This is a genomic window from Opitutaceae bacterium TAV5 (assembly GCA_000242935.3).
Lineage (GTDB): Bacteria > Verrucomicrobiota > Verrucomicrobiia > Opitutales > Opitutaceae > Geminisphaera.
This window is the reverse complement of sequence record CP007053.1, coordinates 456,671-513,475: the sequence shown is the minus strand read 5'-3', so window position 1 is coordinate 513,475 and position 56,805 is coordinate 456,671. Positions and strand designations below refer to the sequence as shown.

52 protein-coding genes (2 of these 52 only partly in view) are annotated in these 56,805 nt (G+C 62.6%); 17 read left to right on the top strand and 35 right to left on the bottom strand.

Annotated features, from left to right (window positions below):
- The 5 genes from OPIT5_02735 to OPIT5_02715 all read right to left on the bottom strand — a co-directional run.
- A protein-coding gene (locus OPIT5_02735; protein AHF89337.1) for a cytochrome C oxidase crosses the window boundary here: on the bottom strand, positions 1-721 show its 5' end (the start). Its footprint begins 731 nt before the window's first position; the window shows 721 of its 1,452 coding nt (coding positions 1-721); its start codon is at positions 719-721; its stop codon lies beyond the left edge, outside the window.
- Positions 722-925: 204 nt separating this feature from the next.
- Positions 926-1,615, bottom strand: a complete 690-nt coding sequence (locus tag OPIT5_02730) for a cytochrome C oxidase subunit III (GenBank protein AHF89336.1) — start codon at positions 1,613-1,615, stop codon at positions 926-928.
- 42 nt (positions 1,616-1,657) lie between these two features.
- Positions 1,658-1,825, bottom strand: a complete 168-nt coding sequence (locus OPIT5_02725; GenBank protein AHF89335.1) for a hypothetical protein — start codon at positions 1,823-1,825, stop codon at positions 1,658-1,660.
- A gap of 112 nt (positions 1,826-1,937) precedes the next feature.
- The gene (locus OPIT5_02720; GenBank protein ID AHF89334.1) at positions 1,938-4,313 is read right to left on the bottom strand and encodes a bifunctional cbb3-type cytochrome C oxidase subunit I/II; all 2,376 of its coding nucleotides are present in this window, start codon (positions 4,311-4,313) and stop codon (positions 1,938-1,940) included.
- A 105-nt stretch (positions 4,314-4,418) separates the two neighbouring features.
- Positions 4,419-4,823, bottom strand: a complete 405-nt coding sequence (locus OPIT5_02715; protein AHF89333.1) for a hypothetical protein — start codon at positions 4,821-4,823, stop codon at positions 4,419-4,421.
- Between the two features lie 217 nt (positions 4,824-5,040).
- On the opposite strand from OPIT5_02715, the gene OPIT5_02710 reads away from it, so the two are divergent.
- Positions 5,041-5,493, top strand: coding sequence for a hypothetical protein (locus OPIT5_02710; GenBank protein ID AHF89332.1), 453 nt, complete (start codon positions 5,041-5,043; stop codon positions 5,491-5,493).
- Between the two features lie 138 nt (positions 5,494-5,631).
- On the opposite strand, the gene OPIT5_02705 is transcribed toward OPIT5_02710, so the two are convergent.
- Entirely contained in the window at positions 5,632-6,108 is a 477-nt protein-coding gene (locus tag OPIT5_02705) for a hypothetical protein (protein ID AHF89331.1), read from the bottom strand.
- Positions 6,109-6,286: 178 nt separating this feature from the next.
- Between OPIT5_02705 and OPIT5_02700 the strand changes: the two genes are divergently transcribed.
- On the top strand, positions 6,287-6,805 hold the full coding sequence (locus OPIT5_02700; protein AHF89330.1) for a heat-shock protein: 519 nt from the start codon (positions 6,287-6,289) through the stop codon (positions 6,803-6,805).
- Positions 6,806-7,014: 209 nt separating this feature from the next.
- Here OPIT5_02700 and OPIT5_02695 read toward each other — a convergent pair whose 3' ends face one another.
- Together OPIT5_02695 and OPIT5_02690 are read right to left on the bottom strand one after the other, a co-directional pair.
- Positions 7,015-7,353, bottom strand: coding sequence for a nitrogen regulatory protein P-II 1 (locus OPIT5_02695; protein AHF89329.1), 339 nt, complete (start codon positions 7,351-7,353; stop codon positions 7,015-7,017).
- A gap of 100 nt (positions 7,354-7,453) precedes the next feature.
- Positions 7,454-8,881 (bottom strand): amino acid permease, encoded by a 1,428-nt coding sequence (locus OPIT5_02690; GenBank protein ID AHF89328.1) that lies wholly within the window; start codon positions 8,879-8,881, stop codon positions 7,454-7,456.
- A 120-nt stretch (positions 8,882-9,001) separates the two neighbouring features.
- Here OPIT5_02690 and OPIT5_02685 point away from each other — a divergent pair, with 120 nt between their 5' ends.
- From OPIT5_02685 to OPIT5_02675, 3 genes are read left to right on the top strand one after another with little or no spacing between them, the layout of a single operon-like run.
- Positions 9,002-10,069, top strand: a complete 1,068-nt coding sequence (locus OPIT5_02685) for a dihydroorotate dehydrogenase (GenBank protein ID AHF89327.1) — start codon at positions 9,002-9,004, stop codon at positions 10,067-10,069.
- Positions 10,070-10,094: 25 nt separating this feature from the next.
- Entirely contained in the window at positions 10,095-11,753 is a 1,659-nt protein-coding gene (locus OPIT5_02680; GenBank protein AHF89326.1) for an O-succinylbenzoate-CoA ligase, read from the top strand.
- Entirely contained in the window at positions 11,750-12,022 is a 273-nt protein-coding gene (locus OPIT5_02675) for a proteinase inhibitor (protein ID AHF89325.1), read from the top strand. The genes OPIT5_02680 and OPIT5_02675 overlap by 4 nt, the downstream gene beginning before the upstream one ends.
- Before the next feature lie 24 nt (positions 12,023-12,046).
- Here the strand turns inward: OPIT5_02675 and OPIT5_02670 are convergent, their stop codons facing one another.
- From OPIT5_02670 to OPIT5_02590, 17 genes are all read right to left on the bottom strand, one after another.
- The gene (locus OPIT5_02670; GenBank protein ID AHF89324.1) at positions 12,047-12,466 is read right to left on the bottom strand and encodes a hypothetical protein; all 420 of its coding nucleotides are present in this window, start codon (positions 12,464-12,466) and stop codon (positions 12,047-12,049) included.
- A gap of 35 nt (positions 12,467-12,501) precedes the next feature.
- Positions 12,502-13,656 carry a transporter gene (locus OPIT5_02665; protein AHF89323.1) on the bottom strand — a complete coding sequence of 385 codons (1,155 nt, stop codon included), beginning with the start codon at positions 13,654-13,656 and terminating at the stop codon, positions 12,502-12,504.
- A gap of 173 nt (positions 13,657-13,829) precedes the next feature.
- Positions 13,830-14,468, bottom strand: a complete 639-nt coding sequence (locus OPIT5_02660) for a peptidyl-prolyl cis-trans isomerase (GenBank protein AHF89322.1) — start codon at positions 14,466-14,468, stop codon at positions 13,830-13,832.
- 84 nt (positions 14,469-14,552) lie between these two features.
- Entirely contained in the window at positions 14,553-14,969 is a 417-nt protein-coding gene (locus tag OPIT5_02655) for an endonuclease (GenBank protein AHF89321.1), read from the bottom strand.
- Positions 14,970-15,020: 51 nt separating this feature from the next.
- Positions 15,021-16,484, bottom strand: coding sequence for an aspartyl/glutamyl-tRNA amidotransferase subunit B (locus tag OPIT5_02650; protein AHF89320.1), 1,464 nt, complete (start codon positions 16,482-16,484; stop codon positions 15,021-15,023).
- A 185-nt stretch (positions 16,485-16,669) separates the two neighbouring features.
- Positions 16,670-18,151, bottom strand: coding sequence for a glutamyl-tRNA(Gln) amidotransferase (locus OPIT5_02645; GenBank protein AHF89319.1), 1,482 nt, complete (start codon positions 18,149-18,151; stop codon positions 16,670-16,672).
- 186 nt (positions 18,152-18,337) lie between these two features.
- Positions 18,338-18,628: a glutamyl-tRNA amidotransferase subunit C gene (gatC, locus tag OPIT5_02640; GenBank protein ID AHF89318.1), complete on the bottom strand. Its 291-nt coding sequence runs from the start codon at positions 18,626-18,628 to the stop codon at positions 18,338-18,340.
- A gap of 60 nt (positions 18,629-18,688) precedes the next feature.
- Positions 18,689-21,286, bottom strand: coding sequence for a phenylalanyl-tRNA synthetase subunit beta (locus OPIT5_02635; protein AHF89317.1), 2,598 nt, complete (start codon positions 21,284-21,286; stop codon positions 18,689-18,691).
- 66 nt (positions 21,287-21,352) lie between these two features.
- Positions 21,353-21,757 carry a GxxExxY protein gene (locus tag OPIT5_02630; protein ID AHF89316.1) on the bottom strand — a complete coding sequence of 135 codons (405 nt, stop codon included), beginning with the start codon at positions 21,755-21,757 and terminating at the stop codon, positions 21,353-21,355.
- 244 nt (positions 21,758-22,001) lie between these two features.
- Positions 22,002-23,042 carry a phenylalanyl-tRNA synthase subunit alpha gene (pheS, locus tag OPIT5_02625; GenBank protein ID AHF89315.1) on the bottom strand — a complete coding sequence of 347 codons (1,041 nt, stop codon included), beginning with the start codon at positions 23,040-23,042 and terminating at the stop codon, positions 22,002-22,004.
- Positions 23,043-23,234: 192 nt separating this feature from the next.
- Complete coding sequence (gene rplT, locus OPIT5_02620) at positions 23,235-23,624, bottom strand: 50S ribosomal protein L20 (protein ID AHF89314.1); 390 nt, start codon at positions 23,622-23,624, stop codon at positions 23,235-23,237.
- A gap of 102 nt (positions 23,625-23,726) precedes the next feature.
- Positions 23,727-23,921 carry a 50S ribosomal protein L35 gene (locus tag OPIT5_02615; protein ID AHF89313.1) on the bottom strand — a complete coding sequence of 65 codons (195 nt, stop codon included), beginning with the start codon at positions 23,919-23,921 and terminating at the stop codon, positions 23,727-23,729.
- 230 nt (positions 23,922-24,151) lie between these two features.
- A complete protein-coding gene (locus tag OPIT5_02610; GenBank protein ID AHF89312.1) occupies positions 24,152-25,510 on the bottom strand; it encodes a beta-lactamase in 1,359 nt (452 codons plus the stop codon).
- Positions 25,511-25,621: 111 nt separating this feature from the next.
- Positions 25,622-26,047, bottom strand: a complete 426-nt coding sequence (locus OPIT5_02605; protein ID AHF89311.1) for a magnesium transporter — start codon at positions 26,045-26,047, stop codon at positions 25,622-25,624.
- Between the two features lie 241 nt (positions 26,048-26,288).
- Positions 26,289-27,311 carry an iron ABC transporter ATP-binding protein gene (locus tag OPIT5_02600; GenBank protein ID AHF89310.1) on the bottom strand — a complete coding sequence of 341 codons (1,023 nt, stop codon included), beginning with the start codon at positions 27,309-27,311 and terminating at the stop codon, positions 26,289-26,291.
- Between the two features lie 86 nt (positions 27,312-27,397).
- The gene (locus OPIT5_02595; GenBank protein AHF89309.1) at positions 27,398-29,137 is read right to left on the bottom strand and encodes an iron ABC transporter permease; all 1,740 of its coding nucleotides are present in this window, start codon (positions 29,135-29,137) and stop codon (positions 27,398-27,400) included.
- Between the two features lie 67 nt (positions 29,138-29,204).
- Entirely contained in the window at positions 29,205-30,269 is a 1,065-nt protein-coding gene (locus OPIT5_02590) for an iron deficiency-induced protein A (GenBank protein AHF89308.1), read from the bottom strand.
- A gap of 227 nt (positions 30,270-30,496) precedes the next feature.
- Here OPIT5_02590 and OPIT5_02585 point away from each other — a divergent pair, with 227 nt between their 5' ends.
- The 6 genes from OPIT5_02585 to OPIT5_02560 all read left to right on the top strand — a co-directional run bounded on the left by OPIT5_02585 (position 30,497) and on the right by OPIT5_02560 (position 38,631).
- Positions 30,497-31,972 (top strand): glucose sorbosone dehydrogenase, encoded by a 1,476-nt coding sequence (locus OPIT5_02585; GenBank protein ID AHF89307.1) that lies wholly within the window; start codon positions 30,497-30,499, stop codon positions 31,970-31,972.
- 97 nt (positions 31,973-32,069) lie between these two features.
- Positions 32,070-33,302, top strand: a complete 1,233-nt coding sequence (locus OPIT5_02580) for a translation initiation inhibitor (GenBank protein AHF89306.1) — start codon at positions 32,070-32,072, stop codon at positions 33,300-33,302.
- A gap of 93 nt (positions 33,303-33,395) precedes the next feature.
- A complete protein-coding gene (locus tag OPIT5_02575; GenBank protein AHF89305.1) occupies positions 33,396-34,514 on the top strand; it encodes a peptidase M75 in 1,119 nt (372 codons plus the stop codon).
- A 160-nt stretch (positions 34,515-34,674) separates the two neighbouring features.
- Positions 34,675-36,159, top strand: a complete 1,485-nt coding sequence (locus tag OPIT5_02570; GenBank protein ID AHF89304.1) for a thiol oxidoreductase — start codon at positions 34,675-34,677, stop codon at positions 36,157-36,159.
- A 257-nt stretch (positions 36,160-36,416) separates the two neighbouring features.
- Positions 36,417-36,911: a hypothetical protein gene (locus OPIT5_02565; protein ID AHF89303.1), complete on the top strand. Its 495-nt coding sequence runs from the start codon at positions 36,417-36,419 to the stop codon at positions 36,909-36,911.
- Between the two features lie 100 nt (positions 36,912-37,011).
- The gene (locus OPIT5_02560; protein ID AHF89302.1) at positions 37,012-38,631 is read left to right on the top strand and encodes an ABC transporter; all 1,620 of its coding nucleotides are present in this window, start codon (positions 37,012-37,014) and stop codon (positions 38,629-38,631) included.
- 126 nt (positions 38,632-38,757) lie between these two features.
- Here the strand turns inward: OPIT5_02560 and OPIT5_02555 are convergent, their stop codons facing one another.
- From OPIT5_02555 to OPIT5_02530, 6 genes are all read right to left on the bottom strand, one after another.
- The gene (locus OPIT5_02555) at positions 38,758-39,183 is read right to left on the bottom strand and encodes a hypothetical protein (protein ID AHF93998.1); all 426 of its coding nucleotides are present in this window, start codon (positions 39,181-39,183) and stop codon (positions 38,758-38,760) included.
- Positions 39,184-40,227: 1,044 nt separating this feature from the next.
- Positions 40,228-40,527 carry a hypothetical protein gene (locus tag OPIT5_02550; protein ID AHF93997.1) on the bottom strand — a complete coding sequence of 100 codons (300 nt, stop codon included), beginning with the start codon at positions 40,525-40,527 and terminating at the stop codon, positions 40,228-40,230.
- Positions 40,528-40,731: 204 nt separating this feature from the next.
- Positions 40,732-41,268, bottom strand: coding sequence for a hypothetical protein (locus OPIT5_02545; GenBank protein AHF93996.1), 537 nt, complete (start codon positions 41,266-41,268; stop codon positions 40,732-40,734).
- Between the two features lie 110 nt (positions 41,269-41,378).
- Positions 41,379-41,579, bottom strand: coding sequence for a hypothetical protein (locus tag OPIT5_02540; GenBank protein AHF93995.1), 201 nt, complete (start codon positions 41,577-41,579; stop codon positions 41,379-41,381).
- Between the two features lie 252 nt (positions 41,580-41,831).
- Positions 41,832-42,326 carry a hypothetical protein gene (locus tag OPIT5_02535; protein ID AHF93994.1) on the bottom strand — a complete coding sequence of 165 codons (495 nt, stop codon included), beginning with the start codon at positions 42,324-42,326 and terminating at the stop codon, positions 41,832-41,834.
- Positions 42,327-42,993: 667 nt separating this feature from the next.
- Positions 42,994-43,170, bottom strand: coding sequence for a hypothetical protein (locus OPIT5_02530; protein AHF89301.1), 177 nt, complete (start codon positions 43,168-43,170; stop codon positions 42,994-42,996).
- Positions 43,171-43,548: 378 nt separating this feature from the next.
- Between OPIT5_02530 and OPIT5_02525 the strand changes: the two genes are divergently transcribed.
- The gene (locus OPIT5_02525; GenBank protein AHF89300.1) at positions 43,549-44,673 is read left to right on the top strand and encodes a transposase IS116; all 1,125 of its coding nucleotides are present in this window, start codon (positions 43,549-43,551) and stop codon (positions 44,671-44,673) included.
- A gap of 451 nt (positions 44,674-45,124) precedes the next feature.
- On the opposite strand, the gene OPIT5_02520 is transcribed toward OPIT5_02525, so the two are convergent.
- Together OPIT5_02520 and OPIT5_02515 are read right to left on the bottom strand one after the other, a co-directional pair.
- Positions 45,125-45,565, bottom strand: coding sequence for a hypothetical protein (locus OPIT5_02520; GenBank protein ID AHF93993.1), 441 nt, complete (start codon positions 45,563-45,565; stop codon positions 45,125-45,127).
- A 116-nt stretch (positions 45,566-45,681) separates the two neighbouring features.
- The gene (locus OPIT5_02515; protein ID AHF93992.1) at positions 45,682-46,059 is read right to left on the bottom strand and encodes a hypothetical protein; all 378 of its coding nucleotides are present in this window, start codon (positions 46,057-46,059) and stop codon (positions 45,682-45,684) included.
- A 1,396-nt stretch (positions 46,060-47,455) separates the two neighbouring features.
- Between OPIT5_02515 and OPIT5_02510 the strand changes: the two genes are divergently transcribed.
- Positions 47,456-48,823: an integrase gene (locus tag OPIT5_02510; GenBank protein AHF89299.1), complete on the top strand. Its 1,368-nt coding sequence runs from the start codon at positions 47,456-47,458 to the stop codon at positions 48,821-48,823.
- 435 nt (positions 48,824-49,258) lie between these two features.
- On the opposite strand, the gene OPIT5_02505 is transcribed toward OPIT5_02510, so the two are convergent.
- Positions 49,259-51,436, bottom strand: a complete 2,178-nt coding sequence (locus OPIT5_02505) for a methylmalonyl-CoA mutase (protein ID AHF89298.1) — start codon at positions 51,434-51,436, stop codon at positions 49,259-49,261.
- A 61-nt stretch (positions 51,437-51,497) separates the two neighbouring features.
- A complete protein-coding gene (locus tag OPIT5_02500) occupies positions 51,498-53,471 on the bottom strand; it encodes a methylmalonyl-CoA mutase (protein ID AHF89297.1) in 1,974 nt (657 codons plus the stop codon).
- 206 nt (positions 53,472-53,677) lie between these two features.
- Here OPIT5_02500 and OPIT5_02495 point away from each other — a divergent pair, with 206 nt between their 5' ends.
- The 4 genes from OPIT5_02495 to OPIT5_02480 all read left to right on the top strand — a co-directional run.
- A complete protein-coding gene (locus OPIT5_02495) occupies positions 53,678-54,085 on the top strand; it encodes a hypothetical protein (protein ID AHF89296.1) in 408 nt (135 codons plus the stop codon).
- Positions 54,086-54,262: 177 nt separating this feature from the next.
- Complete coding sequence (locus OPIT5_02490) at positions 54,263-55,816, top strand: methylmalonyl-CoA carboxyltransferase (GenBank protein AHF89295.1); 1,554 nt, start codon at positions 54,263-54,265, stop codon at positions 55,814-55,816.
- 134 nt (positions 55,817-55,950) lie between these two features.
- Positions 55,951-56,409 (top strand): hypothetical protein, encoded by a 459-nt coding sequence (locus OPIT5_02485; protein ID AHF89294.1) that lies wholly within the window; start codon positions 55,951-55,953, stop codon positions 56,407-56,409.
- A 54-nt stretch (positions 56,410-56,463) separates the two neighbouring features.
- A protein-coding gene (locus OPIT5_02480) for a biotin attachment protein (protein AHF89293.1) crosses the window boundary here: on the top strand, positions 56,464-56,805 show its 5' portion. The gene runs 63 nt beyond the window's last position; only the first 342 of its 405 coding nucleotides appear in the window; its start codon is at positions 56,464-56,466; its stop codon lies off the right edge, out of view.

The following is a 56,805-nucleotide window of genomic DNA, read 5'->3' as shown; positions in this document are numbered from 1 at the left end:
TGACGAGCGAGTTGTCGTCGATGAGCACGGATTGCAGGCGGCCATAGGGGCAGATGATGAGGCAGAGCTGTTCGCGAAACCAGGCGAAGTTGAAATAGAGGATGCCGGTCGCCACGGCCATGAAAACGAAGGACGCCCAATGCGCGCCGGGAGCGTGCGTCATCATCGACCATAGTTGCGGAATGGATACGAAGTACGCGAGAAACAGGTGGGCGATGCCGGCAGAGAGGAGGACGAACGCAACGTGCTTCCCGATGCGTTTGGCGGTCTTGGCGCGGGTCCAGGGCGCGGCGTCGAGCCGGCGGCGGGAGACGGCGTCGCCCTCGATCCAGCGTTCGACACGGCGGTAGAGGTGTTCGAGAAAGACGGTCTGGGGGCAGGCCCAGCCGCACCATACGCGACCGAGGAGGGCGGTGATGAAAAAGAGCGAGAAGCCGAGCCCCGTGATGCCGAAAAACATCAGCCACGCATCCTGGAAAGCGAGGGTGCCGCCAAAGAGGTGAAAACGGCGTTCGGCGATGTCGAGAAACACGGCCGGGTTGCCGTTGACGGGAATCCAGGGGAGAGCGAGGTAGAAGGCGATGAGGAGCCAGCCGGAGAGGCGGCGCCAGCGTGTGAACCGTCCGCGGGCGTCCGCCGGATGAAGGAACAGGCGCGAACCGTCGTCACGGATGGTGGTGACGGAATCGCGATTCGGACGGGGGGCGACGGGAGGTGGCATGGCGAGGAGGTTTTAACCACGGATTACATGGATGGACACGGATAAAACCGGGAATCGGGAATGCCCACGAAACACACGAAAAGACACGAAAAAAATACGAGGAATCCGGATAGTTTGGCTTTCGTGTCTTTTCGTGTGTTTCGTGGGCCTCCTTCCGTGGAATTTATCCATGCCGATCCGTGTAATCCGTGGTCAAAAATCCGATCAGTTTCCGGCCGCGGGTTCCTGGTGGTGCGACATGATGAAGGCGGCGGCTTCGGCGATTTTTTGCGGGCCGAGAACGGGGCCCCACGCCTGCATGCCTTTTTCGATCACGCCGTTGGTGATGGTGTGGACGACTTCGGTGGGTTTGCCGCCGTGGAGCCATTCGTCGTCGACGAGGTTGACGCCGATGCCGCCCTTGAGATCGGCGCCGTGGCAGGCGACGCAGTTGGCCTTGAAGATGGCCTCGCCGGCCTGGACGAAGGCGGGGTTGCGGCTCATTTTCCAGAGCGCTTCGTCATCGAGCTGCGCCGAGCCGGAGGAGAGGCGGATGGCCTCGATCTGCTGCATGGCCGTGATGGCCCGCTGGCCGTCGGTCACATCGCTGAAATGCTGCGTGGCCATCCAGTAAATGATGGCGAAGGCGATGGCGCCGTAGAAGGTGAGCAGCCACCAGTTGGGGAGGCGTTTGTCGTATTCGGCGATGCCATCGTAGACGTGGTGGCGGATAGGACCGTCGAGCTGGCCGGGCGGCGGCGGCTCGGTCTGCGGCCCGGCAGCGGCGGAGGAGGCGGTGGCGGCGGAGGAGGCGGCGGGTGAGTGGTCGTGGCTCATGGTGGATGGGTCGAAGGTCGTCTGGTGTTCGGTTTTCTTTGCAGGGGCGTCGCTCGCCGGCGCCCGCGTCAGCAGCATGAGGCTCCGCACGCGGGTGGCGGGCGTCGGCAAGCGACGCCCCTACGGTGTCTGGTCGTCATCGAGCGGAAGGTTGGCGAGGTGGTCGGTCCTGGCGCGGGTCATGCGCAGGGCGCGCAGGGTGATGGGCACGTAGATCGAGAGCGCCACGATGAAGGCGATCACCGTGAGGAGGCTGATCCAGTTTTCGATGACAAGACGGCGAAACATGACAAATGCGGAGTGCGGACGGAGTGTTCCGGGTGGTTTGAATTTCAGTGTTTCAGTTTGGCAGAGGAGGATGTCGCTTCGCGCGGTGCGGCTTTTCCGCGCCGCAGGCGCGTTACGGAATAACGGACGGTGCGACGGGCGCGGCGGGTTTGACGGTTTCGTAGGTACCGAGTTTCTGGAGGTAGGCGATGAGCGCCACGATCTCGCGGTCAGGCTGCGTGTAGAGTCCCTTGGCCTTGAGGCGGTCCGCCACTTCGGTTTCCTGCTTTTTGACCTGCGCGGCGATCTCCTCTTCGCTCCATTCGGGGAAGGGCACGCCGATCTGGCGCTGCACGTCGATCTTGCGCGGGAGCGCGGCGGTGTCGGTGACCTGGTCGAAGAGCCAGGGGTAGGCCGGCATGTTGGAGCCGGGCGACATGCGCGGGTCCCGCATGTGGTTGTAGTGCCAGTCATCGGTGTATTTGCCGCCGACCCGGGCGAGGTCGGGACCGGTGCGTTTGGAGCCCCACTGGTAGGGATGGTCGTAGATGGATTCGCCGAGGCGGGAGTAGTCGTCGTTCACGCCGGCGCGGCCGTAGCGCATGATGTCGGGCACGAGCGTGCGGATCATCTGCGAGTGGCAGTTGTAGCAGCCTTCGCGCACATAGATGTCGCGCCCGGCGAGTTCGAGCGGGGTGTACAGGACTTGCAGGCGGTCCTCGACGTTTTGCGCGCGGCTGGCGATGACGGTGGGCACGATCTGGATCATGCCGCCGGCGGCGACGGCGAGGAAGGTGAGCACGGTGAACGGCGTGGCATGGACGAGGAGCTTGTCGTACCACGCGGCCCACTTGCCGCCGCGCGTCTCGAAGTGCATCCACGCGAGGATGACACAGAGGATGGTGCCGAAGAGGCCGACGAGCTTCAGGAGGTCGCCGCCAAACATCCACACGCAGGCGAAGAGCGCGCCGAGAACGGAGAAGAGCACGGGCGGATTGAGCAGCGTGCCGCCCACGCCGAGGCGGACGGCAGGCTTGTCCTCGACAAACACCCGGATGGTGCCGTTGACGGGAGCGGCGCGCCAGATGGTGCGGCCGATATTGTAGATGAGAAGGCCCCAGCCGACAAGGTAGAGGCCGCCGCCGACGAGCCGGAAGAGCATCATGGGGCGGATCGTGTTGAGTGTCTCGACAAAGTTGGGGTGGGCGAGGATCGTGCCGTTGTCGGTGGTGGCGCTGAGCATCAGACCTTGGGTGATGCCGCTGGTCCACATGGCGGCGACGTAGAGGAGGATGCCGACCGTCCCGAGCCAGAAATGGAGATTGGCGAGGGATTGCGAGTGAAGGGGCTTGTTCCAGAGGCGCGGGGCGAGCCAGTAAAACATGCCGGCGGCCATGAAGCCGTTCCAGCCGAGGGCGCCGGCGTGGACGTGGCCGATGATCCAGTCGGTGTAGTGGCCGAGGGCGTTGACCGACTTGATCGAGAGAAGCGGCCCTTCAAACGTGGCCATGCCGTAAAAGGTGACGCCGGCGGCGAAAAACTTCAGGACGGGATCGGTGCGGAGTTTGTCCCACGCGCCGCGCAGGGTGAGCAGGCCGTTGAGCATGCCGCCCCAGGAGGGTGCCCAGAGCATGAGGGAAAAGGTCATGCCGAGCGCCTGGAGCCAGCCGGGGAGCGCGGTGTTGAGCAGATGGTGCGGGCCGGCCCAGATATAAACGAAGACGAGCGACCAGAAATGGATGACGGAAAGCTTGTAGCTGTACACCGGCCGCTCCGCCGCCTTCGGCACGAAGTAGTACATGATGCCGAGGATCGGCGTGGTGAGGAAGAACGCCACGGCGTTGTGCCCGTACCACCACTGCACGAGCCCGTCCTGCACGCCGCCGAAAACCGGGTAACTGTGCAGGAACGACGTGGGCAACGAGAGGTGGTTGACGATGTAGAGCATCGCCACGGTGATGATCGTCGCGATGTAGAACCAGATGGCGACGTAGAGGCTGGGCTCGTTGCGGCGGGCGAGCGTCCAGAAAAAATTCACCGCGAAGACGACCCAGATGAAGACGACGCCGATGTTGATCGGCCAGATGAGCTCGGCGTACTCCTTGCCGCGCGTGAAACCCATCGGGAGCGTGACGGCCGCCGCCACGATGATGAGCTGCCAGCCCCACATGTGGATCGCCGAGAGGACGTCGCTGGCAAGCCGCGCCTTCACGAGGCGCTGCGTGGAGTAGTAGATGCCGGCAAACATCATGTTGCCGACAAAGGCGAAAATGACGGCATTGGTGTGCAGCGGACGCAGGCGGCCGAAGGTCAGGTACTGGATACCCTCGGCCTTGAAACCGCCAAAGGTGATCCACTCGAGAAACTTCCCGTTCATCTGCCAGAAGTTGAGCTGCGAGGCGACGAGGACGCCGGCAAGCATGCCGACAGCTCCCCAGATGATGCCGGCCAGCATGAACTGGCGGACGATCTTGTCGTTGTATTCGAGCGTTACGGTGCGTGCAGCCATGGTCGTGAAGTGAGATGCGGTAGCGGAGGGTCGGGGCGGGTCTGGTCAGGTCGGAGGCAAGGCGGAGAGACGGCGAGGACGCTGCGGTTTCAGGCGCGGGATTTATCAGGACGCACGGGCGCGGCTTTTGCGGCGTTCGCAGGAGTGGCAGGAACCGTCGCCGTGGCAGTCGTGTTTTTCGCCATGCGAGGAGGGGCCGGGGTGATGGCCGTGCGCATGGCAGCGAGCCTCCGGGGCCGGGGAGCCGCCGGCGCCGGCTTCCGCGGCCAGCCGGGAGGCACGCGCGGCACGCGCCGCGGCGATATCGATCACCACCGGCTGGCTGCCGCTGCCGGACACGCGAGGGCGACGGGTAACACCGGCGCTGGACGGTTCCTCGTCGGCGAGAGGCAGGAGCGCCTCGCTCTCGGCGCTCGTGAATCGCCGGCGCGACTGTTCACGCCAGAAAAAGACAATGAAGGTGATCGTCAGGCAGAGGCTGATAACCAGCGTGAGAGGAATGATATCCATGTGTCTGGAAGAAAAGGAAACTTTATAGGTCCGATGAAGATCACTTCATGGTAACGGAAGGGCGAGGCTGACTCTCCGCGGGGGTTGGCTGCAACTGTGCGTTTTTTGTTTTCGCACAGATAAGGAACGATCATCGGACGACAATCGATCCAAAATCCGCGCAAGGCTCGCCAACTGATGCGAGGCAGGGAAGCGCCGGATATGGCACATTGCTGGCATGCACGATACCCTCATCGGGGCGCTCAAGGCCCGTAGACTCTACTTGCGCGTCCGGTGGGAGGTGAGGTTGAGGGCGTTGCCTCCGTCGTCGGCGCTGGCGGAGCCGGATGCGCTGGTTCATCTCATGGACTGGACGCTGGAGCAGTTTTTCCAGGAGTTGCAGACGGGGCCGCGGCATTCCGCGCGCGAGTCCGGGCAGCCCCGGTGCCCGTGCGGGCTCAATCCCCTGATCGCCTATTTTGTGACGGGCGAGGCGGCCCTGATGGAGATCATGCTCGATCCGCGGGGCCGCTGGGCGCACCTCGAACCCGGCCGGTGCACGGAGGAAATCACCATCGCCCGCGAGGCGATCCGGCGGGTGGCCGGCCGGGAGATCGATGCCTTCTGTGCGGTTTGCCAGCGCAAGGAAGCTCCGAAGACAACGCTGCCAAGCTCGTTCCTGCGTGGCTGAGCCGCCGCCGCCCTGGCAGGTCCGGGTATCCGGAAACCGGGCACATGATGCCGGATGAAGCTCCGGCCGGAGAGGCCGCCTGCAACTGCCGGTGTCCTCCCTTTCGTACGTTCTTCCGGAATCCGGCGGGGGGGCGGGTCAGCCGGTCGGGCCGGGTTCTTCGGGATGAAACGTTCCGGTCTCCGCCGCGCGCACGTAGCCCTCGGTGGCGCTCTTGAGCTGCTCCCACCGTTTGCGGATGGAGGCGGCTTCCTCGGGCGTGACTTTCTGGTCGGCCGAGGCGGCGGCGATGAGCGCCAGCATGTCGGCGAATTCCTGGACGATGCCGCTCGTCGCGGGAGCGAGCAATTCCGGGACGGGGCGTCTTTCGGCGTTCTGGATGAAAAAACCTCCGGCCTGCTGGCAGACCCAGCGGGCGATCCGGACGTCTCCGGTGGACCGGATGAGCTGGCCCACGCGCTCCAGCGGGCTGAATGACCCGCTGCCGGCAGAGGCGCCGGCGGGGACCTCCGCCCACTTGTAAACGAGTGAAAGCGACACGCCCAGGTCGGCGGCCACCTGTTTGGCGCTGGTATGCTTTAGTACCTCTTTGAGAACCTCGTGCGCTTCTTGCATGCACAGCGACGGTGCGCCGGTTCGGCCGAAAGGCAACAACGCCGGAGGGCCGTTCCGCGAGAAGCCCTATTTGCAAATCTCTTCTACTAGCAGGTTACTCATACAGATGTATTTATTCATGGGAAAAGTATGATGGAAGTCTCTTGATCACCTCCGGGTTGTCGCCATTGTTTTCCATATGAACCCAACCAACATTGCTCGCTCATTCGCACCGGTCGCGTTTGCTGCTGTTCTCGCACTCACCGGTTGTCAGCAAACGGCGACCACTTCTGCGTCACAGGATTCGGCACCGCAGGCGACCGCGACAAAGGCTTCGGTCCCGACAACTTCGGCCGATGCACTGAGGGCTGCTGCCAACACGTACTGGGATCTCGACACATGGACTTCCGCCGACGGCACCAGCCATCTTCCGACCTTGGTCACGCTGCGTCTCGGGGAAGGGGGGCGTGTCACCGGCTCTTCGGGTGAAAACGCCTATTTCGGCACGGCAGCGCTGGCCGAAGACGGCAGCCTCGACTGGGGGCGGGCTCTCGCCGCCACCCGCATCACCGGCAGCAGCCCGGATGTGGTCAAACGTGAAACCGCTTATATCGCCGATCTGAAAGCGACCACCCAGGTGGCGTTCCAGAAAAAGCGCCTCGTCTTCACCGGTCCTGACGCGCTGCGTCTGGAATTCGTTCCCGCCAAGGGTGAATGACGGATTTTCCCTCCGGCCTTCGACAGACTCGACGACTGCTCCCTGAACCAGGGGGCAGCGCCAAAAAGGACGCCCCGCTCACCGTGAGCGGGGCGTCCTTTTTGGCGCACCGGGAGCGCCGGTGTCCGGCGCATGATCTCTTGCCGGGCCACCCGCCGGACCGGTACAAGGCCGGTGCCACGCGGGGATCGATGCGCGTTGCCCCGGACTCAGAGCGCGGTCTCGCCGCGTTCGTCGGTGCGGATGCGCACGGCTTCCTCGATCGGGAGAACGAATATCTTGCCGTCGCCGATCTTGCCGGTCTTGGCCGCCTGGAGGATGGCGTTGATCGCCTTGTCGAGCATGTCGTCGGAGACGACGATCTCGATCTTGGTCTTGGGGAGAAAATCGACGGTGTATTCGGAACCGCGATAGATCTCCGTGTGGCCTTTCTGGCGTCCGAAGCCCTTCACCTCGGTGATCGTCATGCCTTCGATGCCGATCCCCGAAAGGGCTTCTTTCACGTTCTCCAGTTTGAAGGGTTTGATGATAGCGATGATGAGCTTCATGGGTGAGGGGAGTATTCATCGCCTGACCTGCGGAGCAAGGCAAGCGGTTTGGTGGCTTTGTTCGGGCGGTCCGGCGGAAAAAGTTTCCGGGGCGGATTTTTCAGCAGCCAGCGGTGTTTTTAGTCCGGATCTTCCAGCCGATCCAGAGCAGCCCGAGCCAGAGCGGAATCAGCAGCACCTGCACGGCCATGTCCGCGAGCGTGGCCATCACCACGAGGATGAAGGCCACGAAGGCGAGGCACAGGTAATTGGTCCAGGGTGCTCCCCATGAGGGAAACCGCGACACATGCGCCTCGCGGTCTTTGGCCCGGCGAAAATACAGGTGCGTGATGCTGATCAGCGCCCAGTTGAGCACCAGGGCCGCCACCACCAGCGCGAGGAGATAGCCCAGCGCTTTTTCCGGAACCGTGTAATTGATGATGACGCCGAGGCCGGTCGCCAGGGCCGAGGCCACCAGCGCCAGCACGGGCACGCCACGCCTGTCCACCTTGAGCAGGGCGCGCGGGGCATTGCCCTTCAGGGCGAGCCCGTAAAGCATCCGGCTGTTGCAATAGACGCCGCTGTTGTAGACCGAGAGCGCCGCCGTGAGGATGACAAAATTCAGCAGATGGGCGGCGCCGGCGACACCGTGCTGGCTGAGAATCAGCACGAAAGGACTGGCTCCGTAGCTGTCCCCCGCCTTGCCGGCGGCGGCGACCTTTTCGGCCATCACATCCCACGGCATCAGCATGAGCATCACGCCGATCGCGCCCACGTAAAAGATCAGGATGCGGAACATCACCTGGTTGATGGCCCTGGGGATCGTCCTGTACGGTTCGGCCGTCTCCGCCGCGCTGACGCCGACGAGCTCCAGGCCGCCGAACGAGAACATGATGATGACCAGCGCCACGGCGAAGTGGCGGGCGTCCGTCGCGAAGAACCCCCCGTGTGTCCACAGGTTGGATACCGCGGCCTCCTCGCCGCCCCGGCCCGAGAGCAGCAGCCAGCCGCCAAACGCGATCATGCCGAGCACCGCCAGCACCTTGATGATCGAGAACCAGAACTCGGCCTCGCCGAAGATCTTCACGTTGGCCAGATTGATGGCGTTGATGAGGACAAAGAAGACCAGCACCGGAATCCATTGCGGCATGTCCGGCGCCCAGTAGTGGATGTATTTGGCCACCGCCGTCAGCTCCGTCATCCCGACCAGCACGTAGAGCACCCAGTAGTTCCAGCCCGACATGAACCCGGCAAATCCGCTCCAGTATTTGTAGGCGAAGTGGCTGAACGAGCCGGCCACCGGTTCTTCCACGATCATCTCGCCGAGCTGGCGCATGATCAGGAACTCGATGATGCCGCCGATCGCATAGCCGAGGATCATGGCGGGGCCGGCGAGCTGGATGACGCCGCCCGAGCCGAGAAACAGGCCGGTGCCGATGGCTCCGCCGAGGGCGATGAGCTGGATATGACGATTTTTCAGGCCGCGTCTGAGCGTGCCGTCCGCATTGCGGTCGGGGGGGACGATGGCGGAGGAGGGCGTTCCGGGCATCCGGACATCCACGCCGGACCGGAGCGGTTTTCAACTCCGAATTCGTCCGCGGGAGATTGGCGTTGCCGCACAATCCCTCCGCTTGATTCCGGGCCGACAGGCGGCCACGCTGCTGCCTTCATGGGATCCCTCTACGAAAAAATTGCCCGTCCGCTGTTTTTCCGTCTCGACTGCGAGCCGGCGCACGAAGTCGCCGTGACCGCGCTCAATGTGCTCGGCAAGCTGCCGCCGCTGTGCCGCGCTCTCGAAGCGTGGCACCGCCTGCCGCGCTCCGTATACCGCCCGGTGCGCGCTTTCGGGCTGGAGTTTCCCAATGCCGTCGGGCTCGCCGCGGGCTTCGACAAGGAAGGCGCCATCTGGCCGGCGATGGCGGCGCTGGGTTTCGGCCATGCCGAGATCGGCACCGTCACCGCGCTGGCGCAGCCCGGCAACCCGAAGCCGCGCATGTTTCGCTACCCCGCGCAGGAGGCCGTCATCAACCGGATGGGTTTCAACAACTCGGGCGCGGAGCACGTTGCCCGCCGTCTCGCCCGGATGCCCGGCCCCGGCAAGCGCCGCATCCCCGTCGGCGTCAACCTCGGCAAATCGAAAGTCGCCTCGCTGGAGGAGGCGGTTGGCGACTACCTCACGAGCTTCGGCCTGCTCGCCGACCATGCCGACTACATCGCGATCAACGTCAGCAGCCCCAACACGCCCGACCTGCGCAAGCTCCAGGAAAAGGACCGGCTCGAAGGCGTGCTGCGCGCCCTCTGCGAGGCCAACGCCGCCCGTGCCACTGCCGGCAAACCGCGCCGCCCGATCCTCCTCAAGATCGCCCCTGATCTCTCGTGGCAGCAGATCGACGACGTGCTCGAAACCCTGCTCGGACTCGGCCTCGACGGTATCATCGCCACGAATACGACGCTCGCCCGCCCCGGCTGGTTTGCCACGGTCAACGAAACCGGCGGACTCAGCGGCGCGCCCGTCCGCGAGCGTTCGACGGAGATAATCAAGTACATCTCCCGCGCCACGCATGGCCGCCTGCCGATCATCGGCGTGGGCGGCATCATGGATACGAAGGCCGCCTGCGAGAAAATGGACGCCGGCGCCTCGCTCGTGCAGATCTACACCGGGATGATCTACCGTGGCGCGTTTTTCGCGGCGCAGCTCGCCCGCGCGCTCGCGGACAATCACCGGGCGGGCTGGTGAAGGGCTGGCCGCAGGAGCAGATCGCATGACGCGCGCGGAACTCGGACGGCTGTTGCAGGAGAGCATCCGGAGAGATTGCCCGGGGAGCGGCGGCATTCCTGCCGCTGCCTTGCCGGACAGTGTCTCCACAAGACCGGCAACCCGACAGGGGGCGGATGAACTTCCCGGGAAGATCGGGGCGAGGCGCGTTGCGCCTCGTCGCAGCGGCAGGAATGCCGCCGCTCCCGCAATTCACCTCGTCGACGAACGTGACCCGCTCCGCTTCCGCATCGCGCTGGCCGACGCCGTGGCCGCGGATGACGGCCGTCCGGTTTTTATCGCCGACCCGTCCTGGGGCGAACGCGAGCGGGCGCAGTTCGCCGCGCTCGCGGCTCAACCATCGCTTCCTCTCGTGGCACGGGCTTCCAGCCCGTGGACGGCGCTCCGCGCCGCAAATGTCCCCCCTCCCTGTCCGGCAATCATGGGCAAGGATGCCCATGCCACATCACGGGCTGGAAGCCCGTGCCACTCCGGCTGGCTCTGCATCCCCACCGGCGGTTCCTCGGGCAACCTCAAGCTCGCCCGCCACGACGGGCAAACGCTGGCCGCAGCGGTGGACGGTTTTTGCCGCCACTTCGGCGTGGGCCGGGTCAACGCGGTCGGGCTCCTGCCGCTCCATCACATCAGCGGCCTGATGGCCTGGATGCGCTGCGCGTTGACCGGCGGTAGCTACCGGCACGCCGACTGGAAACGCATCGAACGCGGCGAGGAGCGCCCTGCTCCCGGCGACAATGTAGCTGCGAACGCCGCCACGTTTCTTTCGCTCGTGCCGACCCAGCTCCAGCGATTGCTGGACAACGCCGACGAGTCCGCGCTGGCGTGGCTGCGCGGGTTTCGTGCCGTCTTCATCGGGGGAGGCCCGAGCTGGCCGGCGCTGGTCGAGGCGGGCGCGGCGGCGCGGCTGCCGCTGGCGTTTTCTTATGGCATGACAGAGACGGCGGCGATGGTGGCGGCGCTCACGCCGGAGGAGTTTGCCGCCGGCGGACGCGGCGCCGGCCGCCCGATGCCGCACGCGCGCATCGACCTGATGGCGGATGGAGGCGGCGGCAACCGCATCGCGATCCGTTCGGCGTCCTTGTTTCACGGATACTGGCCCGGCTGGCGCGCCGTCGCTAGCGCGACGGGAGTTCAGCGTTCAGGGTTCGGGGTTCAGGGTGCAGGGTTCGGGGCGCAGGAGGGGCGGGAGACCGGCGATGTCGCATCTTCCGGTAACCCTGAACCGGAAACCCTGAACTCCGAACTGGCGCGAAGCGCCGCTTGGGAGACCGGCGACGCCGGTTCGTTCGACGCGGCCGGCAGCCTGCATGTTTCCGGACGCCGCGATGCGCTGATCATCACGGGAGGCGAAAAGGTCAACCCGCAGGAGGTCGAGGCGGCGTTGCGGGCGACGGGGTTTTTCCCGGGTGACGTGGCTGTGATCGGCGTGCCCGATCCCGGGTGGGGCGAGGCGGTGGTGGCGTGTTATCCGGCGGACGACTCGTTTCCTCCGGTGGATGCCGCCGCCGTGCGCGCGGCGCTGACCGGCAAGCTGGCGCCGTTCAAATGTCCGCGCCGCTACGTGGCTGTGATGCCCTGGCCGCGCTCGGCGCAAGGCAAGCTCAACCGCGAGGCGCTGCGTCGCCACGCTGCCGGAGAAGCCGCGTGACAGACGCTTCGTTGTCCTGCCGCGCCGGTTGCGGCGCATGTTGCATCGCGCCGTCGATCAGCACACCGATCCCGGGCATGCCGTTCGGGAAGCCGGCGGGCGTGCCCTGTGTGCAGTTGTTGCCCGACTTGCGCTGTGCGATTTTCGGCCGGCCGGAACGCCCCGCCGTCTGCGCGAGCCTGCGTCCGTCGCAGGAAATGTGCGGTGCGGATCGCGCCGCCGCGCTCGCGCATCTCGATGCGCTCGAGGTGGCGACGACGCCGGGATGAATCCTTCATCGCCAGTGGCAATGATTACTCGCCGATGATTTTTACGAGGACGCGCTTGCGGCGCAGGCCGTCGAACTCGCCGTAAAAAATCTGTTCCCACGGGCCGAAATCGAGCCGGCCCTCGGTAACGGCGACGACGACCTCGCGGCCCATGATCGTGCGCTTCAGGTGGGCGTCGGCGTTGTCCTCGCCGGTGCGGTTGTGATCATAATGCGAATACGGTTTTTCGGGCGCCAGTTTTTCGAGCCAGCGTTCGAAGTCGGCATGGAGGCCGGATTCGTCGTCGTTGATGAAGACGCTGGCGCTGATGTGCATCGCATTGACGAGACACAGCCCCTCGCGGATGCCGCTTTCGCGCAGGCACGCCTCGACTTCGGGCGTGATGTTGATGAATTCGCGGCGGCGCGTGATGTCGAACCAGAGTTCTTTTCGGAAGGATTTCATGACAGGAAGCGGGGAGGGAGCGGAAAGGATGGCGTTTACGATTCGCCGAGCAATTCCAGCGCGGCGGCGAGGACAGGTTTTTTGCCATCGGCGACGGCGGCTTCGAATTCGGGCAGGCGGGCCTGCACGGAGGGTTTCTGGTAAAAACGCGTGCGCAGGCTTTCGTTGATGAGCGTGTGCATCCACTCGATGGCCTGGGTGCGGCGCCGTTCGCGGAGCGCGCCGCTGGCCGTAGTGGCCTCGAAATACGCCTCGGTGGTTTTCCAGACTTCGGGCACGCCCTGGCCGGTGAGCGAAGAGGCGAGCAGGGCGGGGACTTCCCAGCCCTCGGTGTGAGCCTTGAGGATGTGGAGCACGCGCTTCATCTCGGCCTGCGCGAGCGTGGCGCGGGGAAGGTTGTCGCCGTCGGCCTTGTTCACGACGAGCGTGTCGGCGAGCTCGATGACGCCTTTCTTGATGCCCTGGATTTCGTCACCCGCGCCGGAGATCATCAGCACGAGAAAATAATCGACCATCGAACGGACGGTGACTTCGTTTTGACCCACGCCGACGGTCTCGACGATGACGACATCGTAGCCGGCCGCCTCGCAGACGAGGACGGCTTCGCGGGTCTTGCGGGCGACGCCGCCGAGCGAGCCGCCGGAGGGCGAGGGGCGGATGAAGGCGGCGGGGTGTTGCGAGAGTTTTTCCATGCGCACCTTGTCGCCGAGGATGCTGCCGCCGGTGAGCGAACTGGAGGGATCGATGGCGAGGACGGCGACGCGATGGCCGAGGCCGGTGAGATGCGTGCCGAAGGCTTCGATGAAGGTGGATTTGCCGGCGCCGGGGATGCCGGTGATGCCGATGCGTTTGGCGCGTCCGGTGTGCGGGAGCAGGCGGGCGAGCAGTTGCTGGGCGAGTTCCTGGTGCGCGGAGGCGTTGCTTTCGATAAGCGTGATGGCGCGGCCGAGGACGGTGGGGTTGCAGGCGAGGACGCCCTGTTCGTACTCGTCGAGCGTGAGCGTGCGGCGGCGCGGCGCGGCGGAGGAGGAGGCGACGGCGCCGCCCTTGCCGGTGCCCTGGACGATGCGGGTGGCGAAGGCGCGATTGCCGACGGCGTTGTCCGGTACCCAGTCGGGAACCTCGCCGGCGGGGAGGCTGTGGGCGTGATCGTGAGAGTGGCGGGAGGAATCGGGAGAGGGCCGGGTCATGAGGATATTTCCGGGAGGTTCTGGAAATTAACCGCGAAGGACGCGAAGGATGCGAAGATCGGAAAAAATGAAACCGCAGGAGTTTAATCGACCCATTGGGCATGCACTCATTGAGCACCATGATGGCAGTATTGGGTTCATCTTCGCGCTCTTCGCGTCCTTCGCGGTAAAAATCAATTTTTGGAAGTTCCCGTCTGCTCCACGATGCGGATGCTTTTCACCTCGATACGGTCGCGCGGTGTGCTGTTTTCGCGTCCGTCGGGGCGGGTGGGAGCGGTGGCGATCTTGTCGAGCACGTCATCGCCGGCGATGAGCTGGCCGAAGGCGGTGTACTGGCGGTCGAGAAACTTCGCATCGCCGTGGCAAATGAAGAACTGGCTGCCGGCCGAATCAGGGTCGCTGGAGCGGGCCATCGAGATGACGCCGCGCACGTGGGACCTGGAGTTGAATTCGGCCTTGATCTTGTAACCGGCATCTCCTGTGCCGGGGGTGCCGGTGGCGCCGGGTTTGGTGTTGGGGCAGCCGCCCTGGATCATGAAGCCCTTGATGATGCGGTGGAAGGCGGTGTGGTCATAAAACCCGTCGCGGGCGAGTTTTTTGAAGTTTTCGACGGTGTTCGGGGCGACCTCGGGCCAGAAGGCGATGGTCATGTCGCCGTAAGTGGTCGAGATGACGGCGACTTCCTTGCCGGCGGCTGCAACCGGTTTACTGTCGGCAGGTACGGCGTCTGCGGCGGCAACGGTCGTTTGCACGAAGGCAAGCGACATGGCGGCGAGGGTGGTGAGGAGCGAAAGGAGTTTTTTTGGATTCATACGCCGGTCAAGGTGGCAGATGCTCCGGCGTCACGACAGTGAAAAATGATCGGCAAGGAATCGAAACGGGAAAAGGAGGCAGGCTTAAAAGAGAGGGATGCATTCGTAGTGGAAGACATCGACCACGGTGTTACTGCGGGTCATGGCGACGTCGACAATGTCGAAGCGGTAATGATCGGGACGGGGGTCGCAGCCGTGGAGCCAGGCGCGGCAGGCACGCCGGAGGACGAGTTTTTTGGCCCGGCTGACGGCGTGGTAACCGGGGACGAGCGCGGTGGCGGCGCGGGTTTTGACTTCGACAAAGACGATGATGCCGGCGTCGTCGCAGATCAGGTCGAGCTCTTCGCGACGGTCGGCGGGGTTGCGCCAGTTGCGGGCGAGGATGCGGTAGCCCTTGGCGCGGAGGTAATCGGCCGCGGCCTGTTCTCCGATGTCGCCACGGGCACGGGCAGGTGAGGAAGGTGCATCGATACGGCGAGAGGCGTTTTTCATGAGCCTCATGGACTACTGCGTGGTAAAGAGCGGGAAACGAAATATCGCAGGGAGGAGGCGTCAGCCGGAGGCCAGCAGGCGGCGGAGGGTTTCGTCGACCTGTTTCGGATTGGCTTTGCCGCGACTGGCTTTCATCACGGGGCCTTTGAGGCCGTTGATGGCGGATTCCTTGCCGGCGCGGAATTCGTTGGCGGCCTTTTCGTTGGCGGCGATGGCATCGCGGCACCATTGCTCGAGTTCGTTGGAGTCGGTCGGGACGGTCTTGAGACCACGGCGATCGGCGATGGCCTCGGGGGCGTCGCCGGTGGCGAACATGTCGATGAAAACTTCTTTGGCGGTGTTGTTCGTGAGAAGGCCGTCGGCGATGAGTTTCACGAGAGCAACGAGGTTGGCCGGAGGGATTTTCGCGGCGGCTTCGTCGAAAGTCGCATTGGCCGCGCCGAGTTCACGGAGAAGATCGTTGGTGATCCAGTTGCCCAGCGGCTGCGCGAGAGCGGGGCCGGCGAGCTGGACGGCGGTGTCGTAGTAGCCGGCGAGGGGTTTGTCCCAGATGAGGACGCTGGTGATGGTGTAGGGGAGGCTGTAATCGGCCATCAGGCGGCGCTGGCGGTCGAAGGGGCGTTCGGGAAGCGTGGCGGCGATGGTGGCTTTCCAGGCGTCATCCACACGGACGGGCAGGAGGTCGGGGTCGGGGAAAAAGCGGTAGTCATGCGCGTCTTCCTTGGTACGGAGGGATTGCGAAGCGCCAGTGAGACCGTCGTAGTCGCGGGTTTCCTGCACGACCCGGCCGCCGGACTGGACGAGAGCGGTCTGGCGTCTGATTTCGTGGGCGATGCCGTCGCGGACGTAGGAGATCGAGTTGAGATTCTTCATTTCGACCTTGGTGCCGAGCGTCGTGCTGCCGGCAGGACGGATGGAGACGTTGGCATCGCAGCGCATCTGGCCTTTTTCCATGTCGCAGTCGGAAACGCCGCCCTGGACCATGACGGCGCGCAGGGCGGTGAGGAAGGCGAAGGCTTCATCGGCGGAGTGGAGTGCCGGTTCGGTGACGAGCTCCATCAGCGGGGTGCCGGCGCGATTGTAGTCGACGAGGGAGTCGGTGGCGTGGTGGTTGAGTTTGCCGACGTCTTCTTCGAGGTGGATGCGGTTGAGAGGGATTTTTTTGTGTTCGCCCATGATGTTGCGGGCGGGACCGGGGAGTTCGATTTCGACTTCGCCGCCGAGGCAGATGGGGTGGAATTGCTGGGTGAGCTGGTAGTTTTTGGGAGAGTCGGGGTAGAAGTAGTTTTTGCGATCCCAGCGGCATTCGGGGGCGATGGTGCAGCCGACGAGAAGACCGGCTTTGATGATCTGGTCGATGGCGGCCTTGTTGAGGACAGGAAGCGCGCCGGGGAGAGCGAGAACGACGGGATCGGTGAGGGTGTTGGGTTCGTGCCCGTAGCCGGCGGGAGCTCGGGTGAACATCTTGGTCCGGGTTTTGAGCTGGATATGGACTTCAAGTCCGATGACGGCTTCGTATTGCATTATAAATTACAGAAGAGCGTTTTATTTTGAACAGAAGATAAGAAGGAGACGAAGGCCACGGAGGTGGCTGGAGGGTGGTCGGGCGGATGTGGCGTTTTCTTTTTCAGGAAAGATGTGTCGGATGCGGGAGGAGGTTACGGGAACGGGAGTGCCTTCGTGATCTTCTTAACTTCTGTGCGAATTTTTCAGAGAGCGGGATGGCGGGTGTGCCAGTCGTGAACGGAGTCGTAGGCGTGGGCGATGGCGAGGAGGTCGGCTTCTTTCAGCGGCTGGCCGAGGAGTTGCAGGCCGATGGGGAGGCCGGCCCGGGTGAAACCGCACGGGATGCTGATGCCGGGGATGCCGGCGAGGTTGGCGCCGATCGTGTAGATGTCGGACAAATACATGGCCATCGGGTTGGCGGAGCGCTCGCCTTTGCGGAACGCAGGCGTGGGGCTCGTGGGCGTGACGATGGCGTCGACTTGCCCGAAGGCGTTCAGGAAATCCTGGCGGATCAGGGTGCGGACTTTTTGCGCGCGGAGGTAATAGGCGTCGTAGTAGCCGCTGCTGAGGACGTAGGTGCCGAGGATGACACGGCGTTTGACTTCGGGACCAAAACCTTCGGCCCGGGTTTTGCTGTAGATGTCAACGGCACCGGTGGCGTTGGGGGAGCGGTAACCGTAGCGGATGCCGTCGAGGCGGGCGAGGTTGGAGGAACACTCGGCCGTGGAAAGGATGTAATAAACACTCAGGCAATGCTCGGTATGAGGCAGGGAAACGTCGCGGATTTCGTAGCCGAGTTTTTTGTAGTGAGCGATGGCCTGCTCGACGGCGGCGCCGACTTCAGGGTCGAGGCCTTCACCGAAATATTCCTTGGGGATGCCGAGCCGGCGGGGCGCCTCGGAGGAGGCGGATTGGCGATGGAGGCCGGCGCGGTAGTCGGGAAGGGCGACCTGGCAGGAGGTCGAGTCGTGCGGGTCGTGGCCGGCGATGGCTTGCAGGAGGAGGGCGGCGTCTTCGACGGTGCGGGTGAAGGGGCCGATCTGGTCGAGCGAACTGGCGAAGGCGGCGAGGCCGTAGCGGGAGACGAGGCCGTAGGTGGGCTTGAGTCCGACGACGTTGCAGAGGGCGGCGGGCTGGCGGATGGAGCCGCCGGTGTCGGAGCCGAGGGTGGCGATGGCTTCGCCGGCCGCGACGGCGGCGGCGCTGCCTCCGGAAGAGCCGCCGGGGACGCAGTCGAGGTCGTAGGGGTTGCTGGTGGTCTTGAAGGCGGAGTTTTCCGTGGACGAACCCATGGCGAGTTCGTCGAGGTTGAGGCGGCCCCAGATGACGGCGCCGGCGTGGCGGAGTTTTTGAATGACGGTGGCGTCGTAGGGGGAAACGTAGTTGGCGAGGATTTTGCTCGAAGCGGTCAGGGGTTGGTTGGCGACGGAAATGACGTCCTTGATGGCAACGGGAATGCCGTCGAGCGGGCCACGGGCATGGCCGGCGGCGCGGCGGGCGTCGGAGGCGGCGGCTTGCGCGAGCGCGTCGGCGGGGTCGTACGAGTTGAAGGCGTTGACCTTTGGTTCGACGGCAGCGGTACGGTCGATGACGGCCTGCGTGAGTTCGACCGAAGAAAGTTCCTTGCGGGCGAGGGCGTCGGAGAGATCGGCAATGGTGCGGTACGTGAGCGGTGTGGCCGGCATTTGGATACAGAAGATTTTGTTTTGAACAGAAGTTAAGAAGGGGACGAAGGCCCGATGGCGGCTGGAGGATGGTCAGGCGAAGGAGACGTTTTCTGTTTAGGAGAAAAAGTGTCGCGGATACGGGACAGGTTACGGGAAAGGGAGTGCCTTCGTGATCTTCTTAACTTCTGTTCAAATGGTTCGGTTTTATTCGACGACTTTTGGGACGGAGATCATGTTGTCGCGTCGGGCGGGAGCGTTGGCGAGGGCTTGCTCCGGAGTAAAGACGGGGCCGGGTTCGTCGGCCTGCCAGACGTTGTAGATCGGAAAGCCGTGCGCGGTGGGTTCGACGTGGGTGACGTCCACCTGTTTGAGTTTGTCGATGTGCTGGAGGACGTCGCCGAGCTGGGCGGCGAAGGTGGCTTTCTCTTCGGCCGTAAGCTCGATGCGGGCGAGACGGGCGACGTGGTCGATGTTGAGGTCGGCAGGTGAGGACATCGGGAAATGCGGAATTCGGAGTGCGGATTGCGGAATGAAATGACGGACCGTGCAGTCTGGTTATTTGCGGATTTGCCAAGCGGCGTTTTTGGCGAGTTCGGCCTGGAGCTTGCTGAATGCCAGGTTGACTTCGTCGTCGGTCAGGGTGCGGTCGGGGGCGCGGAATACGAGCGAGAGGGCGAGGCTCTTTTTGCCTTCGGGAAGGTTTTTTGCTGCCAATCCCGATCCTTGGTACAGATCAAAGACGTTGACGCTTTCGATGGCGAAGGTCTTGCCGATGATTTTGGCCGTGGTGGTCTTGAGCTTGTCGGCCACTTCCCCGGCAGGCGTGGCGGCGTCGACGACGAGAGCGAGGTCGCGCGTGGTCGGCGGATAGGAGCTGAAGGGCTGGAAACGGATGCGTTTTGGCTCGGCCGCGAAAACCTGGCGGGGGAGGAGCAGTTCGCCGGCGATGATGGTGTGGTTTTTGATGTCGCGGGCACGGGCGGTTCTGGCGTCGATGAGACCACAGGCGAGCTCGACCTGACGGGCACGGTCGGTGGTTTGCGCGGAGTGGTTGCGCTGCCAGAGCGCGGCGGCAGCCGCGCCCGGTTTGGGGTTTGGGGTTTGGGGTTTGGAGTTGGTAGCGGATGCGGCGGTGTCGGCTTGCTCGTCAGTGATGAGGTGGAACTGGAGGCGGGCGGGGTTGACACCGGCGAGGGCGGCGAGATCGAGGGCGAGTTTTTTCGCGTGAAAGAAATCGACGGCGTCGCGTTTGAGCCAGGTACGGGTGGTCGGCTCGGCGAGGATGACGAAAGAGACGGCGGTGAGTTCGCGGAGTGCGCCATCCGGGGTCGGCCGGAAGACGCGGCCGATTTCGAAGAGGCGGCGGGGGGCGTTGTGCGCGGCGAGGTTGAGCTTGAGCGCCTCGAGCAGGCCGGGAAGGAGCGAGGGGCGGATGTGGCCGAGTTCGCTGGTGAGCGGGTTGGCGAGTGCGAGCGCGTCGGCGGTCGGCTGGCCGAAAAGCGCAGCGATGTCGCGTCCGTCACAGAGGGTGTAGTGGCAGCATTCGGCATGGCCGGCGCCGACGAGGTGGGCGGTGGCGCGACGGGTGAAGGTCGCGAGAGAATCATCGTTCTCGATTTCGCCGGGAGCGGGGGCGGGGATGGGCGCGGAGGGGATCGTAGCGGTACCGTGGATACGGACGAACTCCTCGACGAGGTCGATGGGGCGGTCAACCTCGGCGCGGAAAGAGGGGACGGTGACGCGCCAGGTGGCGGTGGTGGATTTCAGGGATCCGGAAGCGGGCGGGACGCCCGCGCCACTTTGTTCCGTGACGGTGAAGCCGAGGCGACGGAGGGTGGTGGCGATGGTGGCGTCGGGAATGTCGAAACCGCAACGGGCGCGGACGTAGTCGGCGGAGAGATCGATGGTGCGGTCGCCGCGCGGGGGGGCTCCGACGGTGACACGGGGGCCGATGACGGTGCCGCCGGCGAGTTCGACGATGAGAGCGGTGGCGCGGCGGGCGGCGAACAGGACACCGGCGGGATCGGCGTCGCGGGTGTAGCGCTGGGCGCTGTCCGTGGAAATGGCGAGGCGGCGGCTGGTCTTGCGGACGGGGCCGGGGCGGAAATACGCGGCTTCGAGAACGATGTTGGTGGTGGCGTCGGTCACGCCGCTGTTTGCGCCGCCCATGATGCCGCCGAGGGCCATGGGTTTTTCGGCGTCGGCGATGACGCAGTCGGTGGTCTCGAGCGCGACGGTGCGGCCCTGGTCGAGGAGTTTGAGCTTTTCGCCGGGCGCGGCGGGACGGATTTTTATCTGGCGGCCACCGATGTTGGCGGAGTCGAAGGCGTGCAGGGGCTGGCCGGTTTCGAGCATCACCCAGTTGGTGATGTCCACGATGTTGTTGATCGGACGAAGGCCGGCGGCAGTGAGGTCGCGGGCGAGCCAGTCGGGCGAGGGGGCGACTTTGACGCCGCGGATGACGGTGGCGGTGTAATACGGGCAGGTGTCGATCGTGGTGGCGACAGAGGCGAGGAGGTCGGCGGCGTCAGCGGAAGGAACGGGCGCGGAGGGGGTGGGGTCGGCGAGGTCGGGCAGGCGGAGAGGGCGGTCGAACCAGGCGGCGAGGTCGCGGGCGACGCCAATGTGGCCGAGGCAATCGCCGCGGTTGGCGGTGATGCTGAGGTCGAGGACGGTGTCGGGTTGCGGGAAGTGGTCGTTGATGGAGGTGCCGACCGGGAGGTTGCGGGTGGTGAGAATGAGGAGGCCCTCGTGGTCCTGGCCGAGGCCGAGCTCGCGGGCGGAGCACATCATGCCCTGCGATTCGACGTCGCGGAGCTTGCTGATCTTGATTTCGAAGTCGCCGGGCAGGACGGCGCCGGGGAGGGCGACGGGGACGAGATCGTTGGTGGTGAAGTTTTTCGCCCCGCAGACGATCTGGCGCGGACCGGCGGGATCGCCGGTGTCGACGCGGCAGACGGAGAGTTTGTCGGCTTTGGGGTGTTTTTCGAAGGAGAGGATTTTGCCGATGACGACGTTCTTGAGCGGGGGGAGTCCGGCGGAAGCGGTGTCCTCGACTTCAAGGCCGAGCATGGGGAGGGCGTCGGTGATTTGCACGAGGGTGAGGCCGGAAAGGTCGATGTAGCGGGCGAGCCACTGGAGGCTGATTTTCATTTTGGAAAGAAGGATTTGAACAGAAGGAAACGAAGAGAACGAAGGGAAACAGAGAAGGAGGAGAAATTATGAAATATTGGCGCCGGGCAGAATAAGGCGGTGCATGTCATCTTTGATGGTGACGGTATTGTAGTTGAAAATGAGGCCGACGGGAATGTCGAGGAGGCGCATGTAGGTCATGAGTTGGGCCTTCTGAATGGGCAGGATTCTTTCGACGCACTTGCCCTCAAGTAGAAGGCACTCGTTTACAAGAATGTCGAAACGCAGGTTTTCCTCAAAAACGAGGTCTTTGTAAGTTATTTTGACAGGACCCTGGTTTCGGGATGCAAGTTTGCGCAGGGAGAGCTCGTGCATCAGGCATCGCTCGTAAATGGATTCGAGCAGCCCGGGGCCTTTGTTGCGGTGAACTTCAATTACGGCAGCGATGGAGGGTCCGGAAATGGCGTCGGCCTTTTGAAACAGCGGGTGCATAAAACAGGAATTTTCCCGGATCGTCCTTCGTTCCTTTCCGGACGGTTCTAAAAATACGTTTTTTGAACAGAAGGAAACGAAGAGAACAAAAATGAAACAGGGATTTTGAATTAAAACTTATTTTCTATAAACATGTTACGTAGGAAATAAGGAAAAGCGCCCTTGGTTGTTCTTCGTTCTCTTTGTTGCCTTCTGTTCAATTTTCGGAGGTTTCCTTTTGTTCAAAACCAAACCCAAAACCGGCTCACGCGAACTGGCGGAGGAAGCGGAGGTCGTTGGCGTAGAAGTGGCGGATGTCGTCGATGCCGTGGATGAGCATGGCAATGCGCTCGATACCCATGCCGAAGGCGAGGCCGGTCCATTGCTCCGGGTCGATGTCGACGTTGGCGAAAACTTTCGGGTCGACGAGGCCGCAGCCCATGATTTCGAGCCAGCGGTCGCTGAGGCGGCCGAGGTTGGGAGCCTTGATGTCCATTTCGAAACTGGGTTCGGTGAACGGGAAAAAGCTCGGACGGAGGCGGGTTTCGGCGGTGGTGCCGAAGATCTCGCGGACAAAACTGTCGAGGATGCTCTTGAGGTCGCGGACGGTGACGTTGCGGTCCACCCAGAGGCCTTCGACCTGATGGAAATTGGCGGAGTGGGTGGCGTCGACGGTGTCGCGGCGGAAACAGCGGCCGGGAGCGATAATCCGGATGGGGGGCTTGCGCGCGAGCATGGTCCTTATTTGCACGGAGCTGGTGTGGGTGCGCAGGACGTAGGCCTCGTCGGCTTTTTTGGTGGCTTCGGTGGCTCGGGTCGAGGGTGGCAGGAAAAGCGTGTCCTGCATGTCGCGCGCGGGGTGATCGTCGGGAGTGTTGAGCGCGTCGAAGCAGTACCACTCGCTTTCGAGTTCGGGGCCTTCGGCGATGACGAAACCGAGTTTGCGGAAGGTGGCGGCGATGAGGTCGCGGGTGCGGGTGAGCGGATGGAAGCTGCCCTCCTGGTCATCGGGCGAGGGGAGGGTGGGGTCGATGGCGGGGCCGAGATGCGCGGAGAGTTCGGCGTCCTCGATACGGGCGAGGGCGGCGTCGAGCTCGGCGGCGAGGGTGGTTTTCGCCTCGTTGATGAGTTTGCCGACCACGGGTTTTTGCTCCTTGGGGAGGCTGCCCATCTGCTTCATGCAGGCGGTGAGGGCGCCGTTGGGGCCGACGTAGCGGGCTTTGGCGGCTTCGAACTCGGGGCGCGTTTTCAGGGCCGGGAGTTCGGCGCGGGCCTGGGCGAGGAGAGCGGTGAGCTGGTCTTGCATGAGTATGACGAAATGGGAGACAGGGGAGGTATGGGAGAGATGGGAGTTATGGGACTGGCAGACCGGGGGGAGCGTGGGCGTTTCCGCAAAAACAAAAAGGACGGCACCTCGAAAAATCGAGGCCCGTCCTCCGTGGAAGGTGCTTTTCTGTGGGAGGCGAGCCGCTGGTCGCAGGCTCGCGTTCGGGAGAGTTCAGGCTTTCGCGGCGCTGGCGGCGGCGGCCTTGGTCTTCAACGCGTCCTGGACTTGTTTGACCACGGCGTTAAAGGCGACCTCGTCGCGGATCGCGAGATCGGACAGAACCTTGCGGTCGAGTTCGATGTTCGCGGCGTGGAGGCCCTCGATGAAGCGGCTGTAGCTGATGCCGGCGGCGCGGCAGGCGGCGTTGAGACGCACGATCCAGAGGGCGCGGAATTCGCCCTTCTTCTTGCGACGGTCGCGGTAAGCGTATTGCCACGCGTGCTGGACGGCGTCCTTGGCGTAGCGGAAGAGCTTCGACTTGCTGGCGTAGTAGCCCTTCGCGTTTTTGAGCATCCGCTTGCGCCGGCGGCGGGAAGCGGGAGAGTTGGTTGCACGAGCCATGTTGGTTTATTCCTTTTGGTTAATCGCCGGCGGGTCGGTTCGTCAGGTCGTTCACCCGCTTGGCGTGTTTTCGGTTTTGCGATGCGGCTTCTTGTCTGTGGATCAGAGGCCGTAGGGCAGGCAGCGCTTCAGCGGTGCAGCGTGGCCTTCGGCAACTTGCTTGTCCTGCGAGGCACGGCGCTTTTGCTTCGTGCTCTTGGAGGCCAGCAAGTGACGGAAACCGGGCGTGCGACGCATCAGCTTGCCTTTGGCGGTCAGCTTGAAGCGCTTGGCGACGGACTTTTTGGTCTTTTGCATGGGAAGAAGTGGTCCAAAACACGGAGAGGCGGGAGGCTTGGCAAGTGTTAATTGGAAGCCGGCGATGAAATGGATGAATCGAAAGGCGCGGACGGGAGATTTCGGGATCCCGGAGCCGGGCCAGGAGCTCTCTGCATGGCATGGGCTTCCAGCCCATGTTTCCGGAAGACATGGCCAGGATGGCCATGCCACGCAATCCCGTGGGCTGGAAGCCTGTGCCACGCAGCGGGTCACACCAGGTATTCGGTGCCGGGGACGGGATCGAGCACCTTGATGTTGGGCGCCTGCTCGGCGAGCTGCTGCGCGAACCAGGCGCGGGCTTCGGGCTCGCCGTGCGTGAGGACGAGGCTGCGGGCGCCGGTCTGGACGGCGAATTGCAGCAGTTCCTCTCGGTCGGCGTGGCCGCTGAGTTCGAATTTTTCGATGCGCGCCTTGATCTTCGTTTTGACATGCGCGGTCTTGAAGAGGAACGGATCGCCGGGCGCGGAGCGGAGGAGTTCGCCGCCGGGCGTATCGGGATCGCAGTAACCGACGAAGCCGACGGTGTTGCGGGCGTGGCCGACGAGGCCGGAGGCGAGCGCGTAGCTCGGGGTGTTTTCCACGAGCATGCCGGAGCTGAGGATGTAGAGCGCGTTTTGCTGCGGGTCCTCGCCGGGGTTGAGTTTGCGGGGGGCGGGCTGGATCTTCAGATCCTTGATGATGGCGCGGTTGAAATTGAGCGCCTTGGTCTTGCGCGAGATCTGGTCGAAGTAGTCGGCGAGGTCCATGCCGAGGCCGGAGGCGAAGACGGGGCACTCGACGAGGCGGCCGAACTTGCGGGCGTCGTGCACGATGGAGAGCATCTCCTGCATGCGGCCGAGGGCGAAGGCGGGGAGGAGGAACGAACCGCCGCGCTGGATGGTGTCGTTGATGCACTCGACGAGGCGGGCGACTTCGTGGACGCGCTCCTTGCCGAGGGGGCGCTCGGTGTTGCCGCGCGTGGTTTCGAGGATGACGGTGTCGAAGTGCCCGGCGGGGAAGGAGGCGCCCTTGAGCGTGCGCTGGTCTTCGAAGAGCACGTCGCCGGTGATGAAGATGTGGCGGTGCTTGTGACGGATCTCGACGCCGGCGGCCCCGGCGACGTGGCCGGCGGGGTGAAGCGTGATCTCGATCTCGTCCTTGCGGCCGCGGAATTTTTTGGGTTGGCCGAACGGGATCCCGGTGAAGCGCGGGGCGCAGCGGTCGATCTCCTCGTGCGTGAAGAGCGGATACTCGGGGATGTCGGCCTCCTCTTTCTGGCGGCGCATGACGTTGGCCGAGTTGTGGAGCATGCGCTCGACGAGCATCTGGCTGGGCACGCTCATGAGAACGGGCACGTCGGGGTGCTCGCGCATGACGACGGGCAGGCTGCCGATGTGGTCGAGGTGACAATGGGTCACGACGATCAGGTCGAGCGGGACGTCGCGCAGGCGCGCAAAATCGGGTGTGGCGAGGCGACCGGCGATCTTGGGATGGAGCCCGCTGTCGATGAGGAGATTGATGTCGCCGATACGGAGCAGCGTGGAGTTGGCTCCGATGCCGCCTTGTCGGTTCAGGTCTGTTAACTTCATTTCGTAAAGGCGGAGGGAGAGGGAAAAGGGCAGGGGAGCGCAAGCGGCAACTTGCTGGTCGCGTGCGATTGGGGTTGCGGTTCGGGGAAGGAAAAACCGGTCCGGACGGCTCTAGCTCGGGCTGTAGCCGGGCTCGTCCCCGTCGTTGTCGTACGAGCAGGACGGATCCGGCGAGCCGGCCGGTATCTGCATGGCGAAGGGGGGCAGCACGGTGAAGACACGACGGCCTTGCTCGTCGATACCGTGGAAGCTGCCATGCGCGACGGCGTCGATGCCGGTGACGTGGTAACTGTTATAGGAAAATTCCTCGCCGGGCGCGAGCCGGGGGGTTTCGCCGACGATCTTGTCGCCCTCGACAACGAGGCGGTTGCCGTCGGCCTGCGCGATGACCCATTTGCGGCCGAGCAGCGTCACGGTGTGGTCGGAGATATTGCGCAGGGTGATGAAATAGACAAACGCGTGCGGCTTGCCGGGCGGCAGGCATTTGCCCCCGTAGTGGTAGACCAGCTTGTCGAGGCGGGCGGTGAGGCCCGGCAATGGAAGAGTGGGTGGCACGCGAAATTTGAATGGATATCGGAACTGGAAACTTTCAGCGGGTCGATCGGTGAACCCTGCGGCAAACAAACGGAGGCTGGCGCACATTGCAACCGGGAGCGCGAGTTGGTTGCGGGATGCACGACGGCGGATTTCGGGACGATGTTGCCGGGAGACGGCCGGTTCCGGAGCCGGGAACGCCGGTCTCCTGTGCTTTTTGCGGTCCGTTTGCCGTTCGCATCGGTCAGGCGACCGGCGTCTCCGGTAACAGGCCGGCGGCGTTTCCCTGGCTGACCGGCACCGGGGCGGGCGTGTGGACAATGATCATCGGCAGCGCCGTATCCGCGGGGCGGAAATGCACTTCGTAATACGCTCCGTGAAAGCGGCACGTCGTCACCTCGCCGGCGAGACCGCTCCGGGCGTGCGCTTCGGCGGAGGAGACGAGCCGCAGGGCGCCGGGGCGGAGCCACACCTCGCCGGCGGCATTCGGAGTCGCCGCGGGGAAGGCGCGGGCGGGCAGAAAATTGCACGGGCCGAAAAACGCCGCCACCTCGCGGCTGGCGGGGCGGCGCCAGAGCGCCTCCGGAGTATCCGATTGCAGAATACGACCGTGGCGGATGATGACGATGCGGTCGGCCAGGGCGAGAGCGTCGCCGGTATCGTGCGTGACCATCAGCGTGGTGACGCCCGCTTCGCGCAGGATGGCGCGCACCTCCTCGCGCACCTGCGCCTTGAGGCCGGCGTCGAGACTGGAGAAGGGCTCGTCGAGCAACACCAGCGAGGGGCGCGGCGCGAGTGTGCGGGCGAGGGCGATACGCTGGCGTTCGCCGCCGGAGAGCTCGTGAGGCATGCGCCGCTCGCAGCCGGCCAGCCGGACGAGCGCGAGCAGCCGCGCCACCTCCGCGCGCCGCTCCGCCGCCGGGCGTCCGGAGAGACCGAAGGCGATGTTTTCGAAAACCGTGAGGTGCGGAAACAGCGCATGGTTCTGGAAGACCAGGCCGATGTCGCGCCGCTCCGGGGGCACGATCCGGGCGCCCTCCGCGCCGCGGTCGCGGCCGGTGCTGAGGACGCGGTCGCCGAGGCGGATTTCGCCGGAGTCGGGCGTTTCGAGTCCGGCGATGAGCCGGAGCAGGGTGGACTTGCCCGCGCCGCTCTCGCCGACGAGCGCGGCGATCGTACCGGGCTCGACGGCAAAGGTGACATCGTCCACCGCCGGCGTGCCGCCCGCACCGGGCGCGAAGTGACGGGAGACGCCGCGGACCTGCAGGTGGCCGGCGCGTGACGGCGGCGTTGTCGTCGCTGGCTGCGGCGATGCGGTTTCGTTTCCGGAGGTTGCGGACATTGCGGACGAACTCATGACGGCGTGTTTTTTTCCAGCAAGCGGTTGAGCGCAAAAATACACACGAGGCCGGCGGCGATGATGAGCAGGCAGGCGGGCGCGGTTTCGGGAAGCCGGCCCTGGTCGGCGAGATTGAAGGCGCGGGTGGCGAGGGTTTCGAGATTGAAGGGGCGCAGCAGCAGCGTGAGCGGCAGTTCCTTGATGATATCGACAAACACCAGAATCGCGGCGCCGAGGAGCGTGGGGCGGAGCAGGGGCAGGTTGATCCGCCATAACGCCCGCGTGGGCGACGCGCCGAGGCAGCGTGCCGAGGCGTCGAGGTCGGCGCACACGCGTTTCAGCCCGGCCTGCGCGGGCAGGAACCCGACCGCCAGAAACCGCACCGCGTAGGCAAACACCAGCGCCGTGGCCGAGCCGCTGAGCAGCGCGCCGGTCATGCTGAAAGCACTACTCGCGCCGGTGTCGCCGGCGCCGGCATTTGTCCCGCCGCCTCCGGAAAACGCCGCCACTCCGGCGTCGAGCCAGCCGAGGCTGCGCAGCAGGCCGAGCGCGAGCACGGCCGAAGGGATGGCATAACCGAGCACGGCCAGGCGGCTCATGCGGCGCACGGCGCGCTGCGGATGGAGGCGCTCCGCCCAGGCGACAACCACGGCGAGCGTGATGACGATGAGTGTCGCGCCGCCCGCGAGCAGCAGGGTGTGCGCGATCTGCCGCCAGAAATCCTTTTCCCAGCCCGCCGTTCCCACCAGCCAGCTCCAGTAAACCAGCCGGCCGGTCGGCAGCGCGAAGCCGGCGGCGACGGGCAATGCGCAGCCGGTCACCGCCAGCGCCGCGCGCCAGCCGCGCAGGCGATAGCGGACCAGCGGACCGGGACTGGCCGCCGCATCGGAAAAACGGCGGCGGCCCCGCCACATGCGTTCCGCGCCGAGCAGGGCAAACACGAGCAGCATCGCCAGCGCCGCGATCCGCGCCGCCGAGTCGGGGTCGCTGAACGAAAACCAGAAACGGAAAATGCCGACCGTCAGCGTGGGGATGCCGAAGTAGTCCACCGCGCCGTATTCGTTGAGCACTTCCATGCCGACGAGCAGCACGCCGCCGACAATCGCCGGCCAGGCGAGCGGCAGGGTGACGCGGAAAAACGCCGCCGCCGGCCGGCATCCGAGCATCCGCGCCGCCTCCAGCGCAGTACGCCCCTGCGTGGCGAACGCCGTGCGCGTGGCGATGAACACATACGGATAAAGCACCGAAGACATCACGGCGATGACGGCCGCGTAACGCAGCACATCGTGCGCGGTGCGCGCGGCGTCCACGCCCGCGTGAGTGCGAATCCGGACCACGAGCGGGATCAGCCGGTCGAGCAGGTCGCCGTATCCGAACGCCACGACATAGGCGGGCAGCGCCATCGGGAGCACGAGCAGCCACGCCCAGGTGCGCCGGCCGGGAAACTCGCACGCGGCCACGAGCCATGCCGTCGCCACGCCGGTGACGGTCGTGACAATGCCGACGCCGGCGAGGAGGATCAGCGAGTTGGCGAGGTATTCGCGGAGGGTGGAGGCGGGCGTGCGCGCCCAGCCGTCGCCGGCGGGTTGCGCGAGGCTCGCGAAAATCATCGCGAGCGGCACGGCGACGAGCAGCGCGACGGCGAGCAACGCCGCGCTCCAGCCGCTCCACGGCCAGAGGCGGCGGAGGCGGAGGAGAGGGCGGGGGAGGCTGGCGCGGCGAACAGCTGCCCCGGTGACGGGAATGCTTGTCATGATGCGGGGGAGCCGGGCTCCGTCACGAGCGCAGTGGCGAGCGGGATGACGCGCTTCCGGGAGGTGCTCACTGCCAGCCGGCCGCGTTGAACAGCTCGACCGCCGTGGCGTTGAGTTCGCCGAATTGCGGCACGGCGCGCTCGTCGGCCTTGAAGGGGCCGAATGCGCGCAGCACGGGCGAGGCGTTGATGTCGAGGCTGAGCGGGTATTCGTGGTTGGCGGTGGCGAAGCGCGCCTGGATTTCGGGAGAGGTGAGGTATTCGAGGAGTTTGATGGCGTTGTCCGGATTCTTCGCGCTGCGGGTGAGGCCGGCGGCGCTCACGTTGATGTGCGCGCCGCGTCCGTCCTGGTTGGGGAAAAACACCTCGACGGCTTCGCCGGCCTGGCGGTCGCGCGCGTCTTTCGAGGTGCGGAGCAAGCCGATGTAGTAGGTGTTGGTGATGGCCACGTCGGCAAGGCCGGCGGCGATGGCGCGGGCCTGGTCGCGGTCGCCGCCCTGCGGCGAGCGGGCGAGATTGGCGTTGATGCCGCGCGCCCAGGCGAGCGCCGCATCGCGTCCGTCGGCGGCGATGATCGAGGCGAGCAGCGACTGGTTGTAGACGGTGCGAGAGGACGTGACGAGCAGGCGCCCCTTCCACTTCGGGTCGGCGAGCGCCTCGTAGGTGGAGAGCTCGGCGGGCTTCACGCGGTCTTTCGCATAAATGATGACGCGCGCGCGGACCGTGACGGCATGCCACTGGTTGTCGGGATCGCGCAGGTGCGCCGGGACCTGCGCGGCGAGGACGGGCGAGGTGGCGGGGCGGAGCAGGCCGGCGGCCTTGGCGCGTTGCAGGCGGCCGGCATCGACGGTCATGAGAAGATCGGCGGGCGAATTGTCACCCTCGCTGCGGAGCCGCTCGATGAGCTGGTCGGCGGAGGCCTGGACGACGTTGACCGTGATGCCGGTGCGTTTCGTGAAACCGGCAAAGATTTCCTTGTCGATCTCGTAATGACGGTGCGAATACAGGTTGACCTCCCCGGCGGCGCGGGCGGCGGACGCAGCCCCCGAAAAAAGCGCGGCGAGCGCCAACAACGGCGCGGCGAACGCAAGGACGGAGCGAAACGGACGGAGGACGGCGAGTCGTGTTTTCATGAATGAAAAATGCGGAAGACGGTGACAGTCGGACGGCGAGGGAGGCAGGTTGCGAGTTGAGAACGGGTATCAATTTGATTGGAGGTCTTGCCGTCCGGGTCAAGGCGGGATGCGGGAAGCGGGGGGGGAGGAGGCAGTCGCGGTTGCGGGATTCTCTTGTCCCTCCGGCTTGCGGAAACGGACCGGGGGCGTTGCTTGAGCCGGAACCGACCAACCGACCATCACTCATGCGCATCGTATCTCTGCCCGCCCTTGTTTCCCTGCTGGCCGTTTGTGCCGTCACGCTCCCGGCGCGGGCGGCGGAGGAGGTGAGGCGCGTTTACCAGCGGCTGTGCGCGAGTTGCCACGGCGAGAACCTCGAGGGCGGGCTCGGTTCCAGCCTCGTGGACGACACGTGGAAGCACGGAGCCGATGACGCCAGCATTGCCCGCGTGATTCGCGGAGGCCTCGCCGACAACGGCATGCCGGCTTTCGGCGAGACGCTGGACGACGCGACCGTTCGGGCTCTCGTGATCTATATCCGCGAGGCCGGCGCGAAGGCCGCGCAGCGGGGCGCGAAGGTCGTCCGTCCGCTGCCGGGCGGCGTGACGCGGAGCGAGGCGGAGAGCTTCCGGCTCGAACTCGTGACCGACGGGCTCGAGGTGCCCTGGTCGATCGCGTTTCTGCCGCCAGCCGCTTCCGCTTTCGCTTCGGATTCCGGGCAGGGCGGGAGGGCCGGGGGCGGATTGCGCCTCCTCGTTACCGAGCGCGCCGGCCGCCTGCGTGTGATCGAGAACGGCAAACTCCGCCCGGAGCCCATTGCCGGCACGCCGCGGGTGTGGGCGCAAGGGCAGGGGGGCCTGCTCGCTGTCGGCGTACATCCTGACTATGCGAAAGCGGGCAACGGCTGGGTCTACCTCGCGTTCAGCGACCCGGGAGAGGACGGCACGGCCATGACTGCCGTTGTCCGCGGGCGGATCACCGGCGACGGACGCTGGACCGACGAGCAGACGATCTTCCGCGCTCCGCCCGCGCTCTACCGCCGGGGCGGCGTGCACTTCGGTTGCCGGTTTGTGTTTCAGGACGGTTATCTGTTTTTCAGCATCGGCGAGCGCGGGCAGGGCGCAAATGCGCAGGAAATCACGCGCCCCAACGGCAAGGTCCACCGCGTCTTCGACGACGGCCGCATCCCGCCCGACAACCCCTTTGCCGACGAGGCGCGTTACCCTGATGCCATCCGCAGCATCTGGAGTTACGGCAACCGCAACCCGCAGGGCCTCGCGCGCGAACCCGCCACCGGCCTGCTTTGGGAAACGGAACACGGCCCGCGCGGCGGCGACGAACTCAACATCATCGAACCCGGCCGCAACTACGGCTGGCCGGTCATCACCTACGGCATGAATTACAACGGCACGCCCATGACGGCGATCACCGCGAAGGAAGGCATGGAGCAGCCGGTCATCCACTGGACGCCTTCGATCGCGGTGGGCGCGATCACGTTTTACGAGGGCGGGCAATTCCCTGCCTGGCGCGGCAATCTTCTCGTCTCCTCGCTCGCCGCGCAGGAGTTGCGGCGACTCGTGATCGCAGAGGGCAAGGTCACGCGCCAGGAAGTGCTTTTCAAGGGCATCGGACGTATCCGGGAAGTCGTTACCGGACCGGACGGCGCGGTGTACCTCGGTCTTGAGGATCCCGGCCGCATCGTGCGGTTGGTGAAACCGTGAGCCCGCCCGCAGGCCAATATCCGTCCAGATTGTGCCAATAAATGCGCATTAACCATTCTTGCCGCATGGATTGAGACGGCATCTCAGTTGAGGGGTCGTGATTTCCGGTCTCAGTCTCAATATCTATCCCGATCCAGTCCAGCGTCTCCCGGACCCCCGGTGGCAGATCGCCCATGTAAATGTCGGGAGCCACGGGTTGTATGCCATTACGGGCAACGACCTCTCCGCCGAAGACCTCGGCACCTCGCTCGAAGCGATTCTCGCCGAACGGGATGCGGTCCGGGCTGCGCAGTACGTCTTCGGTTCCGTTCCGGCCCGGTCCCCCCTTGCTGCTTCCGGCGTTTCCCTCGTCTCCGCGTCCTTCCCGGTTGCCGGCGCCACCCTGCTCGGCGGGCAACGCGGCGGGCGGACAGTCACGCCGCGGCCCGTATCTTCCGCGGCCATCGCGGCCGCTCCGCTTTCGACGCAGCTTTATGCCATCAGCCCCGCCGCCGCCGTCACTCCGGTCATCCACAAGGGCCGCCGCGCCGGAATCGCCTTCGAGGACACCCATGCCCGCTATTGCCTGCTCGGCGACATCACGGCCGACGACCCCGCCGCTTTCCGCTCCGTCCAGTGCCGCCAGCTTTTCGAAAACATGGAGGGCGCGCTTGCGGTCGCCGGACTGGCGTTCACCGACATCGTCCGCACGTGGCTCTACGTCGACGCCATCCTCGACTGGTACGACACGCTCAACCAGGTGCGCACCCGGTTCTTCAACGAGCGTGGCGTCTTTGCGAAACGCGTGCCCGCCAGCACCGGCATCGGCGCGGCCAACGCCCGCGGCACCGCCATTGTCGCCAGCCTCCTCGCCGTCCGCCCCCGCGCCGCGCCGGCTGCCGGAGCTTCCTCCGCGCCCGTCGCACCGCTGACCATCCGCCCGCTGCGTTCCCCGTTGCAGTGTTCCGCCGAAGACTACGGCAGCTCCTTCAGTCGTGCCATCGAGATCGCCCGTCCCGACGGCGGCGCGCGCGAGATCTACATCTCCGGCACCGCCTCGATCGAGCCCGGCGGCCAGACCGTCCATGTCGGCGACGTGGAAAAACAGATCGCCCTCAGCATGGAAGTCGTCGCCGCCATCCTCGCCGACCAGAAACTCGGCTGGGCCAACGTCAGCCGGGCCATCGCGTACTTCCGCGATCTCGAAAAAGATCTCCCGCGCTTTCGCGGCTACCTCGCCGCGCACGGGCTCGGCGACCTTCCCGTCGTCTGCATGCAGGCCGACATCTGCCGCGACGACCTCCTTTTCGAGATCGAGGCCGACGCCTTTTCTCCGGGCGCGCCCGCCTGATCCGGTTTCCCTCCCTCCCTTCACTCCGCTCCGCCTTTCCCTCAACCCGGAACCGTATCCGGAAAATAGTACAGAAACCCGACCAAACCGCAGATGAAAACGAACAGAACCCAAACCGCCGTCGCCCTCCTCGGCGTCCTCGCGTGCCTTTCCCTTGGCGCCCCGGCCGCCCTCCACGCCGCGCCTCCGCCGAGCTGGCAAGTCAAGGCCGTGCTCGTCGGCTTCACCCACAACACCGTGCTCCCGACCTACAAGGACATGGCCGACAACTCCGTGAAACTCGCCGCTGCCACAGCCGCGCTCAGGGAGGGCGTCACCGACGAAAAGATCGCCGCTGCCGCCGCGCTCTGGAAATCCACCCGCGCCGCCTGGGAGCAGGGCGAATGTTTCCTCTTCGGCCCCGCCGCCTTCAACAACCTCGATCCCCTGCTCGACTCCTGGCCCCTCGACCAGGGGCGCATCGACCGGATGATCAAGATCGCCGACGATGACATCGACGCCGGCTTCGTCCGTGAAAACCTCGGCTCCGGCGTCCGCGGATTCCACGCCGTCGAGTATCTGCTTTTCAAGGACGGCCGCGCCCGCCGCGCCTCCGAACTTTCCAAATCCCAGGCCGCCTACCTCGCCGCCATCACCGACGCCCTTCGCGACGACTGCATCACCCTCGAAGCCTGGTGGGCGGGCACCGACAAGATCGGCGAGGCCAAGGCAAAAATCCTCGAAGACGCCGAAATCGAACCCGGCACGGTGTACGCCAGCGAGTTCGTCAACGCCGGCCGCCCCGGCAGCCGCTACGCCACGCAGAACGACGCCCTCGTCGAGCTCGTCCAGGGCTGCGTCGACATCGTCACCGAAGCCGGCTCCGTGAAGATCGGCGACCCCGTCGCTTCCGGCGATCCGCTCCAGGTCGAGTCGTGGTTCAGCTGGGATTCGCTTGCCGACATCGTGAACAACCTCAAGGGCGTTGAAAATGCCTGGCTCGGCGGCGTCGAGGGCAAGCGCGGCAAGGGCGGCCTCACGCTCATCGTTTCCGCGCTCGACAAAAACCTCGACCGGAAAATCCGTGAGCAACTCAAGACCGCCATCGAGAAGGTCAACGCCATCCCTGCCCCCCTGCGCAACAACCTGAAAGATCCCGCCACCCGGCCCGCCATCGATGCCTGCAACGAGCTCGCCAGATCGCTCGAAGCCGTCCTCGAAAAAATCGGCTGAGCCCGGTTCCCTGAAGATTCGGGATTTTACACAAAGATCGCGAAGAACGCGAAGGGAGCTAACAGACAATTCTTTGTGATCTTTGCGTCCTTTGTGTGAAAATCGGAAAGTTATGAGGAACGGGTATGCGAATCCTCCCCCCTGCGTCCGGGTCCGGGAGATGAGTACTGCTGTTAAAATACGAATACACAGGACGCGATTACGATCGCGTCCTGCCGCTTCCCTCATCCGCGTTTCCCTCCTCCTTTTCGGCCTTCAGTACCCGGCCTGCGATCTTTCCGCGGCCGCCGCCGTTTCGGACGACAAGGCCGGGCTCCGCGACGAATACTACGCCGGCGGCCGCAACGGCACCGTTTTCAATGCCACCAGCCGCGCCTTCGAACAGCCGGCTCCTGCGGTCGAGGATCAGGCCGCCTTCCTCCGCGGCGAAGCCATTTTCGAAGGCAATTTTGTATCCACGCCCGACGTCCCCTTCGGAGGACTCGGCCCCGTCTACATCAAAACCTCCTGCATCTCCTGCCATCCCGGCTATGGACGCGGTCGCCGCGCCAACAGCTTCAAGACCGACTACGGCAACGGCTACGTCGCCCTCGTCCATCATCCCGACGGCAGGATCGTCAAGGGTTTCACCGCCATGCTCCAGACCCGTGCCGTCCACCCCTGGGTGCCCCCTGTCGACAACGTTCTCATCCACTGGCGCCCCTTCGTTGACAAATACGGCAACCGCTACCCCGACGGCACGCCTTACAACGCCGGCAAACGCACCGAAGGCACGCTCAGCTATCCCGAAGCCGAACTCGTCAACTGCCGCCTCCCGCTCCCGCCCGATTACAAGGTCTCGCTCGAAGCCACCATCGGCATCTACGGCACCGGCCTCCTCGACGCCATCCGCGACGAGGACATTATCGCCGAATACGAGCGCCAGCAGGCCATGCCCGGCCCGATCAAGGGTCGCCACGGCCCCTGGATTTACGAAGAGCACGAAGGCCGGAAACGCCTCGGCAAATTCACCTGGCACAACCTCCGCGCCACCTTGCAAAACGGTCCCGGTCTCAACGGACTTTACAGCATCGGCAACATCGCTCGCGAAGACCGTCCCAATCCCTACTGGACGCCCGAGTGGGTCGCTCTCCAGAAACAGCTCGGCATCGATACCGCCGAACTCGAAAAGCCGCAAAAGCCCGAGCTCTCGCAAAAAGATCTCGCCGATTTCATGGTCTGGCACCGCGGCCTCGCCGTGCCCGCCGCCCGCAACCTCGACGACCCGCAGGTGAAGCGCGGCAAAAAACTCTTTTACGCCGCCAACTGCGTGCAGTGTCACAAACCTGCCTGGACAACCGGCGAGTACGCGTACCTGCCCGGTTATTCCCACCAGAAAATCTGGCCCTGGACCGATCTCCTCATGCACGACATGGGCGACGAGAATATCGGCCGTTACCGCGTCTACCGCACCCCGCCGCTCTGGGGCCGCGGCCTGATGAAAATCACGGCCAACCACACCGACATGTTTCACGACCTGCGCGCGCGCGATTTCGAGGAAGCGATCCTCTGGCATTTCGGCGAAGGCGAACCGTCGCGCGACTATTTCCGCAGCCTGAGCCGCGAAGAGCGCGAGGCGCTCATCGCTTTCGTCAAGGCGCTCTGATGCGCGTATCCATGCATAAAGGACAGCCTTCCGCCATTTCCGGCCGGCCTGCCATCGCCGCCTTTCCGGGTGGCGCGGGCGTCCCGCCCGCAACGTGGCATGGGCATCCTGCCCATGATTCCGATGTGGCACGGGCTTCCAGCCCGTGTTCTGCGGGCGTCCTGCCCGCATCCGGCGTGGCACGGGCATCCTTGCCCGTGAGCGCTGCCTCTCCGCGTGCCGCGGACGTCCCGCCCGCATCCGGTCCGCGTGGAAGCATGCTGCTACGTAGCAGCCACAGGCCCCGGCTTTTCCCGCCGGAAAAGCGCCAGTGGAACCGGCTTGTGGATATCGTGCGAAACGCCGCTCCCCCGAAAATGCCTCCCGGCATCCTTGCGGCGCTTGCGCTCTTCCCGCTTGCCGGCTGCACCCGCGCACCCTCTCCGACGGCCCCGCCCATGCCGCCATCGTTCCCCGCGCCACCCCCGGCTTCCGCCGCCTCCGTGCCCGGTTTCCGGCAGGAAATATTCCCGTGGATTCTCGAAAACTGCACCTGGTGCCACAAACCCGGCACGCCGAGCAACGCGGGCATTTTTCTGGAAACTCACGCGCAGATAAAAGCCGCCGCGGACGACGGCTCGCTGATCGCCTCGATCCTCGAACCCGATCCGGAAAAAACGATGCCGCCTGTCGCGCGAGGTCTCGATCCCGTCCCGCCCGCAATGTTGCTCCAGCTCCAGCTCTGGATCGACGCCGGCGCACCGGAAAACTGAACCGTTACGGCGGGATCATCCCCGGCCCCGTGCCGCCCCTCCCCCCCCCCGGCGCATTCGTCCTTGGCACAGCTTCTCAACTCTGTTGCCACATGAAAGCATGTCTTCCGCGCAGCTTGCTTTCAACGATGTCGAATACGCCTGGCCCGGCATGACCTCTCCCCTGTTTACCGGCCTCACGGTGCAGTTTCCTGCCGGCTGGACGGGCATCGTCGGTGCGAACGGCGCGGGCAAGAGCACCCTGCAACAAATCGCCGTGGGCCATCTTGTCCCGCAACAAGGTGCCGTCCATCGCGTTGGCTCCGCGCTCTGTGTTGCCCAACGCACCGATAACCTTCCGGAAAATTTCGAGGATTTTATCTGGGCGCCCGATGCCCTCGCCATCAAATCCCGCCTTCGCATTGGCGACGACTGGGCCGATGCCGACCGCTGGCGCACGCTTAGCCACGGGGAACGCAAACGCGCCCAGATCGGGGTCGCCCTCTGGCTCGAACCGGAGATCCTCGCGCTTGACGAACCGACCAACCACATCGACGCCGACGCCCGCCGCCTTCTCGTGCAGGTCCTGAAAGGATTCGCCGGCATCGGCCTGCTGGTCAGCCACGACCGCGACCTGCTCGACGAACTCTGCACGCATTGCCTCATGCTCGATCCGCCCGGCGCCGTGCTCCGCTCCGGCGGAGTCACCGATGCGCTCGCGCAGCAGGAAACCGACGAACGTGCCGCGCAAAACGAGAACGAAGCCTTACGACGCACGGCCTCCCGCATGCGTGCCGAGGCACAACGCCGCCGCGTCATGGCCGATCAGAAAGCCGCTGCCGTCCGCAGTTCGAAACAGAAAAAAATCCCCGCGCACGATCACGACGGACGCGCCATGCGCAACCTCGCCAAACTTACCGGCAGGGACGCCTGGGCCGGAAAACTCGCCGGTCAAATGACCCGTCGCGCCGGGAAAATCGAGGAGCAACGCTCCGGCCTCCGGCTTCACAAACACTACGAAACCGGCATCTGGGTGGACGGCGCCTCGTGCCTGCCGCGCGATTTTCTGCTCCGGTTGCCGGCCGGGGAGCTTCCGCTCGGTGCGCCGCGGGCGGATGCCGGTGCCGGCAGGGAAGGGAACGAAGAAGGGGGGGCGGGCCGTGGCGTGTTGCGGTTTCCCGACCTTGCCCTTGGCGGTACCGACCGGATCGCGCTGACCGGCGCCAACGGCCTGGGCAAGAGCACGCTCGTCCGGCACATCCTCTCGCACCTCGATATCCCGGAGGAAAGACTTGTCAGCATTCCGCAAGAAATCACGGCGGAGGAATCCCGGGTGTTGCTCGAAAACGTCAAACGTCTGCCCAACGACGAACGCGGGCGCGTGATGACCACGATCAGCCGTCTCGGCTCGCGTCCGGCGCGCCTGCTGGAAAGCGAACTGCCCAGCCCGGGTGAAGTCCGCAAGCTGCTCCTCGCACTCGGCATCGTCCGGGGCCCGCATCTGATCGTAATGGATGAACCCACCAATCACATGGACCTCTCGGGCATCCTCTGTCTTGAAGAAGCGCTCGCCGGATGTCCCTGCGCGATGCTTCTTGTGAGTCACGATCGCCCCTTCCTGGAAAAAATCGCGCACCGGTACTGGCACATCGAACCTGATCCCGGCATCGATGAGCCAAAGAATTCGCGACTGACGATCGCCGATATCCCGGTTCAGACCGATATCCAGGGGCTGTCATGAACTTTTGAGGCAGGTGACAAGGTAGTGGGAGGGGGAAAACACGGGCTCGCCTTCGCCTCCACCATGCTTGCCCAGCTCTTTTCTCCCGGTTCATGAAGCCTCTGGCGCTTTGTCGGGCTTCTTTTATTACCATGTATAGGTGACAGGGCCGCTAATCCCTTGTCGGGTTTCGCGTCCAACCGCTATCAGAATGGCGCCTTCCCTGCTCCCGCCAAACTGGTTTGCCAATGTTGCTATCGTAACCTGGACATAAACCATGAAGGGTTTGATTTCATCTTTCTTATTTCTAAATCTGGCATCGCCGACTTCTTTGGGGAATCTGATGTAAGCGACTTCTTTTTGCCCATAAACGCTATCGCCATAACTTGTCGGAGAATCCTGTCTTGGATTATCTGGTTTGTAGGTGATTTTGATGACTTTCCCGTTCAGGTCGTACAAGTTTCTGTAAATCTCATCAATCTCGTACTTTTTTTCCGAATAAGGAGGAGGAGGCACTGCCAAGCAGTAAAGTGCGGTTGTTATTGCCAGAATGAAGGTTGATATCGTTTTCATGATTTTGTTTTGCCTGATGTTAAAGATGGGTCATGCGAGATGGAAGATAACGAAAACCAAAGGTACTAATCGCATTGGCTCTAGCGCTTGGTTAGGCGTCTTTCTTCTTTGAAGTCGCATAAATTACGCCACGCGGCAATTCCCGAACTTCGGGAGGAGCATCTACGAGTGACAAGACATAACAACGAAAGAAATATTCAAAAACATCATTTTTCTCTCCATTTTTGCCTTTTTTTGTCACTTTGAATTTAAATTCTTTTCCACCAAATGTCCCCTCTAGTGTCGCATCATCATAAACAGACACGCCGCCGAAAAGACTAATAATCACCCGCCCTTTCCCATAAGGATCAAAGAATCGTGACGAATCAAATATGGGCATGTCTAATCTTGGTTTGTCTTGTAAACAATAATTCCACTGTGTGTAGTCAAGATTGCCATTTTTATGAAGTTTATATTCAATAACGAAAGCTTGATCCTTCCCGATCTCCGCAGTAAACTGAACATTAGTGATTCCTAGGCTAGATAGGTCTGAGGGTGGCGCGACTCGCGCTTCTTGAGCGGGTAGCAGGGATGTCCCCAGGACTACTCCTATAATGGTTAGTATTTTTTTCATCGGCGATATTTCTAGATTTGCCTAATCTCAAGCTCACCTACGCCTGCCCGTGGCGTGACTCCTGCCAGTGAGCGAAGCGAACCAGCAGGAGGCATGACGTGGGTAGGTGTTAGGTGCAGCGCCTTGTTCGGTATTTTCATTTCCTCCGCTTCATGCGGACTCCCCACCAAATGATCCATGCAAGGGCTGACGCTGCAATAACGACGATTCCAACACAAATGAAATAGGACACCCACGAGTTCCATGTATCAATTTTGCTTGGCGGCGGAGGGTTGTCGGCAGGCCACATGTCGCAAGACCCATGAACGGGCTTGAGCCCAACAAAATCAGTGTAGCAGCCACTTTTTGCCAAGCTAGTGATGTCTTCATTTCTTTCTTATCGAACGTCAAAGGTGAGGCACCGGCTTATTCGGTGTTAAGGGTCATTGTGCTCACTTCCACATGGTCCTCAGGCAATCGTCCACTTCGGCGGGGGCATTGTGATATTCGAGGAGATTCCGGATGCCTAAAAAGTCACTTCGGCTCATGATCTTTGGGAGTAGTTCGATTCGCTTCGGAGTATCCATCAGATGTTCACAAAATCCGAGTGCTGCTCCAGTCTGCACATCATCGCTTCCATTAGCTAAGCACCAGTCACAGTAATTCCAAATCCGCTTGAGCAAATCCAAAGGTGGAGACTGCTTCTCACAAAGCGCCTCGAACTCTTGGTTCAATTCGATCCAGAGCATCATCGGATTGTCCACGAGTCTGGATGCAATGGTCCGCTGGAGCTCAGGAAGTCTTTCGGATGCTTCTCTACGCCATTGGCTCATATTTCTTCTTCACCGAACGTGAAAGATGAGCCATGCGAGCGGGAGAGTGACGAAAACCAAAGAACCTTTGCGAAGACCTGCGTAGCAGCAATCGCATTGGCTCTGGTGCCTTGTTAGGCGGTTTTAGTTTTGGGTTTCCCATCGTTTCTGAAACCATCTCGAAATTTTAGCAGCACTCCGTATCAAGATAATAGCTGCTATGAATTGTATGCCAGAAACTACCAGATCCGCTGGATTAGGAAGCGATCTTTCTGCTGAGATGGCGACATCGCTGGAGGCTGCCTTCATTATGAAACCAACATACAATGCTTTCCCGAGAAGTGACGTTGAGATGATTAGCAAATAAATCCCGATACTCGGGATTGAAACATTGAGGAGTGAGATATGATCTGAGAATTTGATCTCCTCTTCTCCGAGGCGCGCGAATTTAGTAACTAGGCTCGCTAAATGGTGCGCTCCAAAAATAAAAACTAGCCCTACAAGGACAGGCCCAAGCCATATCGCATATCTTATGATGAGCATACGAAATGTTTCATTTTCAGAGTCGTGGGTCGCCCAAAATATTCCGGCGAAAGTAAATCCGGCGGCAATGATTGTCGTAACGGCTAGGTAAATACCATAGCTCTCAAAAAATGCTGCAATAATAGTTCTGATTTTCATCTAATTTTGCCTAACGTCGAAGATGAGCCATGCGAGATGGGGAACGACGAGAATCAAAAAACCTTTGCGAGCACCAGCGTAGCAGCAATCGCATTGGCTCCAGCGCCTTGTTAGGCTCTGTTTTCTTTTCCGTCATCATCTGTTTTCTCGACTCTCACTAAATACAAATAAACATTCAGAGACGTCATAAATACGGCACCGCCTGCCAACAAAAAGGGATCTCGGAAAAAAATTGAGGTGTAGTATCTATCGAAAATATCGATTCCGGCCTTACCGAGAAAATAAGGCATTGTGATGCAAACACCGAGCATGATATTCCCGAATAATACACGCTTCAATAAGCGGACTCCCTTTTTATTTATGAACATGGACATCTTTTCTCCTCGCCGTTTTGGCTTCACAGCAAGCCTGGCTTAGGGCTCGCTCGGCAACGCTAGCTCTTCCCAACTTCAAATTGCCTAACGTCCAAGCTCACCTACGCCTATCCGCGGCGCGCTTCCTGCACGGGAGCGAAGCGACCAGCAGGAAGCGTGACGCGGGTAGGCGTTAGGTGCAGCGCCTTGTTAGCCATTATTTCTTTGCCTTACGGGAATCCAAATGTCCACGGATTGATCCTGTCCGGCTACACTTGGAGCATCAGTCTCGAAGCAGACAGAATCCTCCGGAATCTCAAAGCCAACCTTCGTAATTGCCTCTGCTAGAGAGTCCGCAATAGCACAAATATAATTGGGTGCCTGCTGAAAGAACGCATAGCGCTGTGGGGGTATGTTGTAGCGCGCGCAATTTTGCGCCACAGCACCTCCTCCTTCTGTTTTCAGGGCTGCACAGAAGCGGTCTGCCGTCGGCCAATCCTTCATTCGGTAAACTCCATAGGGAATATCCTCTTTGCTCATGGGAGAAATCTCTGGTCTGTGCTTTGGAAATATCTCCGTCCATAGGATGCAGAAGCCGTTCTCTTGGCTCTGGAGTTCTTCGTAGCTGCGATCCACTCCCGTGAATTGAAGCTGTGGTAGTTCGATAATATGGGGCTCTTTCATGGTTTTTTGGCTAACGTTCAAAATGAGCCATGCGAGATGGAGAGTAACGAAAACCAGAGATGCTTTGCGAATACCTGCTTAGCAGCAATCGCATTGGCTCTAGCGCTTTGTTAGGCTCATTTTTTCTGTTTTTTATCTGCTCTCCAATAATAATTATTTCGGTAATAACTGTCGATTGGATCGTATGGTTCATCATAGCCTTCGGAACGTCTCACTGGGCTAAATGAAGGATACTCCCGACCATCAGGATACGGTACTCCACCATATGGCTGACCACGCCAGTCGGGTTCCCAGTCCTTTGGAGTATGACTGCATGCGCAGAAACACCATGCGAATGCACATAAGATTAAGGCAAATACTTTCGTCGATTTCGATTTCATGTTTTTTGCCTAACGTGAAAGATGGGCCATGCGAAATGGAGAGTAACGAAAACCAGAGATGCTTTACGAATACTTGCGTAGCAACAATCGCATTGGCTCCAGCGCCTTGTTCGGGTGATGGGTTTTCTTTTCTTTTTTCAGGCTGATGGTTTTTAGATAACCCTTGGCTTTTCGATAGCAGTATTTTTACGAATTGGGAATAATGTCACAAATCAGCCGAACGTCCAAGATGAGCCATCGGAATAGCTGGCGCGTGGCGTGCGTCAGCACGACGCGTGACAGCTATGGAGATTGGCTCCAACGCCTTGTTAGGCGGGTTTGTTCTTTTTGTAATAAACTTGAATGTGCTTGTTGAACACTCTATGCGTCCAAATACCGATTAATATATATAACAGGAGCGATGCAGGACTCAACCACGGAGGATCTTCGGGTAATCGGTCCCGCATGAGCATACGAAGCAGGAAGAAAACAAACACGCCCGTCATAACGGATATATCAACTGCAGCTTCTTGGGTATTTTTCCTTAAGTGACGCAATGTGCATAACGTGCCCATCGCTGGGACAGGAAGCCAGATAAAAGCTAGGGCGACCATGAGTATATTATCGAACGAAATACCAGATCTAACAACGGTCGCAATCATGGCATATGGGAAAGCAAACATTAGGACGCTTGCGATAAGATATAAAATCGAAAGTGACTTGAGCGTAATATTCATGTGATTTTGCCTAGACATTATAGCTGAGGGCAAGAGCGATCTGTAAAAGGGAGCGCTTGTCCCCTAAGCGTGGGTTGCCCCGGGAAGCGGGGCCTATCCACAAGGCTGAGAGTATAACCCAAACAACCTGAAAACGAGGACAAGCGCATGAGAAAGACAGAGCACTATGTTGGACTGGATGTCCACAAAGATACAGTGATGGTGGCGGTGGCCGATGGCGGCCGCGAGGGCGAGGTTCGCCTTTACGGGCAGATCAGCAATGATTTGCACGCCATAGAGAAGGCGTTAAGGAAGATCGGATCGGACGGCGGGGCATTGCACGTGGCCTACGAGGCGGGGCCGACCGGCTACGTGATTTATCGCCGGTTGATGCAATTACAGATTGAGTGCGTGGTGGTGGCTGCATCGAAGACGCCGGTGGACAAGGCGGCACGGCGCAAGACGGACCGCCGGGATGCACAGATGCTGGCGCGGTTGCACCGGGCCGGGGAGTTGACCGCCGTGCACGTGCCGGACGCGGCGGACGAAGCCATGCGCGATTTGACCCGGGCCAGGGCGGACGCGGTGCACGACCTGACGCGGGCCCGGCAGCGCCTCAAGTCGTTTTTGTTGCGTCATGGTTATCGTTACTCGGGCAAGGCGAACTGGAGTGAGGCGCACCGTCGGTATCTGCGAGAGCTGGTGTTGCCGTTGCCGGGGCTCAAGGCGGTGCTCGAGGAATACCTTTTGGCCATCAGTCAGTGCGAGGACCGGGTGAACCGGCTGGAGCAATTGCTGGAATTGCAGGCGCCCTTGTGGCGCTTGTATCCGGCGGTCGAGGCTCTGATGACGCTGCGTGGCGTTCAATTGGTCGCCGCAGCCGTGCTGGTCGCAGAGTTGGGCGATATACGCAGGTTTACTCATCCGCGTGACCTGATGGCGTTTCTTGGGCTAGTGCCCAAGGAGGAAAGCTCGGGGCAAACCCGCAAACTCGGTTCGATCACCAAGGCCGGCAACGCCCATGCGCGCTGGATACTGGTCGAAATGGTCCAGCACGCCTGGTTACCGCCCAAGGTCTCCGCGCACTTGTCCAAACGGCAGGAAGGCCAGCCCGTGCACAGAAAAGAATTGGCTTGGAAGGTCCAGTTGCGGCTGCACAGCCGCGCATGGCACCTGAGCCGGCGCGGCGTGATGAAGCCCAAAATCACCGTGGCCCTCGCTCGCGAAATGGCCGGCTTTGTCTGGGCCATGCTCAAAACCGTCGACTGGGATCATATGACTCGCTGCGCATAAGCCAACCACGTCTGCGAAGAGGGGGAGGATGTTCTTTCAAAGGCCGAATGGCGGCACAAGTCAGGGACCGGGCGGCCGGCCCATGCATGTTGACGTTAGGGGCAGCGGTATCGGAGCCTATCCGTCCGCCACGCACGAGCCTAGGGCATGCGGGCAAGACGCACCAATGAACTGTCGGTAACCAACCCGCGTAGATCAGCACGATCACGGTTTACAGCCAGGATCACGCCAACCAACCCACGCACGCGTTTATCCTATAATCGACCGGTCCCTGTCCTGTGCCTCCATCGGCAAAATAGTTTATATAAACAGATACCTGATAAATCATTGGGCTGCCACTGCTTTTTCCCTCTTGCAGAATCGCAGCTAGATCAACGTTAAAGATGAGCCACGGCGCTGGCTGGCGCGCAGCCTGCGTAAGCAGGATGCGTGACAGCCAGTGACGTTGGCTCTAGCGCCTTGTTAGGCTCCTTTCTTCTTTTTTTCTGATTGGAGATGTGAAGAGAGTGATCAGAATAGGAAAGAGCAGTAGTAATACAATCAGCATGATCTGATCTTCCGAAAATATGAGGAATGAGTGGCCGTCTCTTGATGCTGTGCTTCCAGCCCACACACCACAATAAAGCAGAACGATGGCATAGAACCCAAAGAGCAAATGGCGCGATCTGGCATCGTAACCATTCGTCGTCAATCGCCGTAAGAGAAGTATGTCACCAACTAGCAGAAGAATGGCTGGCAGCAGGAAGAAAATCGCTATAGTGTCAGAGAGAGGCGCCATGCTACTCCATATGCTTGCGATTGCGGCAATGACTAAAAGTCCTGCCAGAAGAGCACATGGTGCGAGAACGAGCAACATAAACACTAGAATGACTTGTTGAACTCGGATTTTCATTTTCGCCTAACGTGAAAGATGAGCCATGCGAGATGGGGAGTAACGAAAATCAAAGGACCTTTGCGAATACCTGCGTAGCAACAATCGCATTGGCTCTAGCGACTGGTTAGGCTCCATCATTTCAATATTTCCTTCAAATGATCTCTTGCTGACCGAACCAAAGACATCTGGGTTTCACATATTTTCTGCTCTAAACGATTCGTCTTACTGATTAATGATAAATTCTCGATATAGGCAATCCACTCTTCCATTTCGTCAAGATAATTTTGGTTGTCGTCAGTTATAGCAGTAGATGCGCTGGCAATTATATTAAACTGCTTGACGTCATTGATGTTTTTCAATGCCCCCACTATCTTTATCGCACCATCCAGCCTACTCCAATAGAGAAACAGGAGATCTAGTTGGCCGATTACAGTGGGGAGGGATGGGTAACATATTTTAGAATGTTCGATTGCGGACTGCCTGAACGCGATCTCTAGATCGGTATCCTTCATCTTTTGTGTTTTTGCCTAACGTTTAAGATCAGCCATGCAGGTAGATGGCGCGACTCATGCGTCAGCATGAGGCGTGACAGCTACCGGAGTTGGCTGCATCGCCTTGTTAGGCTAGTTTGACATCGGAAATCCTCCAATATGTGCGCCAGCTCTTGTTCTGGACGGTGGCCGCACGGGGAACTTAGAACAGAATCAGGACAACAACCGAAGCAATCGCCACACGCAAGGAAAGCGTTCCAAGTGGAGAACCACGCAGCCGACACGGTGAGCACTGGCGGGAAGGGCACTATTGCAGTAAAAGCGAGCGGCAGAATAGTGATAACAAAAAACGGCATGGCGAGAATGGTCAGAAAACGCTGGCGCGAAAGGGGGCCAGAATAATGGGCGTAGAACAATAAGCGACTGGGCCACGCACCGATAATCGTGGCGGGAGAACTACCAAACTGCGGATGCACAACAGCGTGAAGAAATTCGTGAACCATGACAAGCGCGACAAAGGAGAGCGGAAACAACACGAGGACGAGAACGAGGTTGGGTGCGTAGAATTCGAGCGGTGCCGACAGACCCACGCGATACCAGCAATACCCAACGAGGAATGCGATTGCGAAGCCGAGAGGCACGGCAAGCAATTGCATTACGAGTGGACCAAGTTCGCGAATCGAACGCCACGAATCGTCCGGTGTAAACTCGTCAGGAATAGGGCCGAGGTAAAAGCGCATGGTGCGTGTAGCCGCCTAACGTCCAAGATGAGCCATGCGAGTGAGAGGGTAACAAATACCAAAAGATCTTTGCGAAAACCAGCGTAGCAACAATCGCATTGGCTCCAGCGCCTTGTTAGGCTCCTTTCTTTTTAAAAACATCTCGCTGCCAATTGTGGAAGAGAATGTGAGGCTTGGATCGGGCAATCATATAATCGGAGTAGGATGGCGCCCCTCTAACGAAATCCAGTTCGTTCCTTGGTTCGAAAATCTTGAAGATTTGTCCCTGCTGCTCTCTCGCAATTTTATCCCAGCCTATAATAATTCTGAAATTAGGTTCGGCAGTGTATTGCGCGAGCCAATCGGCTAACTCACGAATTAATGACCAGCTATAATCCAAGGTTTCACTATCTGTTTTTTGGGGAAGAATGGCCACCCACGCATCATGCCAGACTATCGGCTTTCCATCTTTATCGGGCACCGATTGTGATTCGGTCCAGAACTGGACCCCGGATTTGGTAGTATGGCATTTCATTGTCTGCCTAACAGTGTTATTGAGCGGAACTCGGGGTTCAGGTTTTTGGGGGAAGAGGAAAAAGAGGGGCGCCGAATTTGATCATGGGTAAGTCATTTGTTAATGAGGATCTCAGAAGTCAAATGCAACTTGATTTCCGGCTCGAGTTCGGCTTTTTGGGGACATGGAAACCTTGCAAAACGGAAGCCGAAAAGCGGAACCGAGGACGGCAGAAGAGCGTGAGAGGGAGCGGATTTCTTTTGCGGGGTGGGATGAGGCGTTGAAGGGCGAAGATTGGCCACCGGATGTAAAGGCTCGGCGAAAATATGCGATCATCGGGTTTCTCGGCTTCTGCAAGCGGCAGCATAGTGCGGCTTGCGTGTTATTGATGAAGCATTATCTGGCCACTCTGGAAAAGGAGGGGAAGCTGGCAGGAGAAGCGCGGGAAGCGTTGCGGTGGTTTGTGCGGGAGGCGCGCAAGCGGGGGGCGGCGGGCGGACAACGGCGCGACGCCGCCGGGGAAGCGGGGGGAGACGCGGGAGGACGAGAGTGGTCGTCGGATCGCTCGCTGCCGTCGGCGGGCGCGTCGGATTTGGGAGGGCCGGAATGGGAACAGGCGTTGGTAAGGGCGGTGCGGCTGGCGCATTTCCAGTGGCGGACGGAGCAGACGTATCGGCAATGGGCGTGGCGGTATGTGGAGTTTATACGGCCGAGGTCGCCGCAGTCATCGGTGGCGGCGGATGTACGCGGGTTCCTCGAGCACCTGGCGGTGGAGTTGCGGGTGGCGCCCGCGACCCAGAAGCAAGCCTTGAACGCGGTGGTGTTTCTGTTGAGGGAGGCGTTGCGGGTGGAGCCGGGGGATTTTTCGGATTTCCAGCGCGCGATGCCTTCGCGACGGGTGCCGACGGTTCTGACCAGGGAGGAGGTGCGGCGGCTGTTCGCGGCGCTGAGGGGAACGACCCGGCTGATGGCGGAACTGGCCTACGGAAGCGGGCTTCGGCTGACGGAGCTGTTGCGGTTGCGAATCAAGGATGTGGATACGGCGCGCCTGCAGGTGACGGTGCGGGCGGGCAAGGGCGACAAGGACCGGCCGTCGGTGCTGCCGGAGAGTCTGGTGGCCGGGCTGAGGGCGCATGTCGAGCGGTTGCGGGGGTTGTGGGAGGCGGATCGGGCGGCCGGGGTGGCGGGCGTGTGGCTGCCGGAGGGGCTGGCGCGGAAATACCCGGGCGCCGGTGAGCAGTGGGTGTGGCAGTGGCTGTTTCCTTCCCGCGAGTTGTCGGTGGATCCGCAGACGGGGTTGCGCCGCAGGCACCATGTGCTGGACAGCGCTTTTCAGAAGGCGATCAAGGGGGCGGGAGAGGCGGCAGGCATTGACAAGCGGGTGACTCCGCACGTGCTGCGGCATTCTTTTGCCACGCATCTGCTGGAGGCGGGCTCGGATATCCGCACCGTCCAGGAGCTGCTGGGGCATGCCAAGGTGGAGACAACGCAGATATACACGCATGTGATGCGCCGGCCCGGACTGGGAGTGCGGAGTCCGCTGGACGGATAGGGGCGGGTGATGATGGATTTCCGATTTTGGATTCTGGATCTGAAATTTCGACGGGTAGGCAGGGGCAACAGGCTTGCATTCCCGAATGCAGGCTTGCGGGGCGGCGTTTCAGGCAGGGTTTGTTCGGCCGGGGCGAATTTACGCGAGCTTCGCCCCGTCACGTCCCCGGGGAGAGGTGGTGGCGTCGGGAGGGAGCAGGTGGCTGGAGGGGCAGGCTCACGGGTCGGGACCGGCAAAACCGGGTTGCCGGTGGCAGATTCCAGGGAGTCGAGTACGTGAGGATTTTGTATGACTCCTTTCGGGAGGCAAGCCTGTGTTGTTTGCCGGGATGCAAAAAACAGGCGGCCCGCATCGGCGGGCCGCCCGGAGGGAGGAGGGACATTGGTGTCTGCGCAGGTACGCGACGACGTCGCGTACTGACCGGAGGCCCGGTGATCAGGCTTTGGCGGGTTCGGCGAGGCGTTCGAGGAGGAGGTCGAGCACTTTTTCCGAGGACTGCGTGATGACGGTGCCGGGGCCGAAGATGGCGGCGGCTCCGTTTTTGAAGAGATAATCGTAGTCCTGCGCCGGGATGACGCCGCCGCAGACGAGGAGGATGTCCTCGCGGCCGAGTTTTTTCAGTTCGTCGCGGAGTTGCGGGAGGAGCGTCTTGTGCCCGGCGGCGAGCGAACTCATGGCGACGGCGTGGACGTCGTTCTCGACAGCCTGGCGGGCGGCTTCGGCGGGCGTCTGGAAGAGCGCGCCGATGTCGATGTCGAAACCGAGGTCGGCCATGGCGGTGGCGACGACCTTGGCGCCACGGTCGTGGCCGTCCTGGCCGAGCTTGGCGATGAGGAGGCGGGGTCGGCGGCCTTCGAGTTTCTCGAATTTTTCGATTTTCTGTTTGATGGAGTTCACGGTTTTGCTGTCGCCGAATTCTTTGCCGTAAACGCCCGAGATCGAGCGGATTTGGGCCTGGTAGCGTCCGAAGTGGTTTTCGAGTGCAGTGGAGATTTCGCCGAGGCTGGCGCGGGCTTTGGCGGCTTCGACCGCGAGGGCGAGGAGGTTGCCCTCGCCAGTGCGGGCGCACTCGCCGAGGGCGGCGAGGGCGGCCTGGCAGGCGGTGTTGTCGCGCTCGGCGCGGAGCTGTTTGAGGCGCTTGATTTGGGACTCGCGGACGGCGGTGTTGTCGACTTCGAGGATGTCGAGCGGGTCTTCGTGATCGAGGCGGTATTTGTTGAGGCCGACGATGGTTTCCTTGCCGGAGTCGATCTTCGCCTGGCGGCGGGCGCTGGCTTCCTCGATGCGGAGCTTGGGGATGCCGGCTTCGATGGCCTTGGTCATGCCGCCCATTTTTTCGACTTCATCGAGGTGGGCGCGGGCTTTTTGCAGGAGTTCTTCGGTGAGGTGTTCGACGTAGTAGCTGCCGGCCCAGGGGTCGACGACGTTGCACACGCCGGTTTCCTGCTGGAGGTGGAGCTGGGTGTTGCGGGCGATGCGGGCCGAGAAGTCGGTCGGGAGGGCGATGGCTTCGTCGAGGGCGTTGGTGTGGAGGGACTGGGTGTGGCCGCAGACGGAGGCGAGGGCCTCGAGGCAGGTACGGGCGACGTTGTTGAACGGGTCCTGCTCGGTGAGCGACCAGCCGGAGGTCTGCGAGTGGGTGCGGAGGGCGCGGGACTTCGGGTTTTTCGGGTTGAACCTGCCGACGATTTCGGACCAGAGGGTGCGGGCGGCGCGCATTTTTGCGACTTCCATGAAGAAGTTTTTGCCGATGGCCCAGAAGAAGGAGAGGCGGGGCGCAAAGGCGTCGATGTCGATGCCGGCGGCGACGCCGGTTTTCAGGTACTCGAGTCCGTCGGCGAGGGTGTAGGCGAGTTCGAGGTCGGCGGTGGCGCCGGCTTCCTGCATGTGGTAGCCGGAGATGGAGATCGAGTTGAACTTGGGCATGTTCCTCGAGGTGTACTCGAAGATATCCGCAATGATCTTCATCGAGGGGGTCGGCGGATAGATGTAGGTGTTGCGCACCATGAATTCCTTCAGGATGTCGTTCTGGATGGTGCCGGCCAGTTCGGGGAGTGTGGCGCCCTGTTCGAGGGCGGCGACGATGTAGAAGGCGAGGACGGGGAGGACGGCGCCGTTCATGGTCATGGAGACGGAGACCTTGTTGAGCGGGATGCCGTCGAACAGGGTCTTCATGTCCATGATGGAGTCGATGGCGACGCCGGCTTTTCCAACGTCACCGACGACGCGGGGGTGATCGGAGTCGTAGCCGCGGTGGGTGGCGAGGTCGAAGGCGACGGAGAGGCCGGCCTGGCCGGCGGCGAGGTTGCGCTTGTAGAAGGCGTTGGATTCCTCGGCGGTGGAGAAGCCGGCGTACTGGCGGATGGTCCAGGGTTTGGCGACGTACATGGTGGCGTAGGGGCCGCGCGTGAACGGGGCGATGCCGGGCATGGTGTCGAGGACCGCAGGCGCCGGAAGGTCGGCGGCGGTGTAGGCGGGTTTGACCGGGATCTGCTCGTAGGTCTGCCAGAGGTCGGCGTCGGCCGGGGCAGGGGAGGGGGCGGTCGTGGCGGTGGCGCCGATGGCGTCATCGTAAGCGATTTTGGTGAAGTCGGGTGTGGAAGTGGTGCTCATGTGCGTGTGTGCGTGATGTGCGGCGGGTGCGCGGGTGTATCCGGTGTGTTGTGACGTGGTTTCAGAGGACTCCGATCTTCTTGAGGAGGGCGCTGAGGAGGCCGTGGACGTTGGCGCGGATGTGGATGAATTCGTCGATGCCGTCGGCCTTGAACTGGCTGACGAGGGCTTCGTCGGCGGGGAGGCCGGCGAGGATGACCGTGGTGCCGGGTCTGGCGGCCTTCACGGCTTTGGCGAAGGCGGGGACGAGTGCCGGATAGGTGTCGTCGGTCGAGCAGAGGACGGTGACGGGCGCGCCGGATTTGACGGCGGCTTCGGCAGCGGCTTCCGGTGTGTCGAAGGCCTGTTTGGCGAGGCATTCGAAGCCGGCGGTGGCGAAGAACCCGGCGGCGAAATCGGCGCGGGCCTTGTGCTGGATGACGGGGCCCATCCTGGCGAAGAAGATCTGCGGCGCCTTGCCGGTCTTTTTGGCAAAGGCGGCGGAGGCGGCGCGGAGGGCCTCGAACTGTTCGGCGGCGCGGCGGAAGGCGACCGGCTTGATCCCGTCGTGCTTCGCAGGCGCGGGTGCGGGAGCGGCGGCGGGTTTGCCGGCGGATGTAGCGCAGGCGGCCGGAGCGAGCGGCGTTTCCCTGAGGTTGGGGAAGAGGTTGGTGCCGATGATGCCGGCGCGGCGTTTTCCAACGGCATCGAGTTTTTCCTGGGCGGTTTTGGCGACGAGGTCCTGGAGGTAGCCGGTGCGGAGGGCCGCGGCGTGTCCTCCCCTGGCTTCGATATCCTGGAAGAGTGCCCAGGCCTTGCGGCCGAGTTCATCGGTGAGTTTTTCGACGTACCAGGAGCCGCCGGCGGGGTCGGCGACCTGGGTGAAGCTGAATTCCTCGGCGAGGAGGGTGTGCACGTTGCGGGCGATGCGACGCGAGAAGGCGTCGGTCTTGCCGGAGAGTTCGTCGAAGGGCGCGATGTGCAGGCTGTCGACGCCGCCGAGGACTGCCGAAAGGGCCTCGGTCGTGACGCGGAGCATGTTCACGTTGGGGTCGAGGAGGGTTTTGTTCCACCAGCTGGTGGTGGCGTGGAGGGCCGCGCGGGCGGCGAGGCCGGGGGCGGCGCCGAAGGCCGCGAGGACGCGGGTCCAGAGGGGGCGGAAGGCGCGGAATTTTGCGATTTCGGTAAAAAACTGCGGACCGATGGCGAAGGTGAAACGGATGCGCGTGGCGGCGGTTTCGAGGGAGACGCCGCGTTTGAGGAGTTCGCGGAGGTATTCGGCGGCGGCGCTGATGGCGCCGGCGAGTTCCTGCACGGCGTTTCCACCGGCGTTGCCCCAGATGGCCGCGTTGACGCCGATGGTCTTGAGCGCGGGGGCCTTCCGGCTGGCGTCATTCGTCCAGGTGGCGAGGGCATCATGGAGCGATGCGAGGGGGGAGGGGAGGGAGCCGGCGGCGGCCCAGTGGGCGAGCGGGTCGGCGGCGAGCGAGCCGGTGAGGCTGGCGGGCGCAACGCCCTGATCGGCGGCGCAGGCGAGGTAGAGCGCGGCGAGCCGGGTGGCGTCGGCTCCGGGAGCGAGGTGGACGGGAATGTGTGCGAGGGAGACGCCGGCGAGGGCGGCGGCGAGGTCGGCCGGGCTGTTGATCGCAAGGCCGCAGCAGGGGCAGGCGTCCGATGTGGTGAGAGGCACGCTGTCCTGACCGTGGTTGAGGGCGTCGAGGAGCGTGGCGTTGTACCCGGCGGGTGTGGCGGCGAGGATTTCCTGGGCGATTTCCCAAGGGCGCTCCTTGTAACCGCGGGCGCGGGTGCCGCGCAGGAAAGGGGCGGAGCCGGGAGCGGCGTCGAGGCCCGGGATGCCGGCGATGTCGGCGCGGGTGTAAAGCGGCTGGAGGGCAATGCCTTCCGGCGTGCGGGTTACGAGTTTTTTCTCGAAGGGCACGCCCTTGAGTTCGCCCTCGACAACTTTTTTCCATCGGGCCCAGGAGGCCTGGAGGGCGTCGTCGGGCGACGCGGTTGTGGTGGCGTTGGTCTTGTCGGTGTCGGTCACGGTGCTCACGGTATGGTGAAGAGCGAGTTGTGGTTGGTCAGGGTGAAGGAAGATCTTCTAATAAGAGACTACCGTTTCTCCCTCGGAGCGCGCTCCGCAGATTTTGCCAAGAAATGACTGTCGTGGGGCAACGCATGCGAAGCGGGGGGCTTTCCGATAAGCCATACTGAACATCGCACCCGGCAGATCGTCGGCGCGCTTATTTCTCAATCGTTATGATTACCAGAATTGACCACCTCGGTATCGCCGTTCGTTCGCTCGACGACGCTGTCAACTATTACGAGAAAGCCCTCGGGCTGAAGTGCGAACACCGCGAGGTGGTCGAGTCCCAGAAGGTTTCGACGGCCTTTTTTCACTGTGGCGAAGTGCATATCGAATTGCTGGAGCCGACCTCGCCGGAGAGCCCGATTGCGAAGTTTCTGGAGAAAAATCCCAATGGCGGCATCCATCACGTCGCTTTTGCCACGGATGACGTGGCGGGTCAACTCGCGAAGGCGGCCGGCGCCGGTGTGAAACTCATTCACGAAGTTCCTTTCGAGGGAGCGGCGGGCAAGCTGGTTGCTTTTCTCCACCCGAAGTCTACCTATGGCGTGCTCACCGAGCTCTGCATGCCGAAGCCCTGACCCCCCGAATTATCAAAATCGACCCGGCACCTCCGCCTTTCCCGCTGTGCACCCTGTATGGCGGGCGGATGACGGTTCTGCGGTCAACCTCTTTCCTGGCCCGGGCATGCGCCCCACGCGGGCGCCACGCCGGGCCGCTTCCGAAATCCGACCTCGTCTCCGTACGACCTTTCACCTATGGCTATCGACCCCGTCCTGCTCGAACGACTCCGCAAACATCGCGAAACCGCCCTCAACGGCGGTGGCGCCGACAAACTCGCCGCGCGCCGCGCCAAGGGTCTGCTCACCGCGCGTGACCGCCTCGACGCGCTCTTCACTCCCGGCACTTTCATGGAATCCGGCATGCATGCGCAGCACCAGTGCACGCACTTCGGCATGGAGAAAAAGGAACTCCCGTGTGACGGCGTCGTCACCGGCGTCGGCCACATCGACGGCCGCCCGGTTGCCGCCTATGCCCAGGACTTCACGGTCGGCGGCGGCGCCCTCGGCCAGATCCACGCCAAGAAAATCTGCGACTCCATGGAGTACGCGATGGAGGCCGGCATGCCCGTCATCGGCATCAACGACTCCGGCGGCGCCCGCATCCAGGAAGGCGACGACGCCCTCTCCGGCTACGGCCAGATCTTTTTCAAGAACGTGCTTCTCTCCGGCGTCGTGCCGCAGATCTCCATCATCGCCGGCCCGTGCGCCGGCGGCGCCGCCTATTCGCCGGCGCTGACGGACTTCATCATCATGCTGAAGAAAAACGCCCAGATGTTTATCTGCGGGCCCGACGTCATCAAGGCCGCCACCGGCGCCACCGTCACGATGGACCAGGTCGGTTCGGCGGAGGCCCATGCGAGTGTTTCGGGCAACATCCACTTCGTGGCCGACAACGACCAGCACGCCTTCGAGATCGCGCGCAAGCTCCTCTCGTTCATCCCGTCCAACAACATCATGGACCCCCCGCATCACCCGACGCCGGAGATTTCCCTCGTCGAGGATCCGCGGATGAACGAACTCGTGCCCGCCGACTCGAAGGCCCCCTTCGACGTGCTCAAGGTCATCAGTTATCTCGTGGACGACGCCGACTTCCTCGAGGTGCAGCGCGATTTCGCCAAAAACATCGTCGTCGGGTTCGCCCGCATCCAGGGCATCGTCGTGGCGATCATCGCCAACCAGCCCGCCTTCAAGGCCGGCTGCCTCGACATCGACTCCTCGGACAAGGCCGCCCGGTTCATCCGGTTCGCCAACATCTTCAACATCCCGATCGTCAACCTCGTCGACGTCCCCGGCTTCATGCCCGGCGTCGCCCAGGAGCGCGGCGGCATCATCCGCCATGGCGCCAAGATGCTCTTCGCCTATGCCGCCGCCACCGTGCCGAAGATCACCATCATCATGCGCAAGGCTTACGGCGGCGCCTACCTCGCCATGTGCTCGCGCGACCTCGGGGCCGATCTCGTCTATGCGTGGCCCTGTGCCGAAATCGCCGTCATGGGCGCCGAAGGCGCGGCCAATGTTCTCTTCAAGAAAGAGATCGCCGCCGCCGCCGACCCGAAGGCCAAGGCGCGGGAACTCGCGGACGAATACCGCGAGAAATTCGCCTCACCCTACGAGGCGGCCAGCAAGGCCATGATCACCGACATCATCGAACCCTCGCAAACCCGCGCCGTCGTGGCGATGGCCTTGCGCAACACGCTCAGCAAACGCGAGACCCGCCCGCCCAAGAAACACGGCAACATCCCGCTTTGAAAAAACTGAAAAGCTGAAAAACTGAAATACAGAGTACCGAAGGCGGTCCGGAATCCGGATTCTGAAATTCGAAACCGGAAATCCGGAAACGGACCGTCTCCCGCCTCTGCAACCGATCACCCAACCACTCACCCATGCCCAACGCATTTCTCATCGCGGTCGCCGGGGCCGCCGCCCGGCAACCGGAGGCACCCGCGCCCCTCTTCGGCAGCCAGTGGCTCGCCCTTGCCGTCATTCTCGGAGGCGTGGCCGTGTTCATCGCGCTTGTGGCCATTTTCGGCCGCATCCTCGCCGCCACGCACCCCGATGACGCCACGGTCAAGAAGATCGCCGAACGCGCCGCCGCCGCCGGCACGGGGGCTGCGACTTCCGGGGCTGCCGCCGCCGCACTCGCCGCGCCCGACACCATCGGAGGCATCCCGCCCGAAGTCCTCGCGGTCATCGCCGCTTCCATCACCACCGTCATCGGCCGCAACGCCCGCATCGCCGGCGTTCAGGCCGTGAAACCCAAACCGCTCTCCGTCGAGATGCTCATGCAGCAGTGGTCGATCGAAGGCCGCCGCCAGATCTACTCGTCGCACCAGTTCCGCTAGACCCAGCCAAGGAACACCACCCGTCCGCACCCGAATCTTTAGCATCAATTACCAATGACCAAGAAACTCCGCGTTACCGTTGAAGGCAAAGCCTACGAAGTCCTCGTCGAGATCCTCGATGAAGGAAAAGTTGCCGCGTCCGCCGCCGCTCCTGTCGCCGCTCCGGCTCCCGTGGCCGCCGCGCCTGTCGCTTCCGCCCCCGCGGCGGCTCCGGCTCCTGCTGCGGCCGCGCCGGCCGCGGCCGGTGCGAACGACGTGCCCAGCCCGCTCGCCGGCAAGCTCGTCTCGATCGACGTCAAGGTCGGCCAGACCGTCAACGAAGGCGACCAGGTCGCCACCATCGAAGCCATGAAGATGAACACCTACATCTTCGCTCCCCGCGCCGGCAAGGTCTCG

Excerpts from the sequence above, each read along its gene's own strand:
- OPIT5_02730 (AHF89336.1), bottom strand. The coding sequence starts at position 1,615 with ATGCTGCTGACGCGGGCGCCGGCGAGCGACGCCCCTGCAAAGAAAACC.
- OPIT5_02725 (AHF89335.1), bottom strand. The coding sequence starts at position 1,825 with ATGTTTCGCCGTCTTGTCATCGAAAACTGGATCAGCCTCCTCACGGTG.
- OPIT5_02720 (AHF89334.1), bottom strand. The coding sequence starts at position 4,313 with ATGGCTGCACGCACCGTAACGCTCGAATACAACGACAAGATCGTCCGC.
- OPIT5_02715 (AHF89333.1), bottom strand. The coding sequence starts at position 4,823 with ATGGATATCATTCCTCTCACGCTGGTTATCAGCCTCTGCCTGACGATC.
- OPIT5_02710 (AHF89332.1), top strand. The coding sequence starts at position 5,041 with ATGCACGATACCCTCATCGGGGCGCTCAAGGCCCGTAGACTCTACTTG.
- OPIT5_02705 (AHF89331.1), bottom strand. The coding sequence starts at position 6,108 with ATGCAAGAAGCGCACGAGGTTCTCAAAGAGGTACTAAAGCATACCAGC.
- OPIT5_02700 (AHF89330.1), top strand. The coding sequence starts at position 6,287 with ATGAACCCAACCAACATTGCTCGCTCATTCGCACCGGTCGCGTTTGCT.
- OPIT5_02695 (AHF89329.1), bottom strand. The coding sequence starts at position 7,353 with ATGAAGCTCATCATCGCTATCATCAAACCCTTCAAACTGGAGAACGTG.
- OPIT5_02690 (AHF89328.1), bottom strand. The coding sequence starts at position 8,881 with ATGCCCGGAACGCCCTCCTCCGCCATCGTCCCCCCCGACCGCAATGCG.
- OPIT5_02685 (AHF89327.1), top strand. The coding sequence starts at position 9,002 with ATGGGATCCCTCTACGAAAAAATTGCCCGTCCGCTGTTTTTCCGTCTC.
- OPIT5_02680 (AHF89326.1), top strand. The coding sequence starts at position 10,095 with ATGACGCGCGCGGAACTCGGACGGCTGTTGCAGGAGAGCATCCGGAGA.
- OPIT5_02670 (AHF89324.1), bottom strand. The coding sequence starts at position 12,466 with ATGAAATCCTTCCGAAAAGAACTCTGGTTCGACATCACGCGCCGCCGC.
- OPIT5_02665 (AHF89323.1), bottom strand. The coding sequence starts at position 13,656 with ATGACCCGGCCCTCTCCCGATTCCTCCCGCCACTCTCACGATCACGCC.
- OPIT5_02660 (AHF89322.1), bottom strand. The coding sequence starts at position 14,468 with ATGAATCCAAAAAAACTCCTTTCGCTCCTCACCACCCTCGCCGCCATG.
- OPIT5_02655 (AHF89321.1), bottom strand. The coding sequence starts at position 14,969 with ATGAGGCTCATGAAAAACGCCTCTCGCCGTATCGATGCACCTTCCTCA.
- OPIT5_02650 (AHF89320.1), bottom strand. The coding sequence starts at position 16,484 with ATGCAATACGAAGCCGTCATCGGACTTGAAGTCCATATCCAGCTCAAA.
- OPIT5_02645 (AHF89319.1), bottom strand. The coding sequence starts at position 18,151 with ATGCCGGCCACACCGCTCACGTACCGCACCATTGCCGATCTCTCCGAC.
- gatC (AHF89318.1), bottom strand. The coding sequence starts at position 18,628 with ATGTCCTCACCTGCCGACCTCAACATCGACCACGTCGCCCGTCTCGCC.
- OPIT5_02635 (AHF89317.1), bottom strand. The coding sequence starts at position 21,286 with ATGAAAATCAGCCTCCAGTGGCTCGCCCGCTACATCGACCTTTCCGGC.
- OPIT5_02630 (AHF89316.1), bottom strand. The coding sequence starts at position 21,757 with ATGCACCCGCTGTTTCAAAAGGCCGACGCCATTTCCGGACCCTCCATC.
- pheS (AHF89315.1), bottom strand. The coding sequence starts at position 23,042 with ATGCAAGACCAGCTCACCGCTCTCCTCGCCCAGGCCCGCGCCGAACTC.
- rplT (AHF89314.1), bottom strand. The coding sequence starts at position 23,624 with ATGGCTCGTGCAACCAACTCTCCCGCTTCCCGCCGCCGGCGCAAGCGG.
- OPIT5_02615 (AHF89313.1), bottom strand. The coding sequence starts at position 23,921 with ATGCAAAAGACCAAAAAGTCCGTCGCCAAGCGCTTCAAGCTGACCGCC.
- OPIT5_02610 (AHF89312.1), bottom strand. The coding sequence starts at position 25,510 with ATGAAGTTAACAGACCTGAACCGACAAGGCGGCATCGGAGCCAACTCC.
- OPIT5_02595 (AHF89309.1), bottom strand. The coding sequence starts at position 29,137 with ATGACAAGCATTCCCGTCACCGGGGCAGCTGTTCGCCGCGCCAGCCTC.
- OPIT5_02590 (AHF89308.1), bottom strand. The coding sequence starts at position 30,269 with ATGAAAACACGACTCGCCGTCCTCCGTCCGTTTCGCTCCGTCCTTGCG.
- OPIT5_02585 (AHF89307.1), top strand. The coding sequence starts at position 30,497 with ATGCGCATCGTATCTCTGCCCGCCCTTGTTTCCCTGCTGGCCGTTTGT.
- OPIT5_02575 (AHF89305.1), top strand. The coding sequence starts at position 33,396 with ATGAAAACGAACAGAACCCAAACCGCCGTCGCCCTCCTCGGCGTCCTC.
- OPIT5_02570 (AHF89304.1), top strand. The coding sequence starts at position 34,675 with ATGAGTACTGCTGTTAAAATACGAATACACAGGACGCGATTACGATCG.
- OPIT5_02565 (AHF89303.1), top strand. The coding sequence starts at position 36,417 with ATGCTGCTACGTAGCAGCCACAGGCCCCGGCTTTTCCCGCCGGAAAAG.
- OPIT5_02560 (AHF89302.1), top strand. The coding sequence starts at position 37,012 with ATGTCTTCCGCGCAGCTTGCTTTCAACGATGTCGAATACGCCTGGCCC.
- OPIT5_02555 (AHF93998.1), bottom strand. The coding sequence starts at position 39,183 with ATGAAAACGATATCAACCTTCATTCTGGCAATAACAACCGCACTTTAC.
- OPIT5_02550 (AHF93997.1), bottom strand. The coding sequence starts at position 40,527 with ATGATGCTCTGGATCGAATTGAACCAAGAGTTCGAGGCGCTTTGTGAG.
- OPIT5_02545 (AHF93996.1), bottom strand. The coding sequence starts at position 41,268 with ATGAAAATCAGAACTATTATTGCAGCATTTTTTGAGAGCTATGGTATT.
- OPIT5_02540 (AHF93995.1), bottom strand. The coding sequence starts at position 41,579 with ATGCTCGGTGTTTGCATCACAATGCCTTATTTTCTCGGTAAGGCCGGA.
- OPIT5_02530 (AHF89301.1), bottom strand. The coding sequence starts at position 43,170 with ATGACGGGCGTGTTTGTTTTCTTCCTGCTTCGTATGCTCATGCGGGAC.
- OPIT5_02525 (AHF89300.1), top strand. The coding sequence starts at position 43,549 with ATGAGAAAGACAGAGCACTATGTTGGACTGGATGTCCACAAAGATACA.
- OPIT5_02520 (AHF93993.1), bottom strand. The coding sequence starts at position 45,565 with ATGAAAATCCGAGTTCAACAAGTCATTCTAGTGTTTATGTTGCTCGTT.
- OPIT5_02515 (AHF93992.1), bottom strand. The coding sequence starts at position 46,059 with ATGAAGGATACCGATCTAGAGATCGCGTTCAGGCAGTCCGCAATCGAA.
- OPIT5_02510 (AHF89299.1), top strand. The coding sequence starts at position 47,456 with ATGGAAACCTTGCAAAACGGAAGCCGAAAAGCGGAACCGAGGACGGCA.
- OPIT5_02505 (AHF89298.1), bottom strand. The coding sequence starts at position 51,436 with ATGAGCACCACTTCCACACCCGACTTCACCAAAATCGCTTACGATGAC.
- OPIT5_02495 (AHF89296.1), top strand. The coding sequence starts at position 53,678 with ATGATTACCAGAATTGACCACCTCGGTATCGCCGTTCGTTCGCTCGAC.
- OPIT5_02490 (AHF89295.1), top strand. The coding sequence starts at position 54,263 with ATGGCTATCGACCCCGTCCTGCTCGAACGACTCCGCAAACATCGCGAA.
- OPIT5_02485 (AHF89294.1), top strand. The coding sequence starts at position 55,951 with ATGCCCAACGCATTTCTCATCGCGGTCGCCGGGGCCGCCGCCCGGCAA.